Source organism: Streptomyces curacoi (assembly GCF_001513975.1).
GTDB lineage: Bacteria > Actinomycetota > Actinomycetes > Streptomycetales > Streptomycetaceae > Streptomyces > Streptomyces curacoi.
Map to the genome: position 1 here is coordinate 436945 of NZ_KQ947987.1, position 57671 is coordinate 494615.

50 protein-coding genes and 2 pseudogenes (1 of these 52 running past the window's edge) are annotated in these 57671 nt (G+C 71.7%); 32 read left to right on the forward strand and 20 right to left on the reverse strand.

All coding sequences use genetic code 11. The features are described from left to right. The 5 genes and pseudogenes from AQI70_RS15390 to AQI70_RS15410 form a co-directional block, all read right to left on the reverse strand. A partial coding sequence (locus tag AQI70_RS15390) for a sensor histidine kinase (RefSeq protein ID WP_063801597.1) occupies positions 1–2262 on the reverse strand: 2262 nt, incomplete at its 3' end. A 185-nt stretch (positions 2263–2447) separates the two neighbouring features. Continuing rightward, positions 2448–3443, reverse strand: a complete 996-nt coding sequence (locus tag AQI70_RS15395; RefSeq protein WP_062149290.1) for a substrate-binding domain-containing protein — start codon at positions 3441–3443, stop codon at positions 2448–2450. Positions 3444–3683: 240 nt separating this feature from the next. Beyond that, positions 3684–4250: pseudogene (locus AQI70_RS15400) on the reverse strand (SAM-dependent methyltransferase); the annotation flags it as partial. Positions 4251–4295: 45 nt separating this feature from the next. Beyond that, the gene (locus AQI70_RS15405; RefSeq protein WP_107116994.1) at positions 4296–4703 is read right to left on the reverse strand and encodes a DUF6114 domain-containing protein; all 408 of its coding nucleotides are present in this window, start codon (positions 4701–4703) and stop codon (positions 4296–4298) included. Further along, positions 4703–5395, reverse strand: a complete 693-nt coding sequence (locus tag AQI70_RS15410) for a DUF6230 family protein (protein WP_062149297.1) — start codon at positions 5393–5395, stop codon at positions 4703–4705. Before AQI70_RS15410 ends, AQI70_RS15405 begins: the two co-directional genes overlap by 1 nt. Positions 5396–6040: 645 nt before the next feature. Here AQI70_RS15410 and AQI70_RS15415 point away from each other — a divergent pair. Beyond that, entirely contained in the window at positions 6041–6694 is a 654-nt protein-coding gene (locus AQI70_RS15415) for a hypothetical protein (RefSeq protein ID WP_062149300.1), read from the forward strand. 18 nt (positions 6695–6712) lie between these two features. On the opposite strand, the gene AQI70_RS15420 is transcribed toward AQI70_RS15415, so the two are convergent. Next, positions 6713–7672, reverse strand: coding sequence for a lytic polysaccharide monooxygenase auxiliary activity family 9 protein (locus tag AQI70_RS15420; RefSeq protein WP_062150075.1), 960 nt, complete (start codon positions 7670–7672; stop codon positions 6713–6715). Between the two features lie 364 nt (positions 7673–8036). On the opposite strand from AQI70_RS15420, the gene AQI70_RS15425 reads away from it, so the two are divergent. Further along, positions 8037–9848 carry a S8 family peptidase gene (locus AQI70_RS15425; RefSeq protein ID WP_062149303.1) on the forward strand — a complete coding sequence of 604 codons (1812 nt, stop codon included), beginning with the start codon at positions 8037–8039 and terminating at the stop codon, positions 9846–9848. A gap of 165 nt (positions 9849–10013) precedes the next feature. Here the strand turns inward: AQI70_RS15425 and AQI70_RS15430 are convergent, their stop codons facing one another. After that, entirely contained in the window at positions 10014–10691 is a 678-nt protein-coding gene (locus tag AQI70_RS15430) for a ScbR family autoregulator-binding transcription factor (protein ID WP_062149306.1), read from the reverse strand. 194 nt (positions 10692–10885) lie between these two features. Between AQI70_RS15430 and AQI70_RS15435 the strand changes: the two genes are divergently transcribed. The 3 genes from AQI70_RS15435 (at position 10886) to AQI70_RS15445 (ending at position 13761) form a co-directional block, all read left to right on the forward strand. After that, positions 10886–11833 carry a ScbA/BarX family gamma-butyrolactone biosynthesis protein gene (locus AQI70_RS15435; protein ID WP_062149309.1) on the forward strand — a complete coding sequence of 316 codons (948 nt, stop codon included), beginning with the start codon at positions 10886–10888 and terminating at the stop codon, positions 11831–11833. A gap of 70 nt (positions 11834–11903) precedes the next feature. Next, entirely contained in the window at positions 11904–12551 is a 648-nt protein-coding gene (locus AQI70_RS15440) for a ScbR family autoregulator-binding transcription factor (protein WP_062149313.1), read from the forward strand. A 22-nt stretch (positions 12552–12573) separates the two neighbouring features. Next, complete coding sequence (locus AQI70_RS15445) at positions 12574–13761, forward strand: damage-control phosphatase ARMT1 family protein (protein WP_062149316.1); 1188 nt, start codon at positions 12574–12576, stop codon at positions 13759–13761. Between the two features lie 20 nt (positions 13762–13781). On the opposite strand, the gene AQI70_RS39160 is transcribed toward AQI70_RS15445, so the two are convergent. Beyond that, a complete protein-coding gene (locus tag AQI70_RS39160) occupies positions 13782–13931 on the reverse strand; it encodes a hypothetical protein (protein WP_159042665.1) in 150 nt (49 codons plus the stop codon). A 50-nt stretch (positions 13932–13981) separates the two neighbouring features. Between AQI70_RS39160 and AQI70_RS15450 the strand changes: the two genes are divergently transcribed. Beyond that, positions 13982–14464, forward strand: coding sequence for an ABC transporter permease (locus AQI70_RS15450; protein ID WP_244181641.1), 483 nt, complete (start codon positions 13982–13984; stop codon positions 14462–14464). Between the two features lie 46 nt (positions 14465–14510). Further along, positions 14511–15260 carry an ABC transporter ATP-binding protein gene (locus tag AQI70_RS15455; protein ID WP_062149319.1) on the forward strand — a complete coding sequence of 250 codons (750 nt, stop codon included), beginning with the start codon at positions 14511–14513 and terminating at the stop codon, positions 15258–15260. A 24-nt stretch (positions 15261–15284) separates the two neighbouring features. Here AQI70_RS15455 and AQI70_RS15460 read toward each other — a convergent pair whose 3' ends face one another. Beyond that, complete coding sequence (locus tag AQI70_RS15460; protein ID WP_062149322.1) at positions 15285–16523, reverse strand: endonuclease/exonuclease/phosphatase family protein; 1239 nt, start codon at positions 16521–16523, stop codon at positions 15285–15287. A gap of 184 nt (positions 16524–16707) precedes the next feature. On the opposite strand from AQI70_RS15460, the gene cyc2 reads away from it, so the two are divergent. Both cyc2 and phsA read left to right on the forward strand, forming a co-directional pair. Further along, positions 16708–18867 carry a germacradienol/geosmin synthase Cyc2 gene (gene cyc2 / locus AQI70_RS15465; RefSeq protein ID WP_062149325.1) on the forward strand — a complete coding sequence of 720 codons (2160 nt, stop codon included), beginning with the start codon at positions 16708–16710 and terminating at the stop codon, positions 18865–18867. A gap of 234 nt (positions 18868–19101) precedes the next feature. Then, entirely contained in the window at positions 19102–20988 is a 1887-nt protein-coding gene (gene phsA, locus AQI70_RS15470; RefSeq protein WP_062149328.1) for an O-aminophenol oxidase PhsA, read from the forward strand. 28 nt (positions 20989–21016) lie between these two features. On the opposite strand, the gene AQI70_RS15475 is transcribed toward phsA, so the two are convergent. Beyond that, the gene (locus AQI70_RS15475) at positions 21017–21736 is read right to left on the reverse strand and encodes a CTP synthase C-terminal region-related (seleno)protein (protein WP_425264616.1); all 720 of its coding nucleotides are present in this window, start codon (positions 21734–21736) and stop codon (positions 21017–21019) included. Positions 21737–21855: 119 nt separating this feature from the next. Here AQI70_RS15475 and AQI70_RS15480 point away from each other — a divergent pair, with 119 nt between their 5' ends. From AQI70_RS15480 to AQI70_RS15500, 5 genes are all read left to right on the forward strand, one after another. Next, a complete protein-coding gene (locus tag AQI70_RS15480; protein WP_062150077.1) occupies positions 21856–22719 on the forward strand; it encodes a LysR family transcriptional regulator in 864 nt (287 codons plus the stop codon). A gap of 154 nt (positions 22720–22873) precedes the next feature. After that, positions 22874–23470 carry a PDZ domain-containing protein gene (locus AQI70_RS15485; protein ID WP_062149334.1) on the forward strand — a complete coding sequence of 199 codons (597 nt, stop codon included), beginning with the start codon at positions 22874–22876 and terminating at the stop codon, positions 23468–23470. A gap of 82 nt (positions 23471–23552) precedes the next feature. Further along, a complete protein-coding gene (locus tag AQI70_RS15490; RefSeq protein WP_062149337.1) occupies positions 23553–24173 on the forward strand; it encodes a LysE family translocator in 621 nt (206 codons plus the stop codon). A 108-nt stretch (positions 24174–24281) separates the two neighbouring features. Then, positions 24282–25409 (forward strand): aminopeptidase P family protein, encoded by a 1128-nt coding sequence (locus AQI70_RS15495; protein WP_062149340.1) that lies wholly within the window; start codon positions 24282–24284, stop codon positions 25407–25409. Positions 25410–25470: 61 nt separating this feature from the next. After that, complete coding sequence (locus tag AQI70_RS15500) at positions 25471–26415, forward strand: aminoglycoside phosphotransferase family protein (protein WP_062149343.1); 945 nt, start codon at positions 25471–25473, stop codon at positions 26413–26415. 69 nt (positions 26416–26484) lie between these two features. On the opposite strand, the gene treZ is transcribed toward AQI70_RS15500, so the two are convergent. Then, on the reverse strand, positions 26485–28230 hold the full coding sequence (gene treZ, locus AQI70_RS15505) for a malto-oligosyltrehalose trehalohydrolase (protein WP_062149346.1): 1746 nt from the start codon (positions 28228–28230) through the stop codon (positions 26485–26487). A 185-nt stretch (positions 28231–28415) separates the two neighbouring features. Between treZ and AQI70_RS15510 the strand changes: the two genes are divergently transcribed. From AQI70_RS15510 to AQI70_RS15520, 3 genes are all read left to right on the forward strand, one after another. After that, entirely contained in the window at positions 28416–28967 is a 552-nt protein-coding gene (locus AQI70_RS15510; RefSeq protein WP_062149350.1) for a DUF1707 and FHA domain-containing protein, read from the forward strand. Between the two features lie 188 nt (positions 28968–29155). Continuing rightward, positions 29156–30526, forward strand: coding sequence for a M14 family zinc carboxypeptidase (locus tag AQI70_RS15515; RefSeq protein ID WP_062149353.1), 1371 nt, complete (start codon positions 29156–29158; stop codon positions 30524–30526). Beyond that, positions 30523–30936, forward strand: coding sequence for an SSI family serine proteinase inhibitor (locus AQI70_RS15520; protein ID WP_062149356.1), 414 nt, complete (start codon positions 30523–30525; stop codon positions 30934–30936). Before AQI70_RS15515 ends, AQI70_RS15520 begins: the two co-directional genes overlap by 4 nt. A gap of 44 nt (positions 30937–30980) precedes the next feature. Here the strand turns inward: AQI70_RS15520 and AQI70_RS15525 are convergent, their stop codons facing one another. The 4 genes from AQI70_RS15525 to glgX all read right to left on the reverse strand — a co-directional run bounded on the left by AQI70_RS15525 (position 30981) and on the right by glgX (position 37281). Continuing rightward, the gene (locus AQI70_RS15525; protein ID WP_062149359.1) at positions 30981–32231 is read right to left on the reverse strand and encodes a M14 family zinc carboxypeptidase; all 1251 of its coding nucleotides are present in this window, start codon (positions 32229–32231) and stop codon (positions 30981–30983) included. A 101-nt stretch (positions 32232–32332) separates the two neighbouring features. Next, complete coding sequence (locus AQI70_RS15530) at positions 32333–32590, reverse strand: hypothetical protein (protein WP_062149362.1); 258 nt, start codon at positions 32588–32590, stop codon at positions 32333–32335. Between the two features lie 61 nt (positions 32591–32651). Next, entirely contained in the window at positions 32652–35015 is a 2364-nt protein-coding gene (treY, locus tag AQI70_RS15535) for a malto-oligosyltrehalose synthase (protein WP_062149365.1), read from the reverse strand. A gap of 118 nt (positions 35016–35133) precedes the next feature. Then, positions 35134–37281, reverse strand: coding sequence for a glycogen debranching protein GlgX (glgX, locus tag AQI70_RS15540; RefSeq protein WP_062149368.1), 2148 nt, complete (start codon positions 37279–37281; stop codon positions 35134–35136). Positions 37282–37462: 181 nt separating this feature from the next. On the opposite strand from glgX, the gene AQI70_RS15545 reads away from it, so the two are divergent. The 4 genes from AQI70_RS15545 (at position 37463) to AQI70_RS15560 (ending at position 41876) form a co-directional block, all read left to right on the forward strand. Beyond that, the gene (locus AQI70_RS15545) at positions 37463–38284 is read left to right on the forward strand and encodes a hypothetical protein (RefSeq protein WP_062149371.1); all 822 of its coding nucleotides are present in this window, start codon (positions 37463–37465) and stop codon (positions 38282–38284) included. Between the two features lie 69 nt (positions 38285–38353). Then, complete coding sequence (locus tag AQI70_RS15550) at positions 38354–39694, forward strand: copper amine oxidase (RefSeq protein ID WP_062149374.1); 1341 nt, start codon at positions 38354–38356, stop codon at positions 39692–39694. 73 nt (positions 39695–39767) lie between these two features. Then, entirely contained in the window at positions 39768–41036 is a 1269-nt protein-coding gene (locus AQI70_RS15555) for an SAV2148 family HEPN domain-containing protein (RefSeq protein WP_208607379.1), read from the forward strand. A 102-nt stretch (positions 41037–41138) separates the two neighbouring features. Continuing rightward, positions 41139–41876 carry a 3'-5' exonuclease gene (locus AQI70_RS15560; RefSeq protein ID WP_062149380.1) on the forward strand — a complete coding sequence of 246 codons (738 nt, stop codon included), beginning with the start codon at positions 41139–41141 and terminating at the stop codon, positions 41874–41876. Positions 41877–41923: 47 nt separating this feature from the next. Here AQI70_RS15560 and AQI70_RS15565 read toward each other — a convergent pair whose 3' ends face one another. Next, positions 41924–42511: a YbaK/EbsC family protein gene (locus tag AQI70_RS15565; RefSeq protein ID WP_062149383.1), complete on the reverse strand. Its 588-nt coding sequence runs from the start codon at positions 42509–42511 to the stop codon at positions 41924–41926. Continuing rightward, positions 42472–43440: a DMT family transporter gene (locus AQI70_RS15570; protein ID WP_062149387.1), complete on the reverse strand. Its 969-nt coding sequence runs from the start codon at positions 43438–43440 to the stop codon at positions 42472–42474. Before AQI70_RS15570 ends, AQI70_RS15565 begins: the two co-directional genes overlap by 40 nt. 92 nt (positions 43441–43532) lie before the next feature. Here AQI70_RS15570 and AQI70_RS15575 point away from each other — a divergent pair, with 92 nt between their 5' ends. Further along, positions 43533–44072 carry a helix-turn-helix domain-containing protein gene (locus AQI70_RS15575; RefSeq protein ID WP_062149390.1) on the forward strand — a complete coding sequence of 180 codons (540 nt, stop codon included), beginning with the start codon at positions 43533–43535 and terminating at the stop codon, positions 44070–44072. A gap of 79 nt (positions 44073–44151) precedes the next feature. On the opposite strand, the gene AQI70_RS15580 is transcribed toward AQI70_RS15575, so the two are convergent. Beyond that, complete coding sequence (locus tag AQI70_RS15580) at positions 44152–45015, reverse strand: phosphotransferase enzyme family protein (RefSeq protein WP_062149393.1); 864 nt, start codon at positions 45013–45015, stop codon at positions 44152–44154. A 185-nt stretch (positions 45016–45200) separates the two neighbouring features. On the opposite strand from AQI70_RS15580, the gene AQI70_RS15585 reads away from it, so the two are divergent. From AQI70_RS15585 to mgt, 5 genes and pseudogenes are all read left to right on the forward strand, one after another. Beyond that, on the forward strand, positions 45201–46136 hold the full coding sequence (locus AQI70_RS15585) for a carbohydrate ABC transporter permease (RefSeq protein ID WP_062149396.1): 936 nt from the start codon (positions 45201–45203) through the stop codon (positions 46134–46136). Further along, complete coding sequence (locus AQI70_RS15590) at positions 46133–46966, forward strand: carbohydrate ABC transporter permease (RefSeq protein WP_062149399.1); 834 nt, start codon at positions 46133–46135, stop codon at positions 46964–46966. The genes AQI70_RS15585 and AQI70_RS15590 overlap by 4 nt, the downstream gene beginning before the upstream one ends. Beyond that, complete coding sequence (locus AQI70_RS15595; protein ID WP_062149402.1) at positions 46966–48246, forward strand: ABC transporter substrate-binding protein; 1281 nt, start codon at positions 46966–46968, stop codon at positions 48244–48246. The genes AQI70_RS15590 and AQI70_RS15595 overlap by 1 nt, the downstream gene beginning before the upstream one ends. Before the next feature lie 309 nt (positions 48247–48555). Further along, positions 48556–49335 carry an ErmE/ErmH/ErmO/ErmR family 23S rRNA (adenine(2058)-N(6))-methyltransferase gene (erm, locus tag AQI70_RS15600; protein WP_062149405.1) on the forward strand — a complete coding sequence of 260 codons (780 nt, stop codon included), beginning with the start codon at positions 48556–48558 and terminating at the stop codon, positions 49333–49335. Between the two features lie 7 nt (positions 49336–49342). Then, positions 49343–50606, forward strand: a pseudogene (gene mgt, locus AQI70_RS15605) (macrolide-inactivating glycosyltransferase). Between the two features lie 61 nt (positions 50607–50667). Here the strand turns inward: mgt and AQI70_RS15610 are convergent. Then, complete coding sequence (locus tag AQI70_RS15610) at positions 50668–52935, reverse strand: MMPL family transporter (protein WP_062149411.1); 2268 nt, start codon at positions 52933–52935, stop codon at positions 50668–50670. Positions 52936–53277: 342 nt separating this feature from the next. On the opposite strand from AQI70_RS15610, the gene AQI70_RS15615 reads away from it, so the two are divergent. Beyond that, a complete protein-coding gene (locus AQI70_RS15615) occupies positions 53278–53826 on the forward strand; it encodes a DUF1697 domain-containing protein (protein WP_062149414.1) in 549 nt (182 codons plus the stop codon). A 60-nt stretch (positions 53827–53886) separates the two neighbouring features. After that, positions 53887–54102 carry a hypothetical protein gene (locus tag AQI70_RS15620; RefSeq protein ID WP_244181643.1) on the forward strand — a complete coding sequence of 72 codons (216 nt, stop codon included), beginning with the start codon at positions 53887–53889 and terminating at the stop codon, positions 54100–54102. Here AQI70_RS15620 and AQI70_RS15625 read toward each other — a convergent pair. Next, a complete protein-coding gene (locus tag AQI70_RS15625; RefSeq protein ID WP_062149417.1) occupies positions 54083–54682 on the reverse strand; it encodes a transglutaminase-like domain-containing protein in 600 nt (199 codons plus the stop codon). The two genes, AQI70_RS15620 and AQI70_RS15625, sit on opposite strands and share 20 nt — an antisense overlap. A 331-nt stretch (positions 54683–55013) precedes the next feature. On the opposite strand from AQI70_RS15625, the gene AQI70_RS15630 reads away from it, so the two are divergent. The 3 genes from AQI70_RS15630 to AQI70_RS15640 form a co-directional block, all read left to right on the forward strand. Further along, on the forward strand, positions 55014–56030 hold the full coding sequence (locus AQI70_RS15630; RefSeq protein WP_062149420.1) for a ketopantoate reductase family protein: 1017 nt from the start codon (positions 55014–55016) through the stop codon (positions 56028–56030). A 93-nt stretch (positions 56031–56123) separates the two neighbouring features. Further along, complete coding sequence (locus tag AQI70_RS15635; protein ID WP_244181645.1) at positions 56124–57626, forward strand: hypothetical protein; 1503 nt, start codon at positions 56124–56126, stop codon at positions 57624–57626. Positions 57627–57651: 25 nt separating this feature from the next. Continuing rightward, positions 57652–57671 carry the 5' end (the start) of a hypothetical protein gene (locus AQI70_RS15640; RefSeq protein ID WP_062149423.1) on the forward strand. The gene runs 301 nt beyond the window's last position, so 20 of the gene's 321 nt are visible here — the first part of the coding sequence; it begins with the start codon at positions 57652–57654; its stop codon lies off the right edge, out of view.

Consider the following 57671-nt stretch of genomic DNA (forward strand, 5'->3'; position numbering starts at 1 on the left):
TCCGAGTGCGCTCGGGGTCTCGTCGCCGTTGTCGTCGCGGGCCTTGAGCGTGCCGCGCTGGAAACAGGCCAGGGAGGCGGCGGCTCGCTCCGCGGTGAAGTCGTCGGCGGCTTCGGTCTGTTCGGCGGGCGGCGCCTCCTCGCGCAGCTCGGCGGCCAGGCTGGTCTGCGGTACCCGGCGGGGGAGCGGGGACAGGCCGGCACGCCGTGCGGTGCGGGCCGGGGCCGTAGCGGGCGCGGTGCTGGCCGGGACGACGGGGCGGGACTCCCGTACGGGCTCCTGCGGTTCGGCGGCTCCGGCGTGCTCCACCTCCTCCCGGTCCGGGACGGGTACGTCCCGCACCACGATGTCGTGCGGGATCAGCACGATCGCCGTCGTGCCGCCGTACGGCGAGGAGCGCAGCGTGACCGCGATGCCGTGCCGGTGGGCGAGCCGGCCGATCACGAACATGCCGAGCCGCAGGTCGTCGGCGAGGGCCACCACATCGAACTGCGGGGGGTCGGCCAACTGGGCGTTGAAGGACGCGTAGTCCTCCTCGGACATGCCGAGGCCACGGTCCTCGATCTCCACGGCCAGCCCCTTGGCCACCATCGCGGCCCGCACCCCGACCGGGGCGGGAGCGGGGGAGTACAGGGTGGCGTTCTCGATGAGCTCGGCCAGCAGATGGATCACGTCGGCCACCGCGGGCGGCGCCAGATGCACCTCCTCCTCGGTGTGCACCTCCACCCGCTGGTACTCGGCGACCTCGCCGACGGCGCTGCGCAGGATGTCGATCAGCGCCACGGGCTCGCTCCAGCTGCGGCCGGGCCGCTCGCCGCTGATGATGACGAGGTTCTCCTCGTAGCGGCGCAACTGGCTTGCGGTGGAGTCCAGTTCGTACAGCCCCTTGAGGACCTCGGGGTCCTGGTGGACGCGCTCCAGCGCGTCGAGCTTGGTGAGCTGGAGGTTGACCAGGTTCTGGCTCTGCCGGGCGATGCCCAGGATGACCTTCTGGAAGCCGCGCCGGGTGTCGGCGAGTTCGACGGCGGTGTGCACGGCGGTGCGTTGCGCGGTGTTGAACGCCTTGGCCACCTGGCCGAGTTCGTCATGGCCGTAGTCCAGCGGCGGGGTCGCCAGCTCCACGTCGACCTTCTCGCCCCGCTCCAGCCGGGCCACCACGTCGGGCAGCCGCTCCTGCGCGAGGCTCAAGGTGGCCTCCCGCAGGCCGCGCAGACGCCGGGACAGCGAGCGGGTGATCCGCCAAGACATCCCCACGCACAGCAGCAGGGCCACCAGACCGCCCGCGCTCAGGGAAGCGGCCTTGATCAGCAGGCCGCGCGCCTCCTCCGCACTGCGGTGCAGGAGCTCCGCCGTCTGCTGCCGGATCAGCGCCGAGTACGCGTCGGAGACCTCGATCAGCGCGGCCCGCCACTCCTTCTGCGCGTCCGGCACGGCGATGTTCCCGTGGTCGCGCGCCGCCGCGCGGGCCGCGAGCACCTTGTCCTCGACGGACTCCAGGGTGCCCCACTGCGGGCTCCGCAGGATCCGCTCGGTCTGCGTCTTCGCGCTGCCCGTGAGCGAGGGGAGGATCTGGTCCTCCACCAGCCAGCGGCGGGTGTTCGCCAGCTCGGCGAACTCGGTCCACGTCTTCTCGTCCATCCGCCGCGACGGCGCGGCCAGGGTCAGCAGCGCGTCCTCCTGGGACATCAGCTCCGCCGCGTGCTCCAGCGCGACGAGCGGACCGGCCTGCGAGGTGAGGTCGCCGTCGTCGACCTGGGAGAGCTCCTGGAAGGCGTGTATCTGGTCGTCGATGATCGACGTGTACTGGCCCAGCGCCTGCACGGCGGTGATGTCGGTCGGGTCGTCGACCTGGCCCCGGTAGTACTCCAGACTGCTCACCGACGCGACGACCGAGTACAGCCGGTCCTTGACCCGGGAGGGCGCCTGCTGGATCTCCTCGGACTGGGCGAGGAGCTTCGCCACCGCCCGGTCCGTCCTGCGGCGCTGCGCGTCCAGCGCGGTGCGGGCCTCCTCCTGGCGCGTGGCCAGCCATACGGCCGAGTAGCTGCGCTCCTGCTGCAACGCGAGCGTGGCCTCGGTGCCCATGGCACCGGTCGACCTGCTCAGCCCGGTCTGCGAGCGCAGCCCCAGCCCCTCCGAGAACATCTGGATCGTCGTCACGCTCCAGACGGCGGCGAGCGTGACGCTGGGCACCAGCGCCAGCAGGATCAGGGAGAGACGGATGGAGCCGAGGCGGCGCCGGGGACCTGTCCGTGGAGACATTGTCGTCCTAGGGCGATCAGCGGAGGGCGGGGAGGGGGCAGCGCGGAAGCGGAAGGGGGACGAGCGCCAGGGGTGATTGCGTGTCCGATACGGCACAAGGGGTGCGCAGGATGCTATCCGCACAAGTGACCGTAGGCGTCACGCCTGACCGAATCTTTGGCGACACCATCGGGGGGACTGTCCGGTCAGCGGGTTCCGTTGGCGGCGAACTTCGCGACCGAGCCGACGTTCGCCTTGGTGACGAACGCCGGCCCGGTGAGGACGGGCGCCTCACCGCCGCCGAGGGTGTTGCCGTTCGTTCTGTAGAGCCAGAGCGAGTCCACCGCGAGGTAGCCCTGGAGATACGGCTGCTGGTCCACCGCGAACTGCACGTCGCCGTCCTGGACCGCCTTGACCAGTTCCTTGTTGAGGTCGAAGGTCGCGACATGCGCCTTGCTGTCCGCCTCCTTGACCGACTTGACCGCGGCGAGCGCGAACTGCGCGCCCATCGTGACGACTTCGTCGATGGTCGGGTCCTGTGTCAGCCGGCTCGTGACGGTGGCGGTCACCGCGTCCATGTCGGTGCCGTCCACGTAGAGATTCTCGGTCTCGCCGCCGAACGCTTTCTTCACACCAGCGCAGCGCGCCTCCAGGCCGACATTGCCGCGTTCGTGGATGACGCACAGGGCGTGCTTGGCCTTCAGGCCGTCCAGCTTGTTGCCGACGGCCCGGCCCGCGAGGCTCTCGTCCTGGCCGAAGTACTCCAGGAGACCCGCGGACCGCCACTGGTCCATACCGGAGTTGAGGCCGACCACGGGTATACCGGCCGCCCGTGCCTCGGCGACCGGACCCCTCATCGCCGACGGTTTGGCCAGGGTCACCGCGATCCCGTCGACCTTCTGCCGGATCGCGTCCCGCATCAACTCGGCCTGCCCCGCCGGGTCGGAGTCGTTCGCGTAGGTCAGGTCGACGTCGTCCTTGGCAGCCGCCGCCTGGGCGCCCTTGTGCACCAGCTCCCAGAAGACGTCGCCCTTGCCGCCGTGCGCGATCAGGGCGATCTTCAGGCGCGGGGTGCCCGCGGAGTCCGCGCCCGCCGCCTCGTCGGTCCCGCCGAGGGCTGAGCAGCCGGCCAGCAGCAGACAGGCGGCGGCCGTGAGCGCCGCGACGCGAGCGAAAGAGGAGGAGGGGGGTGGGGTCTTCATGAGGGTGCGGCACCTCGCTGTGCGGCCGAGCCGGAGGAACGAACGAGAGCACGGCCCACACCGAACGGGGGTGCGCCGACCTGGTGAACTCTCGCTGGGGCGGAGCCAATCGCGTGTGACCGCCGGTAGTCAAGTGTGCAACCACACCGCGTGAGTCGTTGCTGCCACATCGTGATGAACCGCTGGCGGGAGGGTCGGGCGAGCGCCGGCCTGCCCGCACTGCTTGCATCCGCAAACGGCTCAACCCGGCTTGCGCGCCACCGCGCCGTACATCGCGATGTCCTCGTCACGGGGCACCACGGTGCCCGCACCGTCCGGACGCCACTTGTGGACCTGGACGATGCCCGGCTCGACGAGGTCCAGACCGGTGAAGAACTCCTCCGCCTCGGCAAGGCTGCGCAGCCGCATCGGCATGCCCCGCGCCGCGTACTCCCGGGCGACCCGCCCGACCTCGTCCGGCGCGAACTCTGCGGTGCCGATGGACATCGCGAGCCAACTGCCCCCGGGCAGCGGTTCGAGCAGCCTCCGCACGATCCCCACGGCGTCGTGTTCGTCCAGCAGAAAGTGCACGATCGCGATGACGGTGAGCGCGACCGGCTCACCCAGATCGAGGGTCTCGCGGAACGCCGGGGCGTCGAGAACGGCCGCGGGGTCGCGCATGTCGGCTTCGAGGTACGCCGTCCTCCCCGCGGGCGTGCCGGACAACAGGCCCTGGGACAGGGCGAGTACGAGGGGATCGTTGTCGACGTAGACGACTCGGGCACCCGGGGTGACCGACTGGGCGATCTCATGGATGTTGGGCGACGTCGACTGAGGGTCTGCTCGCCTCTGTGAAGGCCCTGCTCGCCGAACTCAACCGGCCGCGACGGCGTTTCGGCGCTGCCTCCGGCTCCGACGAGGCTCCTGGTCAGGCAGCCAGCCGAAGGCGAGGCAGCTGCCCACCACCCCCAGGAGAAGCCCCACGAAGAAGCCTCCCAGGTTGGAGGTGAGCCAGGTCCCCAGCGACAGCAGGACCGCCGTGATCGAGTAGAAGAGCCGCTGCGCCGGATTGAAGAGGATCAGCAGCCCCAGCAACAGCATCAGGGCCGGCAGCAGATACCCCGCCAGCCCCTGCATCCCGACATGGAGGACGACCTTCATCGACGCCTTCATGGTCAGCAGAATCTCCGCCCCGCCCAGGGCGAGCAGCAGCCCGCCCCAGAACGGCCGGTCGGCCCGCCAGCGACGGAAGGCCGACCGGAATCCCGTACGCGCGCTCATCAGCAACCCGGGTCACTGAAGCGGAGTTTCAGGCCCGGAAGCCTGAACACACCTGCGGTCGTCGCGTAGTTGGTCTGCCGCAGATTGGCGATGTGCACGGTGTCCGCCTGCTGGCTGAAGACACCGATCGGCCCCTTCACCCCGGCCTTGGTCAACGTGCTCGCGTCGTTGCCGATCTCGATGTTGTTGAACGCCGCGTCACCGGACAGCTCGGTCGAGTCGGTGGTCAGATCGCTCGCGGTCACCTTCTGCGCCCCACCGCCCGCGGTGATGAGCAGGTTCGTGCCGCCGAGGTCGACGCTCTGGCACAGCTTGGTGAGCGTCGCGTTCTTGATCGCGGAGGTGACGACCAGGACCTGGCCGCCGGTGTCCCCCTCGTTGGGGCTGCCCGGCGCCATGTGGTCGAGGCCGCCGAACTGCTCGAACCCGGTGCCGTTGAGCTCGGTCGCGGTGACCGTGAAGGGCATGCCGGAGATGGCGAACTGCACGCCCAGCGCGCCTTCGGCGGTGAGGACCGCGAGGGCGCCGGCGGCCAGGGTGGCCGGCACCGCCATCACGGCGGCCCTGCGGGCCCGGACCCGCCCGCGTCTCGCGGGACCGTCGGTGGTGTCGGACGTTTCGCAGACGGAACCGCTTTCCGGGTTCTCGGGGGTGTGGTCGGCGGACGAGGTGGTGTCCGAGGACGAGGCCATGACTGCTCCCAGGTGCAGAAAAAGTGCGGGTAGGGCATCAGCGGCACGTTGTCCTGGCGCGGACATCGCCCACGGCGCACGCCTCCTCGCAACTCCCGGCGGATGCAAGGGCTTTCTCGTACTCCGCAGTAGCCAGCCGGGAAGTTACCGGTGGTTACACTCAAGGGTCAAGGCACTTGTGGAAAAAGGGTGTTGATTGTGTGCCGCTTGTGAGTCATGAGCTTCCGTCGGGCCTCACGCACCGCCACGGCAATCATCAACTGCCTTGCGACGCCTTGACGTTGAGCGACCCTCAGGTCTACAACTCTCCCTGGCTCCCCCCTGGATCCGTGGCGCCGGATCCGCCGTCGCGAGGCCTTGGCCCGCGTTCCCGGACCTGATGTCCTTCACCTTCGTCGAGCCCACTCCGCGGCGCCCGCACGGTCGCTTCCCCCCTCGGCCCGTGCCGGACGCCCCGCCCGGTCCGGCCGGAGCCCTTCCCACGGTCTCCGGCCGGCCTCCGGTCGGCTGCCGTTGCCGGTCCGTCACGTACGGAGAAGGCGTCACGGGCCGGCAGCGGCGCACGCCGACCCAAGCGCCCCACACTCCCCGAACTCCCTGATCCCCTCAGGGCACACCCCCCAACGAAAGCCGAGGTACACCCGCATGCGCACGCGCACCCTCCTCACCCTCGCCGGCGCCGTCGCCGCGCTCACCCTCCCCATGGCCGTCCCCGCGTCCGCGGCCGACGGCGCCGTTCTCACCACCGGCTCCGTCGGCGGTACGGCCGTCGCGGTCGGCGAGGTCCTCACCGCGCCGCTGGCGAGCGGCACCGCCGCCACGTTCTACTCCAGCGCGACCGGCACCAGCGGCATCTCCTGCACGAAGTCGCAGTTCACCGCCGCCGTCACCGACAACCCCGGCGCCCCGGGTACCGCCACCGAGTCGGTCACCGAGCACACCTTCGACCCCAGCAGCTGCACCGCCAACGTCGTCGGCGTGCTCGGCGTCACCGGCATCACGGTCAACAACCTGCCGTACACCGCCGCCGTGGCCTCCGACGGCACCGTCACCGTGACCCCGGCCGAGGGCTCCACCATCCAGACGACGGTCGTGCTGCGCACCCTCCTGGGCAGCATCAACTGCGTCTACCAGGCGCCCAGCCTGACCGGCACGGCGAGCAACGACGACAACAGCATCAACTTCACCCGTCAGCAGTTCACGAAGGTCTCCGGCTCGTCCCTGTGCTTCGCCAACGGCTACTTCACCGCCAAGCACGCCCCGGTGACCGGCAGCGGCGAGCGGGTCTACGTCAACTGACGTCTTGGGTATGGGAGTTCACCTCCGTCGTAGACGCAGTGCCAGGGCGGCGCCCCCGGTGAGCACCAGCACCGCGGCGGCGCCGCCCGCCAGCACGGGCGCCGAGGGGCTCACACCGGTGCCGCCGGTGGAGGCCACCGGCGTGCTGTCGGGGGCGGGGCCGTCCTGGGTGCGCGTCGTCGCGGCCCCGGCCGCAGGGGGAGTCGTGGGCGAGGCGGCCGTACGAGGCTTGCTCGCGGGTGAAGGGCCGCCGGCCGTACGGCTGTCGTCGCGCCCCGCGCTCGCGGTGGCCGAAGCAGCACCCCCGCCGCCGCTCTCCTCGGCGCCCCCGCTCCCGCCCGCCGGGAACACCACGTCCGAGCACGAGTAGTACGTGTCCGGAGTGCTGCTGTTCTGCCAGATCGTGTACAGCACATGGCGCCCGGCCCGGTCGGACGGCAGTTTCGCCCTGATCCGGTACGCCCCGTCCGTCAGCGTCGGGTCCGTCACCTCCGCGAACGGCTGCTCCGGCAGATCGGACCAGCTCAGCGGCTTCGTCGGGTCGTAGCCGGGCTCGGTGAGATAGAGCCGGAAGGTGCCGCTGTGCGGGATCGTCGAGACGTACCGCATCGTCAGGGTGGCGCCCGGCGTCAGACGGGTCGACGGCCAGTCGGCGCGGGCGAGGTCGAGGCCCTGGTAGGCGGGCAGTCCACCGCTGCACAGCTGTCCGTCGGGGACGGTCTGCCGGTCCCGGCCGTTCACGTTCGCGATCCGTAGGTTGTCCCAGGCCGTGAAGGGCGCCCCGTTCGACGCCACCGCCGCCCGGCACGCCGCAGACCGGGATGTGCCGCTGCCGTCGGGGGAGCAGGCGTACACCCGGCTGACCGGATCCGTCGGCGCACCGTGCGCCCGGGCCGGGCCGGCCGCCCACACCGTGAGCAGCAACGGCGTGAGTGAGGCGGCCGCCAGGGCGGTGCGGTGCGATCTCGTCCAGGGCATCCAGGACATCCGGAACGTCTCCTCGGCCGGAGTGGGAAGGTCCTCGTCCAGTACGGGAAGGCGGCCCGGCGCGTTCACCACGCGACGAGCCGGGCGAAATCCGTCATTGCCGGTCAACCGTCCGACGTAGAGGGTGGGTTTCCGGCCCGATCGAGGGTTTCCCCTGTATCCCTGTGACCTCCTCTTTGCCTATCGTTCGACCACAGCCGACCCACAGGTAACCCCGAACAGGTCGTAGCTCGCGCCAGGCCGGCCGCCGCGCCCCCGCACTTTCGATACACCCCCCGCCGCTTCGAGGACGAAGCGCAATCGACCGCCGCTCCGCGCTGCCCGGAGTACGGCCGGCCCCACGAAAGGCAAGCCCTTGCGTACCTCTGCACCCCTCAGACGGAAGCTGATACCCGTCGCCGCGGTCTCCGCCGCGCTCTTCACGGCCGCCACCACTGTCGCCGTGGCCCAGGACTCCACCACCCCGGAAGCCGCCGCCTCCGTCCCGGCGGCCCAGACCGAAGCCGCACCCGGCACCCCGGCCGAGCGCCTCATCGTCGGCTACAAGTCCGGCGCCGCCGAGGCCAAGTCGAACAAGGCCGCCGAGGCCGACGCCGCCGCCAAGGGCAAGGAGGCCGGCGAGGACCTCGACTTCCAGCGCCGCCTCGGCTCCGGCGCCGCCCTCGTCGACCTGGGCGAGAACCTCACGAAGCGCGATGTCGCCGACGTCGTCGCCGAGTACCGGGCCGACCCGCAGGTCGCCTACGTCGTACCGGACCGGCTGAACAAGCCGCTGGCCACGCCCAACGACACCGAGTACAGCAAGCAGTGGGACCTCTTCGAGACCACCGCGGGCATGAACGTGCCGGGTGCCTGGGACGTCGCCACGGGCACCGGCGTGACCGTCGCCGTCATCGACACCGGTTACGTCAGCCACTCCGACCTCGGTGCCAACATCGTCGCGGGCTACGACTTCATCTCCGACACCGCGGTCGCGGGTGACGGCAACGGCCGCGACAGCAACCCGGCCGACCCGGGCGACTTCACCGCCGCGAACCAGTGCCAGGCGGGCGACCCCGCCTACCCCTCCTCCTGGCACGGCACCCACGTCGCGGGCACCATCGCCGCCGTCACCAACAACAGCAAGGGCGTCGCGGGCATCGCGCACGGCGCGAAGGTCTCCCCCCTGCGTGTCCTCGGCAAGTGCGGCGGCTACGACTCCGACATCATCGACGCCATCACCTGGGCGTCCGGCGGTACGGTCTCCGGCGTCCCGGCCAACACCAACGTCGCCAAGGTGATCAACATGAGCCTCGGCGGTGGCGGCGCCTGCTCCACCGCGACCCAGAACGCCATCAACGCCGCCGTGAACCGCGGCACCACGGTCGTCGTCGCGGCGGGCAACGACAACTCCAACGCCGCCAACTACTCGCCGGCCAGCTGCAACAACGTCATCAGCGTGGCGGCCGCCGACCGTCAGGGCAACCGCTCCTACTACTCCAACTACGGCACGGTCGTGGACATCGCGGCCCCGGGCGGCGAGACCAACTCCGTCACCGCCAACGGCATCCTGTCCACGCTGAACTCCGGCGCGCAGGGCCCGTCCACCGAGAACTACGAGTACTACCAGGGCACCAGCATGGCCGCCCCGCACATCGCGGGCCTGGCCGCGCTGATGAAGTCGGCCAACTCGTCGCTGACCCCGGCGCAGATCGAGTCGGCGATCAAGACCAACTCGCGTGCGCTGCCCGGTACCTGCTCGGGCGGCTGCGGCGCCGGTCTCGCGGACGCGGCCAAGACGGTGCAGGCGGTGAGCGGCTCCGGCGGCGGCTCCACGGGGGGCACCACCTTCACCAACAGCACGGCCGTCTCCATCCCGGACAACGGCTCCGCGATCGAGTCCTCCATCGCCGTCAGCGGCCGCAGCGGCAACGCCCCCTCGGCCCTCCAGGTCGGCGTGGACATCACCCACACCTACCGCGGTGACCTGGTCATCGACCTGATCGCGCCCGACGGGACGAGCTACCGTCTGAAGGCCGCCAGCTCCTCGGACTCCGCGGACAACGTGAACACCACCTACACGGTGAACGCCTCCAGCGAGGCCGCCAACGGCACCTGGAAGCTGCGCGTCCAGGACACGGCCGCCCAGGACACGGGCAGGCTCAACAGCTGGAAGCTGACCTTCTGAGCGACAACTGAGCGCGCCTGAACGGGCGCGTACACAAAGCGGGCGGGCCGGCCGGTGCGGATGGGGCATCGGCCGGCCCGTCGTCTTTCGCGCACGCTCCTGCGGGGCGGGCGCGCCGCCCCGCAGGAGCCCCGGAAACCGTCACTCCGGTCCGGTAAGTCGCCCTCAGCGCAGGGACAGGTCCACGGCGGTCGTGTCGACGCCGGTCTCGTCGAGGGACGCCAGAATCCGCTCGCCACGGTCGGGTTTGCGGTCGATGCCGATCAGCAGGCCCGGCACAGCGATGCTCGGCAGGATGTGCCCCCACAGCACCGATATCCGCTCCGCCAGATCGCTGCGGTCGGTCAGCGCCCGGGACATCAGCTGAATCCCCGCGAACGCCCCGACCAGCAGCTCCACCGTCTTCCTGGGATCCACGGTGGGCAGCAACTCACCCTGGTCCCGGGCCTGTTCCAGCAGGACGACCAGATGGTCCGCCCACTGCCGGAACGGTCCGGCATGATCGACGCCGGACGGTGCCGCCTGGTCAACCGCCAGCCGCACACTGCCCTTGAGCAGCGCGTTGTTCAGCAGCCGCTGCCCGAACACAAAGGTCATGTCGACGAGTTCCTGGAGCTTGCACGACTGTGCCGGCACGGCGCCGAGCGGCAGTTGCTCGTCCAGCACGGCCTGGGCCAGGGACTCCTTGGAAGGGAAGTGGAAGTACAGGGCGCCCTTGGTGACTTCGGCCCGCTCCAGGACCATCGCGATGGTGGTCGCGGTGTACCCGTGCTCGTCGAACACCGCGCCCGCGGCCTCCAGGATGAGCCGCCGCGTTCTGATGGCGCGCTCCTGCCTCGCCATAACTGCCCCTCCGCATTTTTCCTTCGCCCCCGGGTGCGCCGGTGTGCGCCGGTGTGCGCCGGAGCGGGTTCGGCACGGATCCGGGCGACCCCAGGCCGCATTGAAAACAAACCGGTCGGCTCGTACTCTAACGCTCGCGACACGGGCGCCTCGCCGGCTGTCAGCGCACACACGGGGGTACCCAAGGAGGGGACATGTCTCATCTGCCGCAGCTCGCCACGACCACGACCCCACTCGCCAAGGCCCCGACGCTACCGGGCGGTCTGACCGCCACCGTACCCCGCCAGCTCGTCCATCGCGCCTCGGTCGCTGAAACGTTTCTGACGGACTGGGCCGCCATCGACGCCGACCGGTTCACCGTCACCGCCCAGTGGCCGCGTGCTCACCAGTTACACGTGTCGCCAGACCGGTCGGCCCATGAACCGCTGCTCGTCGCGGAGACCGTGCGCCAGGCCGGCTCGCTCCTCGCGCACACCGCGTACGACGTCCCGCTGGGCCACCAGTTCGTGCTCCGGGAACTGCGCGTCACCACCCGCCCCGAGCATCTGGCCGTCGGTGCCGTACCCGCCGAACCCGTCCTCCACGTCACCGTCACCGACCTCGACCACCGCGGTGGCCGCCCGGCCGGGTTCCGCTACGACACGGACGTCCGGATCGGCGGTGAGCTCGTCGCGACGGCGTCCATCGCCGCCATCTGGACGAGCGAGCCCGTCTACCGCAGGCTGCGCGGCGGTCGCACCGCGGCCACCGTCTCCGCGCTGCCCGTCCCGCCGGGGCTGCCGCCCGCCGTGGTGGACCGGGCCCTGCCCGCGGACGTCGTCCTCGCCCGGTCCGACCGCCCGGACCGCTGGCAGCTGCGAGTTGATACCGCGCATGCTGTTTTCTTCGATCACCCCCTCGACCACATACCCGGCATGCTGCTGCTGGAGGCCGCCCGCCAGGCCGTGCGGGCCCTGCCCGGCAACGGCGGCCGGACACCTGTCTCCTTCCGCGCCGTCTTCCACCAGTACGCCGAACTGGACCGTCCCACCTGGATAGAAGCGACCGAAACGGCGGACGCCGGCGGCACCGCCGTCCAAGTCGTGGGACGACAGGAGGACTCGACGGTCTTCGAGTGCGAGGTGGGTACGGAGGAGCGGTGAGATATCGTGTACGCGGAGTAAGAAACAAACGGCATGACCCGTTCTTTTCCGTCCCAGGAGTGTCCAGCCGATGGCGAGGCAGTTACGCGCCGAACAGACCCGCACCACGATCCTCACAGCCGCCGCCGAACTGTTCGACCGTCACGGCTATGAATCCACCAGTCTCAGCGACATCGTCGAGCACGCCCAAGTCACCAAGGGCGCCCTGTACTTCCACTTCGCGGCGAAGGAGGATCTCGCCCAGGCCATCATGGAGCTCCAGTCCAGAGCCGCCCGGCAGGTGGCGGCCGAGATGGACGCCCGGGGCCAGTCCTCGCTGGAGGCGCTGATACGCACGACGTTCGGCATCACACGCCTGTCCGTCGAGGGCCCGATACCCCGGGCCGGCCTGCGCCTGGCCACCGGGGGAGTGGTGATACGACCGCCCCTGCGGCACCCCTACACCGAACTGCTGGACATCGCCACCCGCAAACTCCTCGGCGCCGCCAAGGAGTCCGACATCCACCCGGACGTCGACGCCGAGGCCGCCGCCCACTCCCTCGTCTGCTTCTTCGTCGGCACCCGTGTCGTCGGCCGTTCCCTCGAACCCGTCGCACGCCAGCCCCGCAGGGTGGCCGAGATGTGGCACATCATGATCCGCGGCCTGGTCCCGGTACCCCGGCGGGCCCGTTATCTCGCGCTCGCGACACAGCTGGAGCGGGAGCTGAGAGCCGTATGACACGCGCGATACGGTGAGGCGCATGCCCGAGAGGTCCGACATCCCGCCCGCGCCCGTGCTCCTCGGAAACGAACCCGGCTCGTTCCCGCACAGCGTGCTCGCCGAACGGCATCCCGCGATCATCCGGCAGGTGCGGGAGTCCTTCCCCTACGGCCCCGAGCGGCACCGCGTGCTCGACGCGCTCCTGGCGAGCTGCACCAAGGGCGTGATCGAACCGCTGCCCGCCGACGCACCCGACCGGGACCGCTGGACGGCCTGGGGCGCCGACGCCCACACCGGCCGATCCTGGTTCGACGTACCGTGGCTGTGGTCGGAGAGCTACTTCTACCGCCAACTCCTCGAAGCGGTCGGATACTTCACCCCCGGCCCCTGGCAGGGCATCGACCCCTTCCGCCCCGCCAAGCTGGCCGAACTCGACGCCCCGGAGACGGACGAGGAACTGGCCGCCCTCGACGCCCTCGCGGACCGGCCCGCCGCAGAGCAGGACCGGGCCCTGCTGCACGGCTCCCTGTGGGGCAACCGTGCGGACCTCGGCTTCCGGCTGTCCGCCGCGCACGACGAGACCTCCTCGCACGCCCCGCCCCTGGTGGCCGACGACAGCGAGGCCCTGTGGTCACTGCTGCCGCCCGAGGGCTCGGCCACCCTGTGCCTGATCGCCGACAACGCGGGGCGCGAACTCGTCCCCGACCTGCTCCTCATCGCCCGTCTCCTCACCCAGGGGCGCATCGCGCGGGCGGTGCTCCACGTCAAGCCTTACCCGTACTACGTCTCCGACGCCACCCACACCGATGTGCTCGACGCCCTGCGCCGGCTCACGGCGGCACCGGGCGCGGCGGCGACGTACGGCCGCACCCTCTGGTCGGCGATGACGGACGGCCGCCTCACCGTCCGCGCCCATCCCTTCTCCAGCGCCCCGCTGCCGTTCGCGGCGATGCCCGGCGACCTTCGCGAGGAGCTCGCCGCCGCCACCCTCACCATCGTCAAGGGCGACCTCAACTACCGTCGCCTCGTCGGCGACCGGCTGTGGCCGCCGACGACGCCGTTCACCGACGTCACCGCCCACTTCCCGGGCCCGGTCGCGGCCCTGCGCACCCTGAAGTCCGACGTCGTCACCGGGCTGGACGCCGGGACGGAGGCGGCGCTGGTGGCGGCGGAGGGGCAGACCTGGCGGACGGGCGGGACGCATGCGCTGATCCAGGTGCGGATGTGACGACCACCGTGCGGCTTCACTCAAGTGATCCGCACGAGTGGCGACTTGATGCCGTGGGGCTCGTCCTGCCGGGCGACGGGGTGGTGGTCGCGCAGGACGCGGCAGGCGTCGTACGGGACGCCGGTGGCGTACTGGCGGGGGGCGAAGACCCGCCGTCGCCGGGATCGCACTCGGAGTCGCGGTCGGCCGCTCGCGCCGCGTGTACGCCCTGTGCAATCCCGTGCTGCAGTTCGCCCGCGCCGTCCCACCGCCCGCCCTGGTCCCCGTCTTCGTCGTGATCTTCGACTTCGGTACGCCGATGCAGATCGCGTCCATCGTCTTCAGCGCCGTCTGGCCGGTCCTGATCAACACGGCGGAAGGGGCCCGCGACACCGACCCCTTGCGCCTTGAGGTCGCCGCGGTCCTGCGCCTCACCCCGGCCGAACGGCTCCGCTTCCTGATCCTGCCCTCCGCGCTGCCCCGCGTCTTCGCCGGGCTGCGCCTGAGCCTCTCGCTCTCCCTCATCCTCATGGTGTTCTCGGAACTGCTGCCGGGCACCGCCAACGGCATCGGCTTCACGCTCACCGACGCCCAGTCCCGCTCCGGCCTGCTCACCGTCTGGGCCGCGCTGGTCCTGCTCGGCGCCCTCGGCCACCTCCTCAACACCGGCCTGCTGGCGGTGGAGAAGCGGCTCGTCGGCCGGGGGAGGACGACGACCGTATGACCCGTACGCCCCCCACCGCCCCTCCTGCTGCTGCGCAGGGACATCCATGCTCCGGCTAGCCGCGGTCGGTCGGCACTACAGCGACCACCAGGTCCTGCACGACATCACCCTCACCGTGCCGCACGGCCAGTTGCTGTGCGTCGTCGGACCGTCCGGCTGCGGCAAGTCCACGCTCCTGCGCACCATCGCGGGCCTGCTGCCGACGCACGACGGAACGATCACGCTGGACGGCACACCCGTGCGGGGCGTCCCCGACCATCTGGCCGTGGTCTTCCAGGACCACGCCCGCTCCCTCTACCCCTGGCTCACGGTCCGCGAGAACGTCGCGCTCCCCCTGCGCCGCAGGGGCCTGCCGAGAGCCCAACGCCGAGCCGAGGCCGACCGCATCCTGGACCGGGTCGGCCTCACCGGTGCGGCCCGCCGCCACCCCTGGCAGCTCTCGGGCGGCATGCAGCAGCGCGTGGCGATCGCCCGCGCCCTGGTCTGCCGCCCCTCCCTGCTGCTCATGGACGAACCCTTCGGTTACCTGGACGCCCAGACCCGTGAGGACCTGGAGGACCTGCTCCTGGAGGTCCACCGCACCGACGGCACGACGATCGTCCTCGTCACCCACGACATCGACGAGAGCGTGTACCTGGGCGACCGCGTCGTCGTCCTCTCCCCGGGGCCCGGCGCGAAGGTCGTCCTGGATCTGCCGGTCGAACTCCCCGGCGCCCGGGACCAGATCGCGACCCGGGGCCTGGCGGAGTTCGTCGCGCTGCGGTCGGAGGTGGGGCGGGCGGTGCGCAACAGGTAGCGCGCCCGTCGGCCCCCCCGTCGCTCAGCCCAGGCGCACGTCCTGCCACACCAGCCGGTGATCGGAGGTCGGCACCGTCCTGCCGTCTCCCACCAGCCGGTACAGCGGGTCGTCGGACGTCGGCCAGAAGACGCCGTTCGCGCCCGGTATCAGGCCCTTGGACGGCAGGACGTAGTCGACGCGCAGGTTCCCCGGAGCGCCGTCGCCGAAGTCGGCGGTGTCGTACGCCGGATCGCCGGTGTGCGAGGTGTTGGCGCCGCCCTGGAGCTTCGCGGCCTCCACGCCGCCCGCGCCGGCCGGCGGTGCGGCCGGGAGGTTCACCGCCGGATGGTCGAGCAGTTGCCGTATGGCGTGGCCGTGGCTGTCGCCGTCGTACGGATCGGCGTTCTGGTCACCCGCGATCACGAACCAGGCCCCGGGCCGCAGCCCGCCGCGCACCCCCTTGTCGTCGTAGAGATAGGAGCTGCGCCGGCGTCCGCCGATGTAGTCGGCCCACAGCCGGATCTCGTCGTGGTTGCGGCGGCCGTTGCGGTCCTCGGTGCCGTCGAAGGTGGGCGGCGTGGGGTGCGAGACCAGGAAGTGCACGGTGGAGCGCCCGACGCACACCGGCACGTCCCAGTGGCTCTTCGACGACAGCCGCAGGATCGCGCGGGCCTCGTCGCTGTAGTAGCCCGGCGGCATGAGGTGGCCCGGCATGTCCCGCCACAGGAACCGCTGGAAGGTCCGCACCGCGCGCGTGTCGATCGGGTACTTCGACAGCACGACCATGCCGTACTGCCCCGGGAACCAGCCGTAGCCGTAGGCGTCCTGCCCGTACGCGTCCGAACCGGGCGTCGTGACCGCGCCGTTCTTCCCGTCGAGGTCCACCCCGGAGGCGACGCCCGTGTTCACCGGGGCGGTGAAGTGATACGGGTAGCGGACCGGCTTCGCCCCGCCCTGGCCGACGGACAGGTAGTTGCGCAGGAACAGGCGGACCGCCGTGCCCTGTTCGTCGTGGTCGAACTCGTTGATCAGCAGCACGTCCGGGTCGACCCGCTGGATGGTCTCGGCGGCATTGCGCGCCTGGGCGTTGTCCGGTGTGGACAGGTCGGTGATCAGCGCGCCCTGGGCGGAGCGGTTCAGGGAGGCGTTGAAGGTGGCGAACCGTACGGTGCGCCGGTGTCCGCCGGTCGCGGAGGCCGGGAACGCGGCGGTGCCGGCCAGGGCCGCCCCGGCGAGGGAGGCGAGCGCGACGCGGCGGGAGAAAGATCCGGTGTGGTTCATCGGGGCTCCGGTGAGGGAGGGGACACGTGCACTGCGTGGGTGTGGACGTCGGTAGTCTGCGCGCGTAGAGATGAACGCCACAAGGCCCGGCGAGAACTCCCGCATTCACGCTTGATTCACGCGATGGTGTGATCACGCACCGCCCGGAGGATGCCCGTTCGGCCCCAGGGGTAGGGGCCCGGCCATGACGCAGCAGCCCTTCGAACTCCCGCACTTCTACATGCCGTATCCCGCGCGGCTGAACCCGCACGTCGACGAGGCACGTGCTCACTCGACCGAGTGGGCGCGCGAGATGGGCATGCTGGAGGGATCCGGGATCTGGGAGCAGGCCGACCTGGACGCGCACGACTACGGCCTGCTCTGCGCCTATACCCACCCCGACTGCGACGGCCCCGCCCTCTCCCTGATCACCGACTGGTACGTGTGGGTCTTCTTCTTCGACGACCACTTCCTGGAGACCTTCAAGCGCACGCAGGACCGGGTCGGCGGCAAGGCCTACCTGGACCGGCTGCCGCTGTTCATGCCGATGGACCTGTCGACGCCGATGCCCGAGCCGGAAAACCCCGTCGAGGCGGGCCTCGCCGACCTGTGGGCGCGTACGGTGCCCTCGATGTCGGTCGACTGGCGCCGCCGCTTCGCCGTCGCCACCGAGCATCTCCTGAACGAGTCGCTGTGGGAGCTGTCCAACATCAACGAGGGCCGGGTCGCCAACCCGGTCGAGTACATCGAGATGCGCCGCAAGGTGGGCGGCGCCCCCTGGTCGTCGGGCCTCGTCGAGTACGCGACCGCCGAAGTCCCCGTGTCCGTCGCCGGGTCCAGGCCCCTCAGGGTCCTCATGGAGACGTTCTCCGACGGCGTGCACCTGCGCAACGACCTGTTCTCCTACCAGCGCGAGGTCGAGGACGAGGGCGAACTCAGCAACGGCGTCCTGGTGTTGGAGAAGTTCTTCGGCTGCACCACCCAGGAGGCCGCCGACACCGTCAACGACGTCCTCACCTCCCGGCTCCACCAGTTCGAGCACACCGCCCTCACCGAAGTCCCCGCCGTGGCCCTGGAGAAAGGCCTCAGCCCCGAGGAGGTCGCCGCGGTCGCCGCGTACACCCAGGGGCTGCAGGACTGGCAGTCCGGCGGGCACGAGTGGCACATGCGCTCCAGCAGGTACATGAACGAACGCGCCGAACCCACCGCGCCCTGGCGGGGCCCGACCGGGCCCGGCACCTCCGCCGCCGACGTCGGCGCGCTGCTCGCGGCGGCCGGCGCCGAACGCCTGCGCGCCTACACCCATGTGCCGTTCCAGAAGGTCGGCCCGTCCCGGCTCCCCGACTTCCACATGCCCTTCCAGGTGCAGCTCAGCCCGCATCTGAACGACGCCCGCCACCGGCTGACCCAGTGGACGCACCGCATGGGCATGCTTCAGGAGGGCGTCTGGGACGAGGACAAACTCGCCGCGTACGATCTCCCGCTGTGCTCGGCCGGCCTCGACCCGGACGCCACCCCCGAGGCCCTCGACCTCAGCTCGCAGTGGCTCGCCTGGGGCACTTACGGCGACGACTACTACCCCCTCGTCTTCGGTCACCGCCGCGACCTGGCCGCCGCCCGGCTGACCACCCGGCGCCTGTCGGCCTGCATGCCCCTCGACGGCGAGGAGGCGATCGTCCCGCTCAACGGCATGGAACGCGGACTCGCCGACCTGTGGGCCCGCACGACGGCCGAGATGACCCCCGACGGCCGGCGCACCCTGAAGGACGCGGTCGACGTCATGACCGAGAGCTGGGTGTGGGAGCTGTCCAACCAGCTCCAGAACCGCATCCCCGACCCGGTCGACTACCTGGAGATGCGCCGCGCCACCTTCGGCTCCGACCTCACCCTGAGCCTGTGCCGGATGGGCCACGGCCCCGCGATCCCGCCCGAGGTGTACCGCAGCGGGCCCGTCCGCTCACTGGAGAACGCCGCCATCGACTACGCCTGCCTCCTCAACGACGTCTTCTCGTACCAGAAGGAGATCGAGTACGAGGGCGAGATCCACAACGCGATCCTCGTGGTCCAGAACTTCTTCGGCATCGACTACCCGGCCGCGCTCGATGTCGTCCACGACCTGATGACCCAGCGCATGCAGCAGTTCGAGCACGTGGCGGCGCACGAACTGCCCATCATGTACGACGACTTCGGGCTTTCGGACGAGGCGCGCGACATCATGCGCAGCTATGTGGTCGACCTCCAGAACTGGCTGGCCGGCATCCTGAACTGGCACCGGGAGGTCGACCGCTACAAGGCCGAGTACCTGGCCCGCCGCGCGCACGGCTTCCTGCCGGACCGCCCGCCGGCGGTGCCCGTCCTCAGCTGACCTCCCGCATCGTCCCCGGGGTTCGCCAGGGTGTCCCGCAGGGCCGCCAGGGCCACGTGTGACGCGTCTTGGCGCAGAACGTAACAGCCGTCGCCGGCAACGGACTTCAATCCTCCGGATGCGGTTTTCGAAAGTTTTCGGCCGGAACGGCACGTTCCTGGAACTCGGGCGGTGCGCCGCGAGTCTTCCGGGGTGAGGGGAACAGACAACGAGAACACACGGGGGTGTTCGACCTTGACCGACATCATCGAGAGGTTCACGGACAGCGACAGGGAGACCGGAGCGCAGGAGCGGCCGCTCGACAGCGGTGAGCTCACGCCGTACCTGGCTCCGCTGCCCGTCCCTCCCGTCCTGCGGCCCGCGTCCGACGACGTCCTGCGGGAGACCGAGATCGCCCTGCGCCCGGCCTGGGTGCGCCTGCACCCGCAGCTGCCGCCGACCCTGATGTGGGGGTACGACGGCCAGGTGCCGGGCCCGACCATCGAGGTGCGGCGTGGACAGCGCGTCCGCATCGCCTGGACCAACCGCATTCCCAAGGACAGCGAGTACCCGGTCACCTCGGTGGAGGTGCCGCTGCGCAGGGACGGCCGCCCGCAGGCCACCACCGAGCCCGGCCGTGCGGGCGTCGAGCCCAACAAGGACGTCGCCGCCCTGCCCGCCTGGTCGGTGACCCATCTGCACGGCGCGCAGACGGGCGGCGGCAACGACGGCTGGGCGGACAACGCGGTCGGTTACGGCGACGCCCAGCTGTCGGAGTATCCGAACGACCACCAGGCGGTGCAGTGGTGGTACCACGACCACGCCATGAACATCACACGCTGGAACGTGATGACGGGCCTGTTCGGCACCTACCTCGTCCGTGACGACGAGGAGGACGCCCTCCACCTCCCCGGCGGTGAGCGGGAGATCCCGCTGCTGCTGGCCGACCGCAACCTCGACACCGACGAGGACGGCCGGCTCAACGGCCGGCTGCTGCACAAGACGGTGATCGTCCAGGAGAAGAACCCGGAGACCGGCAAGCCGGTCTCCCTCCCGTTCACCGGCCCGTACACCACGGTCAACGGCCGCATCTGGCCGTACGCCGAAGTGGACGACGCCTGGTACCGCTTCCGGCTGGTCAACGCGTCCAACGCCCGCATCTACAGCCTCGTCCTGGTCGACGAGGACGACAACCCGGTCCCGGGCATCGTGCACCAGATCGGCAGCGACGGCGGACTGCTGCCGCGCCCGGTGCCGATCGACTTCGACGGCGCGATGCCCACGCTGAGCGCGGCACCGGCCGAGCGCTTCGACCTGCTCGTCGACTTCCGCGGACTCGCGGGCAGGACGCTCCGCCTGGTCAACAAGGGCCGCAACCAGCCGCCCGGCGTACCCGACCCGGCGGGTGACGTGCGCTACCCGGCGGTGATGGAGTTCCGGGTCCGGGAGACCTGCGAGACGGACACCTTCGAACTGCCCGAGGTGCTCTCCGGCTCCTTCCGCCGCCTCACGCACGACATCGAGCACGGCCACCGGCTGATCGTGCTCACCCCGCCCGCCACGAAGGGCGCGGGCGGTCACCCGGAGATGTGGGAGATGGCCGAGGTCGAGGACCCGGGCGACATCCAGGTCCCCACCGAGGGCGTCATCCAGATCACCGGCCCGAACGGCAGGACCAGGACTTACCGGCGCACGGCCCGGACCTTCAACGACGCCCTCGGCTTCACCATCGCCGAGGGTAGCCACGAGCAGTGGAGCTTCCTCAACCTCGCACCGATCGTCCACCCCATGCACATCCACCTGGCCGACTTCCAGCTGCTGGGCCGGGACGCCTACGACGTCTCGGGCTTCGACCCGGCGGTGGGCGGTACCCGCAGCCCGATCCGGTACGACGCCCGCACCCGGATCCCGCTGGCGCCCAACGAGCTCGGACACAAGGACGTCTTCCAGGTGCCGGGGAACCAGATGCTGCGCGTCATGGGCAGGTTCGACGGCGCGTACGGCCGGTTCATGTACCACTGCCACCTCCTGGAGCACGAGGACATGGGCATGATGCGGCCCTTCGTCGTCATGCCCGCGGAGGCGTTGAAGTTCGACCACGGCGGCGCCCACGGCGGCCACGGGGAGGGACACACCGGCTGAGGTGAGCGGTGCACGCGCGTGTGACGTGTCAGGCGTGCGTGGGCACCCTGCGCGCCGCGTGCTCGACCGCGGCTCGCGCCAGCGCCCGGACGACCGGGTGCGGGCGCGAGCCGTCGCCGGACAGCTCCGGCTGGAAGAGCGAGGCCAGGAAGAAGGGATGGCCGGGGAGTTCGGCGATCCGGACGTGGCCGTCCTCGTCGTGTCCGGAGAAGCGCAGCCCGTGCGCGCGCAGGGTGTCGAGGTGCCGGGAGGGGCCGTAGGCGCAGAAGTACCGTTCGACGGTCCGCTCGGCACCCATCACCGACTGGGCGAGCGAGCCGGGTTCGATCCGGACAGCCGCCTCGTGGCCGACCAGGGAGCAGGCCAGCGGTTCGATGAGGAAGTCCTCGGCGTCCGGGTCGGTCTCGGCGTGGGCGACCCGGGTCAGTCCGCACACATGACGGGCGTATTCGAGGAGCGCGTGCTGGAAACCGCCGCACGTGCCGAGGAACGGGATCCCCTCCTCGCGCGCCGTGCGGATCGCGGACAGCACACCCGCCTCACTGTCGTACGGGCTGCCCGGCAGCACCCACACGGCGTCGAAGCCACGCACCGCGTCGTCGGCCGCCGCGTCCCGCGACGGGATCCAGTAGGCGTCGAGGACGAGCCGGTCGCGTTCGGCGAGGGCCTCCAGCAGGAGCGGCACGCGGGTGTGCGAGGCGACGTTGGGGGAGCGGTCCCCGACGAGGGCGAGCCTCGCCGTCTTCACTGTCCGAGCAGCTGTGTTCGTCATGGACCTCATCCTGGGCGCGGGCCGCACTTCACGTCCAACGATGATCGGTGAACCTCCGATAAGCGGAGCTGATGCCCTGCGGGATGCTGTCCGGCATGGACCCGCATCTGCTGCGCACCTACGTCACCGTCGCCCGCCTCGCCTCGTTCTCCGACGCCGCCCGCGAACTGGGCTACACCCAGTCGGCGGTGTCCCAGCAGATCGCCGCGCTCGAACAGGACCTCGGCGCACCCCTGCTCACCCGCCGCCCGGTAGCGCCCACGGCGGCCGGTGACCGGCTCCTCGAACACGCGGGCCCGCTGCTGCTGCGCCTGGACGCCGCCCGCGCGGACGTCGTCCGTATGGCGGCCGCCCCCGAGCACGGACTGACGCTCGCGACCGCGGCGACCGCGCTCGCACCACGCGTCCTCGCCGCGCTTCCGCCCTCCGGCGTCACCCTGCGTGTGCTGCCGCGCGACGAGGTCCCCGCGGCCGTCGCCACCGGCACGGCGGACCTCGGCCTCGTCGACGGCCTGGCCGCCCCCAGCGACCCGCTGCGCCTGCCCGACGTGGCGCCGCTGACCACGTACGGCGTGGGCGAGGAACCGGTCCGCGTGCTCCTGCCCGACACGCACCCGCTCGCCCACCGCACGGGCCTGCGCCTCGGCGACCTGGCCGACGCCCGCTGGCTCGACGCCCCCGACGCGGGCCTGCCGCTCGCCCAGCTCCGCGCCGCGAACGGCGGCCAGGGTTTCCGTCGTGCCATGCGCTACGAGGGCACCGACGTCCGCACCCTCACGGCCCTGGCCGCGGCGGGACACGGGCTGACCCTCCTGCCGTGCTCGGCGGCCACCGAGGTGCCCGGCACGGTCGCCGTACCGGTCGTGGAACCGCGTGTCGTGCACCGCACGGAGCTGGTGTACGCGGGGGCGCCCGGGGGAGCGGCGGCGGTCGCGGAGGCGTTGGTGGGACGGCTGTGAGCGCTCCCGCGACCGAGGCGCCCGCCGGCCTCCCCGACGTGCCGTTCTCCCCGTGACGCCGATGGCTTCCCGTTCCTGACCACCGGTCAGTCTCACTCGATCGTGGCTCGTTGTGCGCCGGTGCGCAGGGTAGTCACCAGCCGGAGGCGATCCGATGGAACACACTGCGTTGCGACCCAAGCCCATGCCAGGTCAGCCGCCCGGCGACGGCGCCAGGACCGACCCCGGCGCACGACGCCCGCACACCGCGCCCCGCAGGTGCGGCCGACGGCTCACGGCCCTGTTGCCCGCCCTGCTCGTGGGGCTGGCCCTGGTCCTGTCCGGGGTCGGGCTCGGCACGGTGGGGGCCACGGTGATCGGCATGAGCAGACTCGCCGAGCTGCAGCGCCAGACCGGGCCGGACACCCCCGCGACCCCGGCCCCATCGGCACAGCCCGGCTCCTCGGCCGCACCGTCCCCGACGCCGGCCTCCTCGCCGGCTCCCGCCGCCGCGACCCTCGGCGTGGAGGCCGTGGACGCCGGGAGACCGGGCGCCCTGGTCGTCGGCCTCCATGTCCCGGGCCCGGGATACACGGCCGGCCTGGTCCGCGGCGACCTGATCCTCGCGTTCGACCGGACCCGCGTCGACTCGGCCGCCGACCTCGCGCGAGCCGTCGCGGGGACCCGCCCCGGCCGCGTGGTCACCCTGACGGTGCGCCACCGCAACGGCGGCTACCAGCAACTGAGGGCGGTCCCGGGCGTCGTCACCTGACCGCCTCACATCCCTGGGGGCGGCTTGGGCGAGTACCGGAAAACCACTGGTCACCTTCCGCCGCCCCGACCACGATGACCCCATGCTGACCACACTCGTCGCCTTTCTCGGAGCCTGCACCCTCGTCGCCGCCTCGCCCGGGCCGAGCACCGTGCTGATCATCAAGCAGTCGCTGCACAGCAGACGCTCCGGCTTCCTGACCGTGCTCGGCAACGAGACCGGCGTCTTCATCTGGGGCATCGTCGCCGCGTTCGGCCTGACCGCCCTGCTGACGGCGTCCGAGGTGGCGTACGACGTGATGCGGATCGTCGGCGCGGTCGTGCTCGTCGGCTTCGGCATCCAGGCGCTGCGGCAGGCGCGCCGCACCGAGGGAGCGGAGCAGGACGCCTGGCAGGGCGTCCACAAGAGCGGCTGGGCCTCCTACCGCGGCGGGCTGCTGCTCAACCTCGCCAATCCCAAGGCGGCCGTCTTCGCCCTGTCCTTCCTCCCGCAGTTCGTACCGGAAGGCGCCCCGCACCTGCCGACCATGATCGGCCTCGCCGCGCTCTGGGCGGTCTACGAAGTCGGCTACTACGGCCTGTACGTCTGGTTCGTCGGCCGTATGAAGGCCGTGCTGTCCCGCGCGGGCGTGCGCCGGCGCCTGGAACAGATCTCCGGGGGCGTGCTGCTGCTTCTCGGCGTCCGCATGGCACTGGAGAACTGACACCGTGCCCGACCAGCCGCCCGCGAAACCCGCCGACCGGCTCGCGCCGACCCCTCCGTCCGGGCAGGATGCTGCCCGTAGTCCCTATCAGCGCCCAGGGAGGCCCGGATGACCGGCACCGCACCCGCGCCCTTCACCGCCGACGACTACCGGGCCCGCATGGAACGGGCCGCGCGGACGGCCGCGGACGCCGGCCTGGCCGGCCTCCTGGTGGCACCCGGCCCCGACCTGGTGTGGCTCACCGGGTACGCGCCCACCGCCGAGACCGAACGCCTCACCCTGCTGGTCCTCGTCCCCGGCCAGGACCCCGTCCTCGTCGTCCCCGCCCTGGAGGCCCCCGACGCCGCGAAGGCCGCCGGCGCGCCCGGCCTGACCCTGCGCGACTGGACCGACGGCAAGGACCCCTACGCCGCCACCGCCGCCCTGCTGGAGGCGAGCGGCCGGTTCGGCATCAGCGACAACGCCTGGGCGATGCACCTGCTGGCCCTGCAAAGGGCGCTGCCCGGCGCCTCCTACGCCTCCCTCACCGACGCCCTGCCGATGCTGCGGGCGGTCAAGGACGCCGCCGAACTGGAGCTGATGGCGGCCGCGGGTGCGGCAGCGGACGCCACCTTCGAGGAGATCCGGAAGGTTCCGTTCGGCGGACGCCGCGAGTCCGAGGTCGCCGCCGACCTCGCCGACCTCCTTCGGCACTTCGGCCACTCCCAGGTCGACTTCACCATCGTCGCCTCCGGCCCCAACGGCGCCAACCCGCACCACGAGGTGGGCGACCGCGTCATCGAACGCGGCGACATGGTCGTCCTCGACTTCGGCGGCCTGAAGGACGGCTACGGCTCCGACACCTCCCGCACCGTCCATGTCGGCGAACCCACCGACGAGGAGCGCCGGGTCCACGACCTCGTACGCGAGGCCCAGGAGGCGGGCTTCCGGGCGGTACGGCCCGGCGTCGCCTGCCAGGAGGTCGACCGGGCCGCCCGCGCGGTCATCGCGGACGCCGGGTACGGCGAGTACTTCATCCACCGCACCGGGCACGGCATCGGCGTCACCACGCACGAGCCGCCGTACATGATCGAGGGCGAGGAGCAGCCCCTCGTCCCCGGCATGTGCTTCTCCGTGGAGCCCGGCATCTACCTGCCCGGCCGGTTCGGCGTGCGCATCGAGGACATCGTGACGGTCACCGAGGACGGCGGCAGGCGGCTCAACGACACGACCCGCGAGATGGTCATAGTGGACTGAACCGGCGACCGATCCCGGAGCAAGGAGCCCCCGTAGACCCCCGAGCGACAACGGCGCGACCATGACCCAGGCACCGACACCCACCGCGGACACCGTCCGCCGACTGGTCCGTTCCCTGCTCAAGGAGGGCGTGGACGACTCGGCCGGACCCGAGGTCCGCCCCGCCGCCCCGGGCGCCGACCCCGCCACGTGGCTGGTCGGCACCCGGCATGTGCTGCGCCTCGCCCCCGACCGTGCGGCCGCCGCCCGCCAACGCCGGGAACTGCGCCTTCGCGATCTGGTCCGCCCGCACGTCCCGGTCGCGGTGCCGACGAGCGTCGCGCACGGCGAGTGGGCGCCCGGGCTGACCTACACCCTGGACACCAAGGTGCCCGGCGGGTCGGGCGGGGAGCACGACGTGTCCGCCGTCGGCGAGGCCGACCTGGCCGGGCTGCTCACGGGGCTGCGCGAGGTCCCGGTACGGCAGGCCGAGACGCTCGGCGTGCCGCGCGCCGCCCCGCGCTCGCTGGAGGCCCTGCGCCGCGCCGCCGAAACCGCCGCCGGGCGCCTCGCCGCCGCCGACGAGTTCGACGCCGCCCGCCTGCGCCAGCTCACCCAGCCGGCCGCCGTACAGCTCGCGGCCCAGCCCAACACAGCGGTCCTCGTCCACCACGCCCTCACTGGCGACCACCTCGTCGTCAGCGCCGACGGCCGGGTGCGCGGCGTCCTCGGCTGGGCCGACACGGTCCTCGGCGACCCCGCCGAGGACATCGCCGGCCTCGCCCTCGCCGTCGGCTCCCCGGCCGCCGTCCGCGCCGCCACCCTCGCCGGCTACAGCGCCCGCCCGTGCCTGCGCGGCCTCTGGCTCGCCCGCTGCGACGCGGTCGTCCGCCTCGCGAACCGCCTCGACGGCAAGGGCGGGACACCACCGCAGGTGCTGCGGGCGCAGCTGCGCAACGCATGGGAGGCGATCCTGCTGGAGCGGGTCACGGAACTCAGGGACGACGAGGCGGACGGGGAGCTGTAGGGCGGGCGGACCAGGCGGCGCATACGCGGAGCAGGAGGCACCCCCGGCGGACCCGCCCGCCCTGCCCGTTCACGCCTGCAACAGCACCACACCCGACTCCCCGGGCACATGCAGCACCCCGTCCGCACCCGGCGCCGCCACCGGCTCCCACGCGGCGAGCACCTCCGCCCGACGCGGCCCCAGGGGGATCGCCGCCGGCTCCTTGGCGAGGTTGACGGCCACGCGTACGTCGCCGCGGCGGAAGGCGAGCCAGCGCTCGTGCTCGTCGTAGGCCACCTTGGTGTCGGCCAGGTCGGGGTCGGTGAGGTCGGGGTGCTCGTGACGCAGCGCGATGAGACGGCGGTACCAGGCCAGCACGCGCGCGTGGGGCTCGCCGGCCGGCTCGGACCAGTCGAGGCAGGAGCGTTCCCGGGTCGCCGGGTCCTGCGGGTCGGGCACCTCGTCCTCGGCCCAGCCGTGCGCCGCGAACTCCCGCCGCCTGCCCCGCCGTACCGCCTCGGCGAGCTCCGGATCGGTGTGGTCGGTGAAGAACTGCCAGGGTGTGCCCGCGGCCCACTCCTCGCCCATGAACAGCATGGGTGTGAACGGCGCGGTCAGCGTCAGCGTCGCCGCGCAGGCCAGCAGGCCGGGGGAGAGCAGGGCCGCGAGCCGGTCGCCCTGGGCCCGGTTGCCGACCTGGTCGTGGGTCTGGCTGTAGCCGAGGAGGCGGTGCGCGGCCACGCGCGCCCGGTCCAGGCGGCGCCCGTGGCTGCGGCCCCGGAAGCTGGAGTAGGTGCCGTCGTGGAAGTAGCCGCCGGTGAGGGTCTTGGCGAGGGCCGCCATGGGCGCCCGGGCGAAGTCGGCGTAGTAGCCCTGGGACTCGCCGGTCAGCGCGGTGTGCACGGCGTGGTGGAAGTCGTCGTTCCACTGCGCGTGCAGACCGAGGCCGCCCTCCTCGCGCGCGGTGATGAGCCGGGGGTCGTTCAGGTCGGACTCCGCGATCAGGAACAGCGGCCGGCCCAGGCCGGCGGCGAGGGCGTCGACGGCCGTCGACAGCTCCTCCAGGAAGTGGCACGCGCGCGTGTCCACCAGCGCGTGCACCGCGTCCAGCCGCAACCCGTCGAGCCGGTAGTCCCGCAGCCAGGCCAGCGCGCTCTGCACGAGATACGCGCGCACCTCGTCCGAGCCGGGCGCGTCCAGGTTGACGGCGGCGCCCCAGGGCGTCTGGTGGGTGTCCGTGAGGTAGGGCCCGAAGGCGGGCAGATGGTTCCCGGACGGGCCGAAGTGGTTGTGCACGACGTCGAGGACCACGCCCAGGCCCAGTTCATGGGCCCGGTCGACGAAGCGTTTCAGCGCCTCGGGCCCGCCGTACGGCTCGTGCACGGCCCACAGCGACACCCCCTCGTACCCCCAGCCGTGCCGCCCGGGGAAGGGGCTCAGCGGCATCAACTCGACATGGGTGACGCCGAGTTCGGCGAGATGGCCGAGGCGCTCGGCTGCCGCGTCCAGCGTGCCCTCGCGCGTGTACGTGCCCACATGGAGCTCGTACAGCACCGCGCCCGGCAGCGGCCGCCCGGCCCACTCGCCGCGCCAGGCGTACCGCCCGTGGTCGACGACCGCGCTCAGCCCGTCCGGGCCGTCCGGCTGGCGGCGCGAGCGCGGGTCGGGCAGCACGGGGCCGTCGTCGAGCGCGAAGCCGTACCGGGTTCCGTCCCGCGCCTCCGCCTCCCCCCACCACCATCCCGCGCGATCGGGATCGCGCTCCAACGCGCGCGTGGTGCCCTCGCAATGGAGGGTCACTCGGTCGGCCTGCGGTGCCCACACCTCGAACTGCACGGACGGTTCCCCTTCGTCTGCTCACCGTGATGTAGCCCGTCCATGGTGCTTCAAACGAGATCAATCCGCTTTTGAATCTTCCCTTTTGCGGCAGGTGTCGCGGCCGGTGGCGTCGATCACGCACGCGTGGCGGCCGTTTCCGCGTTTTCTGGACACCGGGGGTTCACTGCCCGACAATCAGCACCGTGACGTCGTCTTTCGAGTTCAATACCTACCCCGCGCGGCTCTCCGACGTGGAGCGCGACAAGGTGCTGAAGGTGCTCCGTGACGGCGTCGCCATGGGCCGGCTGTCGCACGACACCTTCGTACGGCGCATGGAACTGGCCCTCGCCGCCCGCCGTGTGGACGAGCTCGCCGTGCTCACCGCCGACCTGCCCTCCGAGAGCCGCCTGTCGCGTCTGGTGTTCGGCACCGTCGAGGCGGTCTCCGGCTTCACGGTACGGCTGCGCAGGGCCTGGCAGGCCGAGCGGCTGCCCAAGCTGCTGCTGCCCCACCCCGCGGCCGGTCATCCGCTGCGGATCGGCCGCGACCCCGCCAACGGACTGCGGCTGACCCACGAGACGGTGTCCCGGGTGCACGCGGAACTGAGCCACCAGGCCGGCATATGGGTGCTGCGCGACCTCGGCTCCACCAACGGCACCACGGTGAACGGCCGACGGGTCATCGGTGCCGTGGTGGTCCGCGAGGGGGACCAGGTCGGCTTCGGCCGGATGTCGTTCCGGCTCGCCGCGAACTGAGCCGGACTGCTGAGCCGGATTACCGAGCCGGCTTACTGAGCCGAACCTTAGCTCTGGCCTTGGTTTTACGCGATGCGTTGATCATGTGTTGACCGAAGTCCCCTTGCCCACCGCGGTGTTGACGTACTCGTCAAGTCGTGACTGACTGTGCGTACACCATGCACACCAGGTGAATCGACGGCACCACATTGTGGAGGTGTGCCCTGCCGCCACTCCTCCGCTACCCGAGCGTCGACGAGCTGGGCGCCCGGGCGCACGCACTCGTCGCCCGCCGCCCCCGCGAGGCACGGCTGCGCCGTGTGGGGACGTCCCGCGCGGGCACGCCCCTGTGGCTGCTCTCCGTCGGCCACGGCAGCCGCCAGACCCTCGTCGTGGCCGGCCCGCACGCCAACGAGCCGGTGGGCGGCGCCACCGTGCTGCGGCTGGCCGAACGGGTGCTCGCCGACCCCCGTCTGCACGAGGGCGCCGACGCCACCTGGAACCTGCTGCTGTGCCTCGACCCCGACGGCCTGCGCCGCAACGAGGGCTGGGTGCACGGCCCCTACACCCTCGGCGGCTACTTCCGGCACTTCTTCCGGCCCGGCTTCCTGGAACAACCCGAATGGCTGCCCGACGGCGCGGCCGGCGCCACGCTGCCGGAGACCCGTGCCCTGCTCGACCTCCAGGACGAACTGCGGCCCTTCCTCCAGTGCTCCCTGCACGGCGTCGACGTCGGCGGCGGCTTCGTCGAGCTGACCCACGACCTGCCCGGCCTCGCCCGGCGCGTCGCGCACACCGCCGCCCGCCTCGGCATCCCCCGCGAGCTCGGCCCCTACGACACCCTGTACTGGCCGGAACTGGGACCCGCCGTCTACCGGATCCCCATGCCGCGCCGGGGCGACCTGGCCGCCGCCATCACCGAGGCGGCCGTCGAGTCGACCTGGTTCCATCCGCACCGGCACGGCACGGTCACGGCGGTCGTCGAGGCCCCCATGTGGGGGGTGGCCGCGGTGGAGGACGGTGCCCCGCACGCCGATGAGGAAACGGTCCTGCGCATGGTGAGCCACACACTCCGCCACGACACCCGCGTCCTGGAGCGGCTGCTGGAGCGCCTGCGCCCGCACCTTCCCGCCGGACCGGAGACGGCCCGGCTGCTCGCCCCGGTGGACGACTATTTACTGGTCTGCCCCGGGCTCGCCGACGCATGGGATCCCGACGTCGAGGTCCCCGTCGGCGTGCACCCTTTTCCCCCGCTCAGCACCGCCCACCTGGCCGCCCTGCGCATCGCCGGGCGGCGCCTGGCCCTGCGGACGGCCGGGCTGCTGCACCAGCTCGTGCGGGGCGCCGGGCGCGATCCGGCCGGGGCGCTGCCGGAACTCGACCGGCTCCTCGACGAGTGGTGCGAGGACTACCGCGACGGCTGCGGGGCGCGCTGGATACCGGTCGCTCGACAGGTGGAGTACCAGTCACGGGTGGTGCTCGCCGCGTTCGAACTCGCCGGGCGATACGCGCCCGCCCGCTCCCGTTCGGGTGAGTCGGGGTGGAATGCCGGGGCTGCCGTGCCGATGCATCGGGAATGACGCAACGCATCACAGCGGTACGAGGCGGTCTGCTGACGGCAGCCGCCGCCCTCGCCCTCGGCGCGGCTGCGCCCCAGGTGACGGCTCAGGACTCCGACACCGGCAACTGGCTCTTCGTCACGGTCACCCGCGGTGACGGCCACCATGACGAGTCGCCCGGCAGGCTGCTGCTGTGCGATCCGCCGCAGGGCCACGCCAAGGCGGCCGAGGCCTGTGCGGACCTTGAGCGGGTCGGCGGCGACATCCGCCGGCTCGACCGGAAGGACGCCTTCTGCCCGATGATCTACGCGCCGGTGACCGCCCACGCGCGCGGGGAGTGGAACGGACGCCGGATCGAGTACCGGGAGACGTTCGCGAACGGGTGCGGGATGGCCGCGCGGACCGGGGCGGTGTTCGCGGTGGACGGCTGACGCCGCACCGCACGGCGCTGCACGCGCGCGTGCGGCGGCGCGGCTCACGCCGCCCGGTCGCGCGCGTGCAGCGCCGCCGCGAGAACGGTGCGGGACTGGTGTTCCACCTGGTGCTCCAGAGGCACCCAGCGGGCGCGGAAGCGCTCGGCGAAGGCGTCGCTCCAGGTCGCCACCAGGCGTTCGAGACGGGGTGCCGCGCAGTCGTCGGCCTCCTGCAGGACCCGCAGCAGCATGGCCGCCGCCCGCAACGGCAGCCGGCGGCCGAAGGCGTCCACGCTCCCGACGTAGGCCATGGTGTTGTCGGCGGGCGGCGTGTGCATCCAGTCGGCGGCCAGCCCCGGCACCAGCTCCAGCGCCCACTTCGCGGCCCGCAACAGCGGCCCCTCGGCGCCGTCCAGGCGGGGGAGCGCCTCGGCGAGCACCCGCTCCACCTCCAGCGCGTCCCGCAGCAGGCGCGCCCCCAGCCGCCGCATCGCCCTGGCCGGGGCCGGATGCGGCGCCGGATCGTCCACCAGGTCGCTCGCCCACATCGGCACCTCGACGACCGCGGTCAGGCCGCCGTAGCGGTGCACGTGGTACCAGGTGCTGCTGCGCGCGTCATCCGGCATGCTCGGGTACGCCGCGCCCGCGCCCGGCGCCGGCATCACGTGCACCCCCGGCCCGGACGCGGGCCAGCCCGCCGCGTCCGAGGCCCCGGTCTCCACCGGGATGTGCAGCTCCGCCGCGGACTTCGCGAACGGCTCGGCGAGTCCGGGGACGTCCTTGGTCAACTGCACCCAGCTGCCGCCGAGATCGGTGCCGTGCAGGGTCACCTGCAGATAGGGGCGCAGTTCGTCGATGACCCCGGTCAGTGCGCGCGTCTCCGGCGGCAGCCGGTCGGGCGGCAGGGCGGCCGGTGCCCACTCGGGCTGCTCCGGGGCCGCGGGCCGGAAGAAGCCGAGGTGGTAGTCGAACAGAGTGCGGGGTGCCGGGGTCACGTGCAGGCTCGCCCCGTCGGGATCCGCGCAGAGCAGGAAGTGCCAGGAGGTGTCGGCCCGCAAGCGTCTTTCGTGCAGGACGCGTTCGGCGACGGCGAGGAGGGTGCAGCCGCCGGTCGGTTCGTTGGCGTGTGCGCCCGCGACCACCAGGACGGCGCGCCGGGCGCGGCCGATGGACAGCAGGTGGAGGGGTCTGCCCGCGCGGGAGGCCCCCACCTGTCTCAGCGTGCACAAGCCGGGTCGGTGAGCGGCCAACGCGCGGGCGGACAGAACTAGTTCGGCATGGGTGGGGTAGCGCGGCTCCGGCAGAAGACTCACCCCCGTCACATCCGCCCGGCTTCGCAATCCGCAGTACCCCACGGTCCGGTTTAGGTGTCAAGGAGTTCACGGGGGAGGCTCCCGGGGGCGCCCAGTTGCATTCACCGCCCCGCCGGTGCGGCGGTGGGCGCCGACGGGAGCGCGAGGCCCGTCGCGTCGCTCCACGAGGGTGACTTCCGGCCCATGGACCCCAGGAGGGCCGCCGGACGCCCGGGCGCGAGGGACGCGTGGTCGTTCGTCACCACGCGCCGGCCGCCTGCCCCGAGCCCCCGGAGCACGCGCGGGCACGAGCCGGTCACCGGGACGATGCCACGGCGCGCGGTGCAGCCGTACACGCCGACTGCGCGCTCGACGGACACGCTCTCCCGGATTGTCCCTACCGCGCGGGCGGACGTACGGCAGTACGGCCGCACCGCCCGCTCACTTCGGCCCCTGCCCGCCGACCCGCTCCAGCAACGCCACCGGCAGCCGCTCGAAGAGCTCCTCCACGCGCGCGTGCCCGGTGAACTCCCGCTCCGGAGCCAGCACGTCGGCCCACCGCCCCGGCGGCAGCGGCAGCAGCGTGTCACGCCAGCCACCCGAGCGCGCCAGCCGCAGCGACAGCCGCGTCACGGCGGTGACCACCTCACCGGAGCGCGCGAAGGCCACACAGTGGGCGGCCGCCGGGCCCTCGGCCGTCAAGGGCGCGTACGACGCCGAGTCACCGAACACCTCGGGGCGCCGCCTGCGCAGCCGTAGCGCGGCGGCCGTCACCGCGCCCTTCTCACCCGGGTCCTCGGGCGGGAACCGCACGGCCCGCCGGTTGTCCGGGTCGACCAGGGCGAGGTACTCGCCCTCGGTGCCCTGGTAGACGTCCGGGACGCCCGGCATCGTCAGCTGGGTCAGGGCCACGCCCAGCATGTTCGCCCGGATGTGCGGCCCCAGACCGCTCCGGAAGGCGGCCACACGCTCGCCCGGCGCCCCGCACGGCCCCGCGGCGACGAACGCCGCCACGGCCTCCTCGTACGGCGGCTCCTGTTCCGTCCAGCTCGTGAACAGCCCCGCCTCGCGCACATGCTTCAGCAGCGCACCCTGAACGCGGTCGACGGCCGCCTCGCCCAGCCCGAACACCGTCTGCCAGGCAGCCCACGCCAGCTGCGCGTCGGGCACGCCCTCGCCGTCGCGCGTCACCTCGGCCAGGACGTCCGCCCAGCGCTCCGGGCACTCGGTGAGCACCGCCAGCGCGGCCCGTACGTCGGCGCTGCGCTTGGTGTCGTGCGTCGATGCGACCGTCCCGGTCACCGGCCAGTCGCGCTGCACGCGCGCGCAGTACGCGTGGAACTCGTCGGGCGTGACCGCCGGGCTCCCCGGGTTCCCGCCCACCTCGGTCGCCGACAGCAGCGGCACATAGCGGTAGAACGCGGTGTCCTCCACCGACTTGGCCCGCAGCGCCGACGCCGTCTGCGCGAACCGGGTGCGGAACTCCACATGGTCCGGCCCGTCGCCGGCCCGCCCGAGGACCAGTTCCCGCACGGCGTCCACCGCACCGGCCTCCTCGGGCACGACGAAGGCGAGCCGGGCCTCCTCCGCGGCCTGCTCGGTGACCACGCGGGCCGCGTCCCCGGAGGCGTACGGCCGGTAGACCTCCAGCCGGACGAGGAGCTCCTGCAGGGCGGTGCGCAGCGCCCAGGGCGCGCGGTCGCGCAGCGCGGGCTCCGGCGACGTGGCGCACACGCGGTGTGCCACGTGCGTCAGCCGGTCGATCTCGGTGGCCAGCTCGTGCGTGAGCACCTTGTACGCCGCCCGCCGCGTCGTCGCCTCCCAGTCACCGCCCCGGTCCGTCTGGGGGGCCGCGAACCGCCGGTACTGCCCGAGGAGTTCCCCGAACCCCGCCGGGTCGGTGAAGAGGCCGTCGATGTGCCGCAGGGCGTCGTAGCCGGTGGTGCCGGCGACCGGCCAGGAGGCGGGCAGGTGCTCACCGTCCGACAGGATCTTCTCCACGACCGTCCAGCGCCCGCCGGTCGCCTCATGGAGGCGCTGGAGGTACGCGTCCGGGTCGGCGAGGCCGTCCGGGTGGTCGATGCGCAGTCCGTCGATCACGCCCTCGTGGAGGAGCTGGAGGATCTTGGCGTGGGTGGCCTCGAACACCTCCGGGTCCTCGACCCGCACCCCGATCAGCTCCGAGATGCTGAAGAACCGCCGGTAGTTGAGCTCCGTACGGGCCAGCCGCCACCACACCGGGCGGTACCACTGGGCGTCCAGGAGCTGCGGCAGCGGCAGGTCCTCGGTGCCCTCGCGCAGCGGGAACACATGGTCGTAGTAGCGCAGGACGTCGCCCTCGACCCGCAGGCGGCCGAGCTCCTCGCCCAGCGGGTGCCCCAGCACCGGCAGCAGCACCTGCCCGTCCTGCGCCTCCCAGTCGATGTCGAACCAGCGCGCGTACGGCGACTTCGGGCCCTCGCGCAGCACCTCCCACAGGGCGCGGTTGTGGCGCGGGGCCATGGCCATGTGGTTCGGCACGACGTCCACCACCAGCCCCAGGCCGTGCTCGCGCGCGGTGTGCGCCAGCGCGCGCAGCCCCTCCTCGCCGCCCAGTTCCTCGCGCACGCGCGCGTGGTCCACGACGTCGTAGCCGTGCCCCGACCCCGGGACCGCCTCCAGGACCGGGGACAGATGCAGGTGCGAGACGCCGAGCGAGGCCAGATACGGCACGGCCGCCGCCGCGGCCCCGAACGGGAACGCGGGCTGCAGCTGCAGCCGGTAGGTGGCGGTGGGCGCCGTCGGGTCAGGTCGCTCAGGTGTCATGGAAAGCTACGTACCCGCCTCGCCGCCCTTCCTGTCATCCGGCCCCGCCACGTGGTCCCACGCGCGTGCCCCGACGAGGACGACGGGGCCGGGACACGCGCGCCGAGGCACTGCCCTCCTAGACCGGCCGCTGCAACACCGTCAGGCTGCGGTCCACCAGCGTCAACCGGTCCCCGGCCTGCACCTTCGCGCCCGTCCCCGGCGGCACCCCGTCCGTACGGGCGGTGTCGACGACCACCTGCCACTGGCGGCCGTGGTCGACCGGCACGACGAAGTCGAGGGTCTTCGGTGAGGCGTTGAACATCAGCAGGAACGAGTCGTCGGTGATGCGCTCCCCGCGCGGGCCCGGCTCCGAGATCGCGTTGCCGTTGAGGAACACCGTCAGCGCCGACGCCTGCGCCCGGTCCCAGTCCCGCTGGGTCATCTCCTTGCCCTGCGGAGTGAACCATGCGATGTCCGACAGGTCGTCGTGGGTGCCCTCCACGGCCCGGCCGTGGAAGAAGCGCCGCCTGCGGAAGACCGGATGGTCCCGGCGCAGCCACACCATCGCGCGCGTGAAGGCGAGCAGCTCGCGGGGCAGGCCGTGCCCGGCCGCCCCGTCCTCGCCGGCCTCGTCCTCGCCCGGCCACTCCACCCACGCCAGCTCGCTGTCCTGGCAGTAGGCGTTGTTGTTGCCGCGCTGGGTGCGCGCGAACTCGTCTCCGTGGCTGATCATCGGCACGCCCTGGGACAGCATCAGCGTGGCGATGAAGTTGCGCATCTGGCGGGCGCGCAGCTCCAGGACGGCCGGGTCGTCCGTCTCGCCCTCCGCCCCGCAGTTCCAGGACCGGTTGTGGCTCTCGCCGTCCCGGTTGTCCTCGCCGTTGGCGTGGTTGTGCTTGTGGTCGTAGGAGACGAGGTCGTGCAGGGTGAAGCCGTCGTGGCAGGTCACGAAGTTGATGGAGGCCAGCGGGCGCCGCCCGTCGTCCTGGTACAGGTCGGACGAGCCCGTCAGCCGGGACGCGAACTCCGCCAGCGTGCGCGGCTCCCCGCGCCACAGGTCCCGTACGGTGTCGCGGTACTTGCCGTTCCACTCCGTCCACAGCGGCGGGAAGTTGCCCACCTGGTAGCCGCCCTCGCCCACGTCCCACGGCTCGGCGATCAGCTTCACCTGGGAGACGACCGGGTCCTGCTGCACCAGGTCGAAGAACGACGACAGCCGGTCCACCTCGTGGAACTGCCTCGCCAGCGTGGCCGCGAGGTCGAAGCGGAAGCCGTCGACGTGCATCTCGGTGACCCAGTAGCGCAGCGAGTCCATGATCAGCTGCAGCACGTGCGGGGACCGCATGAGCAGCGAGTTCCCGGTTCCGGTGGTGTCCATGTAGTAGCGCGGATCGTCCGTGAGCCGGTAGTACGAGCGGTTGTCGATGCCCCGGAAGGACAGCGTGGGCCCCAGGTGGTTGCCCTCGGCGGTGTGGTTGTAGACCACGTCGAGGATGACCTCGATGCCGGCCTCGTGCAGCGCCCGCACCGCCGACTTGAACTCCAGGACCTGCTGGCCGCGGTCACCCCAGGAGGCGTACGCGTTGTGCGGGGCGAAGAAGCCGATCGTGTTGTAGCCCCAGTAGTTGTTCAGGCCCATGTCGACCAGCCGGTGGTCGTTCACGAACTGGTGTACGGGCATCAGCTCCAGTGCCGTCACACCCAGCTCGGTGAGGTGCTCGATGACCGCCGGGTGCGCGAGGGCGGCGTAGGTGCCACGCAGCTCCTCGGGCAGCCCCGGGTGGCGCATCGTGAGGCCCTTCACATGGGCCTCGTAGATCACGGTGTGGTGGTACTCGGTGCGTGGCGGCCGGTCGTCGCCCCAGTCGAAGTACGGGTTGACCACGACCGACGACATGGTGTGCGGCGCCGAGTCCAGGTCGTTGCGTTTGTCGGGTTTGTCGAAGTGGTAGCCGTACACCTCCTCGCCCCAGTGGATCGAGCCGCTGACCGCCTTGGCATAGGGGTCGAGGAGCAGCTTCGCGGAGTTGCAGCGCAAGCCCCGCTCCGGTGCGTAGGGCCCGTGCACCCGGAACCCGTACCGCTGCCCCGGCATGACGCCCGGCAGGTACGCGTGCCGTACGAACGCGTCGCTCTCCCGCAGTTCCACCGCCGTCTCCGAGCCGTCGTCGTGCAGCAGACACAGCTCTACTCGGTCCGCGGCCTCCGTGAAGACCGCGAAGTTGGTGCCGGCGCCGTCGTAAGTGGCACCGAGTGGATATGCCTCTCCAGGCCAGACCTGCATGGATACGACTCTTTCAGCTCGAGCGCGCCGTCGGGGCGGCCTTGGCGTCGAGTCTCCCCGAAAGTGATGGAACCACCTATGACTTACGTCCCTCTTACCGGTCGACCAGCGCATACGAGGTATGCCGAACCAGTGGGGCCAACACGTACTCCCGGGGACGTACGGGGAGTAGGGGGAAGATGTGCGCAAGATAGTGCACCGCCATCTGGGCAAGGTGGTGGCCGGTGCGGCCATCGCGGTGGCCGGAACCGCCGTGATGGTCGGCATCACCCTGCCGGGGACGGCCGGGGCCGACGAAACGGGAACGGACAACAGCGGCCGGGCCGCCCAGCAGGCCGCTCAGGGGCAGGGACAGGGGGCCGGCGCGGTGCCGCCGGGCGTCGTCGAACAGGCCCCGGAGGAGGGTGACCGGGGCACGGGCAACGACCCGCTGACCGACGACGAGATGGAACGCGCGGCGAAGCTCGCGGCGAGCCCGCAGCTGCGCACCGCCGGCGAGGACGTCGAGGGCGACCGCGGTCCGCAGCGCGTCGGCGTCGACCTCGCCGAGCCGGATGCCGACGAGCTGGACAGGGCGGACGCACCGCGCCGTGCCGAGGTGACGTTCTACGACTACAAGGCCGACGCGCTCGTCACCAGGACCGTCAACCTTGACACCGGGAAGGTCGAGCAGACCGTCACCGAGCACGGCGTCCAGCCGCCGCTGAGCCGTGCCGAGTACGCCGAGGCGGCCAGGCTCCTCATCGCCGACCCGCTGGGCGCGGGCATGAAGGCGGACTTCAAGGACGCCACCGGCAAGGAGCTCACCTCGCCGGACCAGCTGCTGCTCAACGGCGCCGTGTACCGGGCGGCTCCGGGCGCCCAGCCCGCCGTGCTCGACAAGTGCGGCGAGCACCGGTGTGTGCGGCTGTTCCCGAAGGTCAAGAACGGGCCCTGGATCGACGCCCGGTCCTTCGTGATCGACCTGAGCGCCCGCAAGGCCGCCAAGCTCGACATCGGCTGAACCTTATCGGTTCAGTTTTCCAACTCGCACCCCATGTACTTGCACCTCCTGTAAGGGAGTCACTTCTTCATGCGCGAAAAGAGTTCGATCAGCGGCCCCCGGCCGAGAATGAGCCGTGCCCGCAAGGGCGCCGCCGTGGGCCTGTCCCTGGCCGCGCTGGCCGCCGGCGCGACGACCGGGGCGGCACCCGCCTCCGCCCAGCCGAAGAACGCCCCGGCGCCGGCGGCCGACTGCAGCGCCGCCTACCGCATCGAGCAGAAGCTCACCGGCGGCACGACCTGGCGGATGTGCTGGCGCTACGACGGCAAGGCCGGGCTCGTCCTGGAGAAAATCTCCTACCAGCCCAAGGGCGAGACCAAGCCGATCAAGGTCCTCAACAGCGCCCGGCTCGGCCAGATCCACGTCCCGTACGACGACGGAAGCGTCGAGTACGACGACCTGACGGGCTTCGGCTTCGCCCAGGGGCTGATGAACCTGGCGCCCGGCGAGTGCCCCGGCGGCACCATCAAGACGGTCAAGGTCCCAGAGGCCTGGGACCCGCAGAACGCCGACGTCAAGGGCCTGTGCACCACCACGCGCGCGCGTGGCCACGCCTACCGCATGCAGGGCGACGCCGCGAACAAGGTCTACCAGGCGCAGAGCAAGGACCTGCTCGTCTACACGGTCAACCAGGTCGGCTGGTACGAGTACATGACCGAGTGGCGCTTCCAGGACGACGGCACGGTCACCATGAACGTCGGTGCCACCGGCAGCCTCTCCTACGACGACTACGACGCCGGCGACGGCCGCGGCTGGCCCATCGGCAAGGGCGACCGCGCCAAGGCCACCAGCCACAGCCACAACGTCTTCTGGCGGCTCGACTTCGGCCTCGACGGCTCCACCAAGAACCGGATCGAGCAGTACGACTCCGCCGTGACCGCGCCCGCCTCGGGTGACCCCGCTCCGAAGACCAGGACCACCCGCACGAAAATCGCCAAGGAACTCGCGGGCGACGCCAAGAACTACCGCTGGTGGCGCGTGGTCAGCGCGACCGGGAAGAACAAGGACGGCCACGCGCGGTCCTACGAGATCGTCCCCGGCGCCAGCACCAAGTACCCGGGCCGCAGCTACACCAAGCACGACATGTACTTCACCGAGTACAACAAGTGCGAGAAGTTCGCCACGCACAACCCCGGTTGCGGCAACGGCCACCCCAAGTCCGTCGACAAGTGGGTCAGCGGCCAGGCCCTGACACACCCGATCGCCTGGATGAACGTGGGCTTCCACCACATCGCCCGCGACGAGGACCAGCAGCCCATGCCGGTCCACTGGCAGGGATTCTCCATCGTCCCGCGGGATGTCACCGCTATGAATCCGCTCACTCCGAGCGAGCTCGCCTGGCAGAACGGGCACTGGCGGCCGCGTAGTTGAGAAACGACCCTGTCCATCCGGCTGCACCGCCCGCCGCTCCCGGAGTACCCTTCCTTGATCGTTGGGACGGGGAGTGCTCGGGGGAGCGGAAGGCGGTGCGCGGGTGGGCTCGGGAGGGCTGGAGTTGCCCCCTGGTGACGAGGGTCACGAGGGGAACTCCACAGACGTCCCGCCCGGCACGGTGTCCCTGGCCAGGCCGATGGAGACGGGCTCCATCGGGCCGGAGCTGGACTGGGACACCGACGCCTGGCGCGAGGTTCGGACCCGCGCCCAGCGAGCCGGCCGGGCCTACATCTGGCTGAACCTCGTCGAGCAGCGGCTGCGCGCGGTCGTCGCGGCCGTGCTGCGCCCCATCTACGAGCCCGTCCACGGTGACGACTGGGTGGTGGCGGCGGCCGGACCGGCCGGCCAGGAGTGGGTCCAGCGCGCGGTCGCCGTACGCGAAGTCAGCCGCCGCAAGGGCTACTTGCTCGACCCGGCCGACGACAACGTCCTCAGCTTCCTCACGCTGCCGCAGCTGCGCGAGCTGATGGTGCAGCACTGGCCGTGCTTCGAGCCCTATATCGACGACCGCCGGGACGTCGAACTCGCCCTGGACGAGCTTGAGGTGACCCGCAACGTCGTCTCACGCAACCGGGCCCTGTCCGAGGCCGTTTTAAACCAGGCCGAGCGGGCCTCGGCACGCCTGCTCGACATTCTCGGCGCGGGCGGCGACGTGCCGTCCGCGCGCCGGCTGCCCGTCGACGCGGTCGAGGACCTGGTGGGCGACCGGTACGCCGACGTGGTCGCCGTGCACCCCGACCGGGTCCGGCTGCTGCGCCAGTTCCCGGCCGAGGACATCTTCGGCGGCGCCCGCCGGCTCGACGCCATCGGCATCGGCCTCAACCTGCTCGTGCAGAACTTCTCCGGGCGGCGCCTGGTGCGGCTCGCCGAGTCCGGCTGCCGGGTGCGGCTGCTGTTCCTGAACCCGGCCTCCAGCGCGGTCAAACGGCGCGAGCGCGAACTCGGCATCAAGCGCGGCGAGCTGAGCCGCGCGGTCGAGATGAACATCCTGCACATGCGCCGGGTGCGGTCGCGGCTGCGGGACCCGGGCGCCTTCGAGATCCAGGTCTTCGACGAGACGCCCCGCTTCACGGCGTACCTCGTGGACGGCGACGGTTCCGACGGCGTCGCGGTCGTGCAGTCCTATCTGCGGCGGACACGGGGGCTGGAGGCGCCGGTCCTGGTGCTCCGCAACGGCAGCAGGGTGGTCAAGTCGGACGAGATCGACGAAGGCGGGCTTTTCCCCACATACCGCGAGGAGTTCGAGCTCATGTGGGCGGATTCGCGACCGGTGTCCTGAACTGTTCCGGCGGGGAAGCGGAATGCGGTCCTCTGATTGTCAGTGGCCCATGGGAAGGTGGAGACCACTGGGGGAACGCACCACCAAGAAGGGGGGCCGCCCATGGGCTGGCACCGGGAGCTGCTGATCGGCTTCGACCTGGAGACGACCGGGACGGATCCGCGCGAGGCGCGCATCGTCACGGGGGCCGTGATCGAGGTCATGGACGGGCAACGCACAGGTCACAAGGAGTGGCTGGCGGATCCGGGCGTGGAGATCCCGGCCGACGCGGTGGCCGTGCACGGGATCAGCAACGAGCGCGCGGCCTCGGAGGGCCGCCCGGCCGACCAGGTGGCGGACGCCATCGCCGACGTCCTCGTGGCGTACTGGAAGACGGGCGTGCCGGTCGTCGCCTACAACGCGGTCTTCGACCTGAGCCTGCTCTCCGCCGAGCTGTGGCGGTACGGCCTGCCGTCCCTGCGTGACCGCCTGGGCGGCCTGGATCCCGCCCCGGTCATCGACCCGTACACCATCGACCGCTGGGCCGACCGCTACCGCCGCGGCAAGCGCAACCTCGAAGCGGTCTGCCGGGAGTACGGCATAGCCCTGGACTCCGCGCACGACGCCTCCGCCGACGCCCTCGCCGCGGCCCGCCTGGCCTGCGCGATAGCCACCCGCCACCCCAAGATCGCGGCCCTCGGCCCGGCGGAACTGCACCGCCGCCAGATCGACTGGTACGCCGATCAGGCGGCGGACTTCCAGAACTTCCTGCGCCGCAAGGGCGACCCGGCCGCGGTCGTCGACGGGACATGGCCGCTGAGGGAGCCGGCGGGGGAGACGGTGGCGGGCGAGAAGGTCTGAGGACCGCACGCGCGGGCCGCCGCCCCCGTCTCCGACAGCACCCTCCGTCACACCGCAGTCGAAGCCGAAGCCGCAGTCGAAGCCGAAGCCGAAGCCGAAGCCGAAGCCGAAGCCGACGGCTCCGGCTCCGACGCCGCAGCCGGCGACGCGATGCGCTCGACGCGGGGCTTGGCCAGCCGCTCGTAGTCGGCGCCCGAGATGAGCAGTGAGCGGTCGAGGCGGGCCGCGTTGAAGTACAGCTTCGGCTGGGCCACCACGTCCGGGTCGGCGACCAGTTCGAGGTCGGGGTCGAAGCTGAACGGCAGGACGGTGCCGGGGACGGCACGGGCCAGCCGCTCGGCGGTCTCCGGATCGCTGAAGCCGACATAGCGGGCGGCGAACAGCGACCGGACGGCGTCCAGGTCCACCCGCCGGTCCCCAGGGACGACCGCGAGGACATGGCGGGTGGTGCGGCGGTCCACCTTGACCCGCAGCACGATGCACTTCGCGGCCTCCGAGGCCGGGTGCCCGCGCAGCGCACACACGGCCTCGGTGGCTCCTTCGGGCTCGTGGTCGATGAGCCGGTAGTCGACGCCGGCGGAGTCGAGCAGGGCGATCAGGTGGTCGTGAGTGTCGTGGAGGACGCGGTCGGGCATACGGAGTCCTTGTCGAGGGGGTGGGGCGAGGGGAGTGGGGGTCGTGGTGCGGTCCGGTGCGTGCGTTCCACCGTCTGCCCCCAGTACGTGCCGGCGACCATCAGGGCCGCCCCGAGGCCGGTGAGCGGCGTGAGGTGTTCGCCGCCGAGGGCCACACCGATCGCGACGGCCCAGACCGGCTCCGTGCCCAACAGCAGGCTGGCCCGGCTGGCGGAGGTGCGCTGCACGGCCCAGGTCTGGGCCAGGAAGGCGAACACACTGCAGAACAGGGCGAGATACAGCAGCTGGGCCCAGGTCGCCGGGTCCGCGTGGACCAGCGTCGGCAGGTCGAGGGCGGCCATCGGCAGGAACAGGGCAGTGCCGACGAGGGTCTGCACGGTCGTCAGGTGCAGCGGGCGGATCGCCCGCCCGGTGGTGAGGCGGCCGACGAGCGCGACATGCGCGGCCCGGATCAGCGCGGCGCCGAGCATCAGCAGATCGCCGAGGCGTGGCGCCTGGAAGCCGTTGCCGGACATCAGCAGTCCGATGGCGAGGACGCACACTCCGGTCGCGGCGAAGAAGGAGACGGGCAGTGCGCCGCGGTGGCCGCCGCGGTCGAGGAGCGGGGTGAGGACGATGGTCAGGCTGATGATGAGCCCGGCGTTGGCGGCGCTGGTGTGGGCGACGCCGTACGTCTCCACGACCAGAACCGCGGCCTGGGTCACCCCCAGGAGCAGACCGGCGCGCAGTTCGTCGCGCGTCCACCGGCGCGGCCCGTGCCTCCCGGCGGCGACCACCCCGAGACAGGCCAGCGCGGACAGGGCGTAGCGGGCGAACAGCACCAGCAGGACGGGGAGCGCGGCAGTGGCCGTCTGGGTCGACAGATAGCTGGAGCCCCAGACGAGCGCGACAAGGAGGAGTACCGCATCGGTACGGCGTACGTCGGACACGGGCCTACGGTGCACCGGCGACGTCCCTGAAGCCCAGTACCACTTCCTAAAATGATCATTTAGAAGTCCTACATCGTCCCTAGACTGCGGCAATGGACGAACGACAGCTGAGGATCCTGCGGGAGCTCGGCGAACTGGGCAGTGTCACGGCGGTCGCCGAGGCGCTGCTGGTGACGCCGTCGGCGATCTCCCAGCAGCTGCGGCTGCTGCAGCGCGCGATCCCCGTGCCGCTCACCGAGCGTCAGGGGCGACGGCTGGTCCTCACCGACGCCGGACAGGCGCTGGCGGGCGCGGCCGTCGAGGTGGAGACGGCGCTCGCGCGGGCGCGGCATCAGGGCGATGCCCCCGCCGGCCGCCGCCTGCCTCTGGTCCACCGCATCAACGAGTTCGCGGTGGTGGCCGAGGTCGTGGCGGCCGGCGGGGGCATCGCCCTGATGCCGCGCTTGACGATGCGCCCGCATCCGGAGCTGGTACTGCGACCGCTCAGCGGAGTGCAGGCGCGACGGCACATCGACGCCCTGTACCGCCCCGAGCGCACGGCCCGCGCGGCGGTCCGCACGGTCCTGACGGAGCTGCGCCGAATCGCGCGCAGCATCCAGCACAGGGAAGGAGACGACCGGGCAACGTCCTGAAGGGACGCGGGGAACCGCGCGACGAGCCCCATGGGACCCGAAGCCGCCCCACCACGGGAAAGCCCCCCTCCTCAGGCGCTCAGAACGAATACCACCGCACCGCCTCGTCCCCGTTCCGCAGCGACGCCACCCGTCGCTCGAACTCGGCCAGCGCCTTCGGGTTGGTCGGGGCGTGTTGAGCGACCCACGCGCAGCTGGCCGTCTCGCGGGCGCCACGCAGCACATCGCAGCCCTCCCACTCGCGCACGTCCCAACCGTACGTCTCGGTGAAGGAGTCGTAGGCCTCGGCGGGAAGGCCGTAGCGGTCGCGCGAGAGAACCATGACGACCAGATCATGCTCGCGCAGGTCCGCCGAGAAGGTCTCCAGGTCGACGAGAACCGGTCCGTCCGGCCCCACGTGGACGTTGCGCGGAAGCGCGTCCCCATGAATCGGCCCCGGCGTCAGACGCGGCGTCAACGCGGCCGCAGCCGCCGCGAAGCCGTCCCGCCGCTCCCGCAGATACGCCGCGTCGGCCGGATCGACGGCATCCCCCGCCAGCCGCAGCCACCGCTCCACGCCGCCCAGCAACTCACGCGGCGGCAGCGTGAAGGAGGGCGCCGGCAGCGCGTGCACGACCCGTAGCAGTTCGGCCAAATCCCGTGGTTCGGCGGGCCGTACCGGATCGGGCAGCCGATGCCACACGGTCACCGGGTGCCCCTCCACCAGCAGCGCGTCCGTCTCGGCGGCCCGCACCGCCGGTACGCCCGCCTCGGCCAGCCACACCGCGATGTCCAGTTCGCGCCGCGCCCGGCCGATGAGCTCGGCGTCGCGGCCCACCTTGACGACCAGGTCACCGGCGGCGAACACCGCGTTCTCACCCAGGGCGAGCAGCCGCGCGTTCCGCGCCGGACCGGGCAGTACGCCTGCCGCGGCCAGTACGTCCCGCGCCTGTGCCTCGTCCATCGTCCGCCTCCGTGTCGCGCCCGGCCTGGTGCCGTGTCATCCGCACCTATGGCGTCGAGTTCCCGCCATCCGCCGGCCAGTGTCGCATTCCCACAGGTCGGACCATGTGCCCGCGGCCTTGACGGGGCACTGCGCCTTCACGACCATGACGGGGCCCACCCGAGCCGTGCAAAGGGGCTGATTCCGTGACAACGGTGACCGAGGCGGAGAGGCCGGTGAGACGCACGCCGGGCGGCAGGAGGCAGCGGCGCGTCATGGAGCACGGCGCCTGGTTCCTCGTACTCCCCGCCCTGATCCCCATTCTCGTCCTCAGCGTCGGCCCACTGCTCTACGGAGTCCTGCTGGCCTTCACCGACGCCCAGTCCGGACGGACCCAGCCCACCCAGTGGATCGGCGGTCTCAACTTCCGGGACCTGCTGCACGACACGCTGTTCTGGGAGTCGTTCCGGATCGGCCTGGTCTGGGCCGTCGGGGTGACCGTGCCGCAGTTCCTGCTGGCGCTCGGCCTCGCCCTCCTCCTCAACCAGGATCTGCGCCTCAGATGGCTGGCCCGCGCCCTCGCGATCGTCCCGTGGGCCATGCCCGAAGTCGTCGTCGGCGTGATGTGGCGGCTGGTCTACAACCCCGACGCGGGCATCCTCAACGAGACGATCCGCGACCTGGGCCTCGGTGACGGCCGCGACTGGCTCAGCGGGCTCGCCACCGCCCTGCCCGCCGTCATCGTGGTGGGCATCTGGGCCGGGATGCCGACCACGACGGTCGCCCTGCTCGCCGGCCTGCAGAACACCCCGCGCGAACTGCATGAGGCGGCCGCCGTGGACGGCGCCGGCGCCTGGCGCCGCTTCCGCACGGTCACCTGGCCCGCGATCAGACCCGTCGCCCTCTCCATCACGGCACTCAACCTGATCTGGAACTTCAACTCCTTCGCCCTGGTGTACGTGCTGACCAGCGGCGGCCCCGGCGGCCGTACCCGGCTGCCCATGCTCTTCGCCTACGAAGAGGCCTTCCGCTACGGGCAGTTCGGCTACGCGGCGGCGATGGGATGCGTGATGGTCGCGGTGATCTCGATACTCCTGGCCGTCTTCCTGGCCGGCCGGCTCAGGGGAGGTGACCACGCATGAGGACCAGCCGGACCGGTCGCGCCGGACAGTACCTCGCCCTGCTCGCCTACCTCCTCTTCCTCGCCTTCCCCTTCCTCTGGCTGGTCTCCACCGCCTTCAAACCGCCCCGCGAGCTGGGCAGCCTGCACCCCACCTGGATCCCGAAGGACCCCACACTCGCCAACTTCCGCCAGGCCTTCGACGAACAGCCCCTGCTGCACGCCGCCCTCAACTCCCTGGTCGCCGCGCTCGGCGCCGCCCTGATCGCCGTACTGCTGGCGACCCCGATGGCGTACGTCATGGCCCGTCGGCGCACCCCGCTCGCGCGCGCGGCGACCGGCTGGGTCGTCGTCAGCCAGGCGTTCCCGCTCGTGCTGCTGATCATCCCGCTGTTCCTGGTGCTGAAGAACCTGCGGCTGATCAACTCGGTGCCGGGGCTGGTCATGGTGTACGTCGTGTGGGCGCTGCCGTTCGCGCTGTGGATGCTCGTGGGGTATGTACGGGCGGTTCCGGCGGAGTTGGAGGAGGCGGCGGCCGTCGACGGGGCCGGGCGGCTGCGGACGCTGGTGTCGGTGACCGCGCCGCTGCTGGCGCCGGGCATCGTGGCGACGGCGCTGTTCGCGTTCGTCACGGCGTGGAACGAGTTCTTCTTCGCGCTCGTTCTGCTGAAGACGCCGGAGAAGCAGACCCTGCCGGTGGTCCTCACGCACTTCATCGGCGCGGAGGGCGTCGCCGACCTCGGCCCGCTGGCCGCCGCCGCGTTCCTCGCGACGCTGCCCTCGCTGGTGGTGTTCGCGGTCATCCAGCGGCGGATCACGGGCGGGATGCTCGCCGGGGCGGTGAAGAGCTGATGCGGAGGAGCTGGTTCATCACCGCGGTCCTGGTCCTGCTGCTCACGAGCTGCACCGGCGGCACCCGGGAGAGCGACGACGGCACGGTCACCCTGCGCTTCCAGTCCCTGGCCTGGCAGGAAGAGTCCGTCGAGGTCAACAAGGAGCTGGTGAAGGAGTGGAACGCGACCCACCCGGACGTCAAGGTCGAGTACGTCCAGGGCAGCTGGGACAGCGTCCACGACCAGCTGCTCACCTCCTTCGAGGGCGGCGAGGCCCCGGACATCATCCACGACGCCTCGGACGACCTCGCGGACTTCGCCTACGGCGGCTACCTCGCCGACCTGACCGACCTGCTGCCCGAGCGGCTCAAGGCGGACATCCCGCAGCACAGCTGGGAGACGGCGACCTTCGGCGACGGAATCTACGGTGTGCCCTTCCTGCAGGAGCCCCGGGTGCTCATCGCCAACGCGACATGGCTGAAGGAGTCCGGCGTACGCATCCCGACGCCGGACAGGCCCTGGAGCTGGCCGGAGTTCCGGCGGATCACCGACGCGCTCAGCGGCGACGGCAAGTACGGCGTCGCCTGGCCGCTGAAGGAACCCGTCTCGGCCACGCTCAACCTGTCCCTGTCGGCGGGCGGACAGCTGTTCCACCGGGACGCCGACGGCAAGGTGACGATCAGGTTCGAGGCGGGCGACCAGGTCGTCCCGCGCACCATCCACGACCAGGCCAACACCGACCGCAGCGCCTCGCCCACCACGCTGGGCAGCGGCGGCTCGGACACCCTGCCCGGCTTCTTCGGCGGCAGATACGCGATGGTCCCGCTCGGCTTCTCCTACCGCCAGCAGATCGTGCAGCAGGCACCGAAGGGCTTCGACTGGCAGGTGCTGCCCGCCCCGGCCGGCCCCGGCGGGCTCGCCCAGGGCGTCAGCCCGCAGACGTTGTCCATCGCCGAGGACAGCCCGCACCAGCAGGAGGCGGCGCGGTTCATCGACTTCCTGCTGCGGCCGCAGAACATGGTCCGGCTCGCCCTCGGCGACTGGATGCTGCCCACCGGCACCCAGGCGCTGAAGGACCCGGCCCTGCACACGGCGGAGCACGACTGGGCCACCGGCACCGCCCTCGCCGGACATCTGCGCCCGGCGCCCGCCCAGTCCGTCCGCGGCTACCCCGAGTGGAAGGACAAGGTGGCGACCCCGGCGTTCCAGGAGTACTACAGCGGGGCGATCGGACTCGGCGAACTGCGCGAGCGGCTGGAGGAGGACGGGGACCTGGTGCTGGCGAGATACCAGCGCTGAGCGGCATACCACCACTGAGCGGCATACCAGCGCTGAGCGGCGGGCGGCCGGCGGAAAACCCGTTGCCCGCCCCCTTCCGGCCCGCCTAACGTGCCGTACGTGGGACCCAACGCGATCTTCATTTCCGGTCAAGCCCGGGGCTGCACGTACTCCATTCGGATGCGCCGCGGCCCCGGTGCCCTGACCGGTCCGGGGAGCGACACCATTTCCTGACGCCCGTGAGCGTCCGAGCTCCTCTTTTCTTCTCCGTCTTCCGGTCGGGGCCTTCGTCTGCCCGTTTCCCGTCACGGAAGACAAGGACCATCGGCCATGGGCCGTCCCACCCGCGTTTCCCGCGCGCTCTCGCAGAACTTCCTCACCGACCGCGCCGCCGCCGCACGCCTCGCCGCACTCGCCGTACCCCGCCGCACCCGGCCCGCACTGCTCCTGGAAGTCGGCGCGGGCAAGGGCGCGTTGACCGAGCTGCTCGCCCCGCGCTGCCGCGAACTGCACGCGTACGAGATCGACCGGCGACTCGTGCCCGCCCTGCGGGCCCGCTTCTCGGGCGCACCCCACGTGCGTGTCATCGATGAGGACTTCCTGGCCGCGCGGCCCCCGCGCACCCCCTTCTCGGTCGCCGGCAACGTCCCCTTCTCCCGCACCGCCGCCATCGTCGACTGGTGCCTGCGAGCACCCGCCCTCACCGACGCCACACTCCTCACCCAGCTGGAGTACGCCCGCAAACGCACCGGGGACTACGGGAGTTGGACCCGGCTGACGATCCTGACCTGGCCCCGCCACGAGTGGCGGCTGGTCGGCCGGGTCGGACGGCACAGCTTCCGGCCCGTGCCGCGGGTGGACGCCGGGATCGTACGGATCGAGCGGCGCCGTACGCCCCTGCTCGACGCCCGCGCGTACGACAGCTGGCGGCACCTGGTCGAGCTGGGCTTCTCCGGCGTCGGCGGATCGCTGCACGCGTCGCTGCGCCGGGTACACCCGAGGCGGCGGGTCGACGCGGCGTTCCGCGGGGCCCGCCTCGACCCCGGGGTTCTCGTCGGTGAGGTGCCGCCGGGGGCGTGGCTGAGGCTGTACGAGGTGCTGGCTCCGTGAAACCAAGTTGCACGAGACGTATCGTCTCGCGTACCGTCGTGGTCATGACCAGTCCCGCTCACATCGCCATGTTCTCCATCGCCGCCCACGGCCACGTGAACCCCAGCCTGGAGGTGATCCGGGAGCTCGTGGCGCGCGGCCACCGGGTCACGTACGCGATTCCGCCCGCGTTCGCCGACAAGGTCGCCGAGACCGGCGCCGAACCCAGAATCTGGAACTCCACCCTGCCCGGACCCGACGCCGACCCGGAGGCCTGGGGCAGCACCCTGCTGGACAACGTCGAGCCGTTCCTGGACGACGCGATCCAGGCGCTTCCCCAGCTGATCGAGGCCTACGAGGGGGACGAGGGGGACGAGCCGGACCTGGTCCTGCATGACATCACCTCGTACCCGGCCCGCGTGCTCGCCCACCGCTGGGGCGTGCCCGCGATCTCGCTCTCGCCGAACCTCGTCGCCTGGGAGGGCTACGAGGAGGAGGTGGCCGAGCCGATGTGGGCGGAGCCGAAGAAGACCGAGCGCGGACAGGCGTACTACCGCCGCTTCCACGCCTGGCTGGAGGAGAACGGAATCACCCAGCACCCCGATCCGTTCGTCGGCCGGCCCGACCGCTCCCTCGTCCTCATCCCCAGGGCGTTGCAGCCCCACGCCGACCGCGTCGACGAGTCCGTGTACACCTTCGTCGGCGCCTGCCAGGGCGACCGCACCGCCGAGGGCGACTGGCAGCGGCCCGCCGACGCCGAGAAGGTCGTCCTCGTGTCGCTCGGCTCGGCCTTCACCAAGCAGCCCGCGTTCTACCGGGAGTGCGTGCGGGCCTTCGGCGACCTGCCCGGCTGGCACCTGGTGCTCCAGGTCGGCAGGCATGTGGACCCGGCCGAGCTGGGGGACGTGCCGGCCAACGTGGAAGTGCGGTCGTGGGTGCCGCAGTTGGCCGTACTCAAGCAGGCCGACCTGTTCGTCACCCACGCCGGTGCCGGCGGCAGCCAGGAGGGCCTGGCCACGGCCACCCCGATGATCGCCGTACCGCAGGCCGTGGACCAGTTCGGCAACGCGGACATGCTCCAGGGGCTCGGCGTCGCCCGGCACGTCCCGACCGAGGAGGCCACCGCCGAGGCGCTGCGCGAGGCCGCCCTCGCGCTCGTCGACGACCCGGAGGTCGCCCGGCGCCTGAAGGACATCCAGGCGGAGATGGCGCGGGAGGGCGGGACCAGGCGGGCCGCCGACCTGATCGAGGCCGAGCTGGCCGCCGTACGCGACACCCGCGAGAAGGCGTGACAGGGCGGGGCCCGTCGACACCCCCGAGGTCGACGGGCCCCGCTTCGCCGGGCAGGCGGGGTCAGACGGGCACCCGCTCGCCCTCGTCGTCCCGGGCCGCCCCGCGGGTCACGGCCTCGGGCGCCTCGTCGTGCGTCAGATCCGGCAGCCGGTTCAGCCACTTCGGCAGGTACCAGTTGCGCTCGCCCAGCAGCGCCATCACCGCGGGGAGCAGCACGCCCCGGATGATCGTCGCGTCGATGAGCACCGCCGCCGCGAGGCCCACGCCCATCTGCTTCATGGACTGCATCGACAGCGTGCCGAAGATCGCGAACACGGCGACCATGATGACCGCGGCGCTGGTGACCACCCCGGCCGTGGTGACCACGCCGTGCTGGATCGCGTCCTTCGTGCTGCGGCCCCGCAGCCGCGCCTCGCGGATCCGCGAGACCACGAACACGTGGTAGTCCATCGACAGGCCGAACAGGATCACGAACAGGAACAGCGGCAGCCAGGTGATGATGGCGCCGACGCCCTCCGCGCCCACCAGGGACGCGCCCCAGCCGTGCTGGAAGACGGCGACGAGGATGCCGTAGGCCGCGCCCACCGACAGCAGGTTCAGCACGATCGAGGTGAGCGCCACCGTCAGCGAACGGAACGACAGCAGCATCAGTCCGAAGGCGAAGACCACGACGAACGCGAAGACCGGGATGACCGCTCCGGCCAGCTGGTCGTTGAAGTCCTTCGAGCCCGCGACCTGCCCGGTGATGGGCGCCTCGACGCCGTCGACCTTGCCGAGCGTGGCCGGCCGCACCTCGTCGCGCAGCTTGTCCAGGCTCGCGCCCGCCCTGTCGAGGTCGGAGCCGCCGACCAGCGGGACGTAGACGAAGGCGAGGTTGTGCTCGTCGTGCAGCTTGATCTCCACCGGGCCGCGCGAGGCACCCGAACTGATCGCCCGCTCACGGAAGTCGGCGAGCGCGGACGTCACCTCGGGAGCGTTGATGTCATCGGCCCTGACGACGACCTCGGCCGGGTCGGAGCCGCCCGGGAAGGCCTCGTTGAGGCGGTTGTACGTCTGTACGATCGGCAGCGAGTCGCCGAACTCCTGGTCCAGCGTGAGGTTCTGCGTCTTCATGCCGAGCGCGGGCGCCGCGATGGCGAGCAGCGCACCGGCCGCGACGACCACCGAGATGACGGGCCGCGCGAGCACTCCCTTGAGCACCGCCGTCCAGAACCGGCTCTCGCGGTTGCCGCGGCCCCGGTTGCGGCGGAACTTGCTCTCCGGGTGCAGGAAGGGAATCTTGCCCTTCTCGACCCGCTCGCCCAGCAGCGACAGCAGCGCCGGCAGCACCGTCACCGACCCGACCATGGCGACCGCCACGACCATCAGCGAGGCCAGGCCCATCGCCTCGAACTCGGCGAGCCCGGTGAACAGCATGCCCGCCATCGCCACGCACACCGTGACACCGGAGACGATGATCGCGCGGCCACTGGTGGCGGCGGCGACCCTGAGGGCGGTCTGCGCGTCCCGGCCGGCCTCGCGCTCCTCGCGCTCACGGCGCAGATAGAACAGGCAGTAGTCGACGCCGACGGCCAGACCGACCAGCAGCATCACGGAGTTCGCGGTGTCACTCATCGGCATCACATGGCTGACGAGGCCCATCAGGCCCATCGTCGCCATGATCGCGGTGATCGCCAGCAGCACCGGCAGCAGCGCCGCCACCAGCGCGCCGAAGGCGATGAGCAGAATGCCGAGGGCCACCGGCACCGCGGAGTACTCGGCCTTCTGGAAGTCGTCCCCGAACGCGTCGTCGAACGTCTTCATCATGCTCGCGCCGCCGATCTCCTCGATCCGCAGCGACGAGTGGTCCCGCTGGACGTCCGCCACGGCCTTCAGCACCGGCTCGACGCGCTCGCCCGCGGTGTCCGCCTCGCCGCGCATGTCGAACTGCACCAGCGCGCTGCGGCCGTCCTTGGAGATCGTCTTCGTGTCGTACGGCGACGTCACCTCCGTGACCCTGCCGGTGCCCTCGACCGCCTCGACGACCGCGGTGACCGCGGCCCTGAACTCGGCGTCGGTGGCCTTGAGCGAACCGTCCTTCGCCTGGATCAGGACCGTCTCACCGGCCGGCTCCTCGATCCCGGCGTCCTCGACGATCTTGGCGGCGGTGTGTGTCTCGCCCTTCAGCTGATCGCTGTCCTTGACGTCGACCCGGCCCGCCGCCGAGCCGAGCCCCATCGCCAGGACGACGAACAGCACCCAGATGCCGACCGCCGCCCATCGGTGCCGGGCGCTCCAGCCGCCGGCCCGGGCGGCGAGCCCCCGCACCCGAGAATCTCCGTTCCCCATGACGGGCCATCCCCCTTGACTGCGGTGGCAGCCCCCTGCCGCCACCTTTCGTTTCGAAGGTATGGGCCGGATAAAGACATCTCGTCGTGCTGCCCGGTGAAGTACGGCGGCCGAAACTCATCCGCTCGGGCCCCTGGCCCTCCCCACTGGGGAGGACATGGGCCCCTTACATCGACCCAGAACATCTCGGGGGCGGCGATCAGGGGCGCGAGATCGTGCCGCGCCTCAGGGCCTGTCCGGCGGATCATGCCGGCGTCGCGGGCTCTGGCACGCTCGGCTTGGCCGGTCAGCACTGTTCCTTGCAGCCGACCTGATACGCCGGACAGGCCCTAGGCTGGCCGGATGACGACGACGTATGCGGCGCTCCTGCGCGGAGTCAACGTGGGCGGCAGCAGAAAAGTCCCGATGGCCCACCTGCGGACCCTGATGACCGGCCTCGGCTACGACGGCGTACGTACCTACCTGCAGAGTGGCCAGGCGGTCTTCGCGACCGACCACGGCGACGAGACCTCCCTGGCCGCGGAGATCGCGGCGACGATCCAGCAGCACTTCGGCTTCGACGTGGACGTCCTCGTGCGCGACCACGCCTATCTCAAGGCGATCGCCGACAACTGCCCTTTTCCGGCCGCCGAGTTGGAGCCGAAGCAGCTCCACGTCACCTACTACTCCGCCCCGGTGGACGCCGAGCGCTTCGCGGAGATCGACCCGGCCGCCTACCTGCCGGAGGAGTTCCGGCTCGGCGACCGTGCGCTGTATCTGTACGCCCCGGACGGCCTGGGCCGCTCCAAGCTCGCCGAAATTCTGTCGCGCCCTCGGATCAACAAGGGTTTGATCGCCACCAGTCGTAACTGGAACACCGTGGTGAAACTCGTGGAGATGACCGGTGACTGACGTCCGCGACACCGCCACGAGTTCGGTTCGTCGGGACGGCGCTGGGACAAGGCGTCGACCGTGTCCCGCCTGCCCGTGGACACCGATCCGGCGGACCGGTACGTCGTCACCTCCGAGATCCGAGGCGTCCAGCTCGCGCCGGACATCGTCCACCTCACCTTCGACACGGAGTACCTCGGCAGGCACGCGCACCGCAGTTCCCTCTGGCGGCTGACGGCCGACGGGTGGCAGATGTACTTCCACCAGGGGACGCCGTTCAACGCTGCGGAAGACTGACCTCGCGCAGCCCGAACCAGGGCGACTTGGAGAGGATCTCGCGGGGCGGCGCCAGCCGCGGCTCCGCGTACAGGCGCCGGGCGTCGTCGTCGGTCCGCGCGGCGGCGACGGCGTCCAGGAGGGCGAGGTCGTCCGCGGAGAGCGACTCGTGGTCCTCGAAACCCGCCAGCGGCTCCCAGCCGTCCCAGGGCAGCGTCTCGACGCCGTTCCGGCAGGCCAGATCGAGGACGAGGCTGCCCCGCACGAACCACATCCCGCGCAGGCCCGGGTCGGACCAGAACCCGAACGTCTCCGGGTCCGCCTCCCCGGCCCGGCACGCCCGCCAGGCCTCGCCCGCCACGAGGAACCGGTCGCGCGGGACGTCGAGCGGGTCGAAGTCGATGTGGTCGTACGACGGATGCAGGACCTGTGGGTCGACCAGCCGCCAACCGCCGTCCGGAAGGCGGTACTCGGTGACCCAGTGGTCCTCGTGGAAGCCGTCGACGAAGTAGGTGCCGAAGCCGCCGCGGACCCGGGCGGGCGTGCCCGTCGCCCGCAGCAGGGAGACATGCAGCAGCGCGAAGTCCCGGCAGGTGCCCACGAAGCGCTCCTCCGGCTTGCGCGCCCCGGTCAGCGAGCCGTCCCCCCGCTCACGCAGGATCCGCAGGATCTCGGTGACATAGCGGGACTCCGCGTCCTCGTGCAGCCGCCGCTCGGGGATGGCGTGTCCCAGGCGGCCCCCCGTCGCCCTGATGGATAGTTCCGCACTACATGCGCGAGTTGGCCAGGATCACTCGGCAGCCCACTGACGTCCAGGTCCCCCGGATCGCTGTACGGCGACTGCTTCAGGTGGAAGTCGTCCATGCCGAGGAGCGTGAACCCTGCCCCAAGGGCAAGGTCAACGCGGCGGACGGCTGTGCGAGGCTCGTCCCATGCGCTACATCATCATCGGGGCAGGGGCGGTCGGCGGCGTCATCGGCGGCCGGCTCGCGGGCTCGGGACACGAGGTCGTACTGGTCGCACGGGGTGCCCACTTCCAGGCACTGCGGGACCGCGGGCTGCGCCTCAGAGTGCCGGAGGGCGAGCTGACCCACCGGCTGCCGGTCGTCGAAGGACCGGCCGCGCTCGGGGAGCTGCGGCCCGACGACGTTCTCGTCCTCGCGGTCAAGACGCAGGACAGCGTGGCCGCGCTGCAGACCTGGGCGCCCGCGCCCGTCACCGGCGGCGGTACGGCCGCCGAGCGGCTGCCGCTGTTCTGCGCGCAGAACGGTGTCGAAAGCCAGCGGCTCGCCCTGCGGCTCTTGCGACGGGTGTACGGCGTCTGCGTCTGGCTGCCGTCGACGTACGTCGAACCCGGCGTCGTCTCCGCCGCCGGCAGCCCCCTCACCGGCATCCTGCACCTCGGCCGCCATCCGCACGGCACCGACGAGACCGCCCGCCTCGTCGCCGCCGACCTGGAGAAGTCGCACTTCGAGGCGCCGGTCGTGGCGGACGTGGCGCGCTGGCAGTACGCCAAGCTGCTGGCCAACCTCGGCAACGCCCTGGAGGCGGTGACCGGCCCCGTCGACAGCGAGGAGGCCGCAGCCCTGTTCCGGCGTGTGCGGGCCGAGGGCGCGGCCGTGCTCGACGCCGCCGGGATCGCGTACGCGAGCACCGAGGAGCAGCAGGCGGTGCGGGGCGACAAGGTCACCCTCGTCCCCCTCGACGGCGCCCCGCGCGGCGGCGGCTCCTCCTGGCAGTCCCTCACCCGCGGCACCGGCACCATCGAGGCCGACTACCTCAACGGCGAGATCGCCCTCCTCGGCCGCCTGCACGGCGTACCGACCCCGCTGAACGAGCTCCTGCAGCACCTCGCCAACACCTTCGCGCGCGAGCGGCGGGCGGCGGGATCGATGCCGGTGGGGGAACTGGTGCGGCTGGCGGAGGAGGCGGTTGTCAACACGCGCTGACCGTCATGCGGCGACTCGCGCGAACTCCGGGACAAGGCACGGCCGTTGTCCCTAGGGTGAACCCCGCCAAGACAGCAGGAAGGGCAGGTCACCGTGGCGGGCAGAGCTTTGCCGGCGTTGCCGCAGTACCGCAAGGACGGGGTGACCCGGCGGCTGTGCGCGTCGGTGCATCTCGACGACGCCTTCGCCTTCGAGGTCGACCGGGACCTCACCGGTGACCGGCTGAACGCGATCGGTCTGACCCTCGGCATCAACTTCGTGGCGCTCGCCCGGCACGCGCGCGTGGCCGTGCGGCGGCGCGAGGCGCTCGACCGGCAACTGGCCTGGCTGGGCCCGGCGTTGGTGGTGGCGCTGCTGGTCGGGCTGGCGGGGCTGACCGGCAGCAACGGATCCGTGGCACAGGTCGGGCTGTACGGCCCCCTCGGCATCCTCGCCGCCGGCTGGTGGCTGGTCCACCGGGCGCAGTCCCAGGCCCGCGCCGCGGCGCAGCAGGTCTTCCGCGACCCCGAGAGGGCCGAGAGGCTCGCCCCGCCCGTCGAGCCGGAGGCGGAGGCCTGGCTGCAGGAGCACGCGTACAAGCGCGCCAACGTCCTGCCGTACGCCGACGCGGCGGCTCGCACCAACCCGTTCGTCGGCAGTGGCACCGCGATCAGGAAGGCCGGCGTCTGGCAGCCCATCGACGTCAGCAAGCCCGCCGAGGCGCCGGGCGGCGGCAGGCTCCCCGTGATCCCCTTCGACGCCGTCGACCTCCACACCTATGTGGCCCGCCAGATGGAGGGCGTCGCCGGCCTGGACGGGCTGCGCGTCAAGAACCGGCTCTACGTCCTCGGCAGCAACGCCTACCTGCTCGGCGACCTGGTGCCCGACCGCACCCGGCGCCCGTCCGCCCAGATCCCCAAGCAACTCGTCCAGGCGGGTCTGGAGAAGCCGGGCGCGGGCATGCGGACCCATCTCTGCCTGGAGCGGGTCGGGGAGGGCGGGCGGATCGTCGTCTCCATGTACCTGCGGGCGATCCTCAACCAGCCCAGCCTCACCTGGGAGGTCGCCGCCTACGCGATCCCTCCGCTCAGCGGGCGCTTCCACCGCGTGGACCGGCTTCCGGTGGCCCCCTTCGACCGCTGGTGGAGCCTCGTCGCCCACGCCACCACGCACACCTGGCCCGAGCTGAGCGGCGCCCTGCGCCGTATCCGCGAGCGCAGGCGGCGGCGCCGGGCCGACGCGCGGTTCCTGAAGAAGGTGCGCCGGGACATCACCGACCAGCACATGGTCTACGACTACGGCGCCGCCGACAGCCTGCGCGAGCGACACGCCGACTGGGACGAGGCCGGCTACGCCGAGCGCATCGACTCGCAGGACTACCTGTACCGGCTCCAGCAAGGGGTGCTGACGGCGACCGAGAAGTTCCTGCAGGACCACAACGTCGACACCAGCTCGTTCGACAAGGCGCAGCAGATCATCAGCAACCAGACCTACAACATCGAGAACGTCAGCAACAGCAACCTCGGCAACCACAACCAGGTCAACCACAACGGGCCCCAGGGGAGCGGGCCCTCGGGGCAGCAGGGCGCCGGCGGAACGCCACCGGCCAAGCCCTGAACCGCGCACAACAGGAGGGCGGGACATGAGCACGTACAACATCCG

Excerpts from the sequence above, each read along its gene's own strand:
- AQI70_RS15395 (WP_062149290.1), bottom strand. The coding sequence starts at position 3,443 with ATGAAGACCCCACCCCCCTCCTCCTCTTTCGCTCGCGTCGCGGCGCTC.
- AQI70_RS15405 (WP_107116994.1), bottom strand. The coding sequence starts at position 4,703 with ATGAGCGCGCGTACGGGATTCCGGTCGGCCTTCCGTCGCTGGCGGGCC.
- AQI70_RS15410 (WP_062149297.1), bottom strand. The coding sequence starts at position 5,395 with ATGGCCTCGTCCTCGGACACCACCTCGTCCGCCGACCACACCCCCGAG.
- AQI70_RS15415 (WP_062149300.1), top strand. The coding sequence starts at position 6,041 with ATGCGCACGCGCACCCTCCTCACCCTCGCCGGCGCCGTCGCCGCGCTC.
- AQI70_RS15420 (WP_062150075.1), bottom strand. The coding sequence starts at position 7,672 with ATGCCCTGGACGAGATCGCACCGCACCGCCCTGGCGGCCGCCTCACTC.
- AQI70_RS15430 (WP_062149306.1), bottom strand. The coding sequence starts at position 10,691 with ATGGCGAGGCAGGAGCGCGCCATCAGAACGCGGCGGCTCATCCTGGAG.
- AQI70_RS15435 (WP_062149309.1), top strand. The coding sequence starts at position 10,886 with ATGTCTCATCTGCCGCAGCTCGCCACGACCACGACCCCACTCGCCAAG.
- AQI70_RS15440 (WP_062149313.1), top strand. The coding sequence starts at position 11,904 with ATGGCGAGGCAGTTACGCGCCGAACAGACCCGCACCACGATCCTCACA.
- AQI70_RS15445 (WP_062149316.1), top strand. The coding sequence starts at position 12,574 with ATGCCCGAGAGGTCCGACATCCCGCCCGCGCCCGTGCTCCTCGGAAAC.
- AQI70_RS15455 (WP_062149319.1), top strand. The coding sequence starts at position 14,511 with ATGCTCCGGCTAGCCGCGGTCGGTCGGCACTACAGCGACCACCAGGTC.
- AQI70_RS15460 (WP_062149322.1), bottom strand. The coding sequence starts at position 16,523 with ATGAACCACACCGGATCTTTCTCCCGCCGCGTCGCGCTCGCCTCCCTC.
- cyc2 (WP_062149325.1), top strand. The coding sequence starts at position 16,708 with ATGACGCAGCAGCCCTTCGAACTCCCGCACTTCTACATGCCGTATCCC.
- AQI70_RS15480 (WP_062150077.1), top strand. The coding sequence starts at position 21,856 with ATGGACCCGCATCTGCTGCGCACCTACGTCACCGTCGCCCGCCTCGCC.
- AQI70_RS15485 (WP_062149334.1), top strand. The coding sequence starts at position 22,874 with ATGGAACACACTGCGTTGCGACCCAAGCCCATGCCAGGTCAGCCGCCC.
- AQI70_RS15490 (WP_062149337.1), top strand. The coding sequence starts at position 23,553 with ATGCTGACCACACTCGTCGCCTTTCTCGGAGCCTGCACCCTCGTCGCC.
- AQI70_RS15495 (WP_062149340.1), top strand. The coding sequence starts at position 24,282 with ATGACCGGCACCGCACCCGCGCCCTTCACCGCCGACGACTACCGGGCC.
- AQI70_RS15500 (WP_062149343.1), top strand. The coding sequence starts at position 25,471 with ATGACCCAGGCACCGACACCCACCGCGGACACCGTCCGCCGACTGGTC.
- AQI70_RS15520 (WP_062149356.1), top strand. The coding sequence starts at position 30,523 with ATGACGCAACGCATCACAGCGGTACGAGGCGGTCTGCTGACGGCAGCC.
- treY (WP_062149365.1), bottom strand. The coding sequence starts at position 35,015 with ATGACACCTGAGCGACCTGACCCGACGGCGCCCACCGCCACCTACCGG.
- glgX (WP_062149368.1), bottom strand. The coding sequence starts at position 37,281 with ATGCAGGTCTGGCCTGGAGAGGCATATCCACTCGGTGCCACTTACGAC.
- AQI70_RS15550 (WP_062149374.1), top strand. The coding sequence starts at position 38,354 with ATGCGCGAAAAGAGTTCGATCAGCGGCCCCCGGCCGAGAATGAGCCGT.
- AQI70_RS15560 (WP_062149380.1), top strand. The coding sequence starts at position 41,139 with ATGGGCTGGCACCGGGAGCTGCTGATCGGCTTCGACCTGGAGACGACC.
- AQI70_RS15565 (WP_062149383.1), bottom strand. The coding sequence starts at position 42,511 with ATGCCCGACCGCGTCCTCCACGACACTCACGACCACCTGATCGCCCTG.
- AQI70_RS15575 (WP_062149390.1), top strand. The coding sequence starts at position 43,533 with ATGGACGAACGACAGCTGAGGATCCTGCGGGAGCTCGGCGAACTGGGC.
- AQI70_RS15580 (WP_062149393.1), bottom strand. The coding sequence starts at position 45,015 with ATGGACGAGGCACAGGCGCGGGACGTACTGGCCGCGGCAGGCGTACTG.
- AQI70_RS15590 (WP_062149399.1), top strand. The coding sequence starts at position 46,133 with ATGAGGACCAGCCGGACCGGTCGCGCCGGACAGTACCTCGCCCTGCTC.
- AQI70_RS15595 (WP_062149402.1), top strand. The coding sequence starts at position 46,966 with ATGCGGAGGAGCTGGTTCATCACCGCGGTCCTGGTCCTGCTGCTCACG.
- erm (WP_062149405.1), top strand. The coding sequence starts at position 48,556 with ATGGGCCGTCCCACCCGCGTTTCCCGCGCGCTCTCGCAGAACTTCCTC.
- AQI70_RS15610 (WP_062149411.1), bottom strand. The coding sequence starts at position 52,935 with ATGGGGAACGGAGATTCTCGGGTGCGGGGGCTCGCCGCCCGGGCCGGC.
- AQI70_RS15615 (WP_062149414.1), top strand. The coding sequence starts at position 53,278 with ATGACGACGACGTATGCGGCGCTCCTGCGCGGAGTCAACGTGGGCGGC.
- AQI70_RS15630 (WP_062149420.1), top strand. The coding sequence starts at position 55,014 with ATGCGCTACATCATCATCGGGGCAGGGGCGGTCGGCGGCGTCATCGGC.